Here is a 56,116-nt window from a genome sequence, read left to right on the forward strand (position 1 = left end):
GCACTCAGGGTGTAGGGCGTGGAGCATCCGGGTACCAGCTCCTCGACCAGGCCATAACGCAGCGGCAGCAGCTGCACCTTGCCGCTGATCAGCGGGCAGGTCGCGCCCTCCTCGCTATCGCGGCAGGAAAGCTCATAGGCGGCCAGGGCACCGTTGTCGCGGTCATCATTGGGTCGCTCGAAGGCAGACATGTGACATGCTCCCTATGTCGTAACGTAGGATTGTGAGGTTGTGGCCGCGCTCAGAGCAGCCTCGAGACGCTCGATTCCGCCCAGGCGTTTATCGCTCAACTCGTGATAAAGGGGTGTGTCGGTATGGCCATGCCACGTCAGGGTTCCTAGCCGGGCCATCAGGGTGCACAGCAGCGCCCATTCGCGAGGCGTGTTGAAGCCCATGTCGCGGGCTTCGCCGATAACCCGCTCAAGACAGGCATATCGCTGCGATTTCGCCGCGTCCGGCAACCAATCGTTGCAATGACGCTCGACGAAGCTCAGCAGTTGGCGTGTATCTCGACGCAGATCGCAGGCCTGGAGCCGGGCAAGCTGCACTTCCGACAGCCGGTAGCCTTCGCTGTCCAGTGCAATAGGGTCGGCTTGCACTTGAGCGGGCGAACCATAGCCCCACTCTTCCGTCACGGCATTGGGCACGACCAGTTGATCGATAGCCCCCCAAGGGACATGTGCCGGTGAGCTTTCAGCGGTTAGCAGAGCTGACATGACGGCTGGATCAGCCAGGCGCAGTAGCATCGGAACCCCGCTGGGGTGTACGACCTGCACCAGGCGGCGCAGATGATCGGCCAATTCAAGCAGGCTTGCTTGGCCGATTATGAGATAACCCCATTCCGGCTCGAGTCCCTCCGCGAGGAAACGCTGCAATACCGGGTCATCAGGACCAGATAGCCGCACAAGCCAGGGAGAAACGTTACTGACCGTCGCCCAAGGGGTTCCCGCATAGAGCAGATCGGCCTCCAATTGCCCCTCGGACCATTCATAAAGCCGACGCGGTAGTTCCTGGATACGCACGCCATCGAGCAGCAGATAAACGTGCTGCTCGACGGGCCAACGCCATGGGCCACCCGTCAGCCCTTGGGAAAGCGGCCAGCTCGCCATATCCGTCACGCGCTACCATCCTTTTCGCATACGGGACACAGCGCTTTCTGTTGCAGCAGCGCCGCTTGCTGAGGAGCCTGTATCGGGGTGAACTCAGGTGCCGCTTCCGCCTCCCGCGGCAGCGCCGGTGCCTGAGCGGCCTGGCCGCTGCCGGAGCCGGGGCTGCCTCCGGAGTTGATCTTGACCTGGCTGCCGACGATGGTGACGCCGCTGGGGTCGAGCTTGATGAAGCTGCCACCGGCCTTGAGGGTGATCTCGGCGCCGGCTTCGATCACCACCTTCATGCCCGCCTTGTGGTGGATCTCCTGGCCGGCTTCGACCAGTTGGGCGCGGCCGTACTTTTCATGACGGCTGGCGTCGACGATGAGGTGGTCGTCGCCGTCGATCTGGGTGTGGCGGCTGCCGTGTACCGTCAGGTGATCATCGGCATGGATCTCACCGATGCGGTCGTGGTGCACGGTGAGGAAGCTGTCGTTGCCGATCTCTTCGGTGCGGTCGTTGTTGGTCAGCAGCTCCAGGTCTTTTTGGGCGTGCAGCCAGATCTGCTCTTCGCCCGCTTCGTCCTCGAAGCGAAGTTCGTTGAAACCTTCGCCTTTGTGACTCTGGGTACGGATGACGGTGCGGGTCTTGTGCTCGGGCAGCACGTAGGGCGGTTTGTTGACGGCGTGATAGGTACGCCCGGTGATCAACGGCTGATCCGGGTCGCCCTCGAGGAACGAGACGACCACCTCATGCCCAATCCGGGGTATCGCCATGCTACCGTAGCCGCCGCCGGCCCAGCCCTGGGAGACGCGCACCCAGGCGCTGGCGGTTTCATCCGGCTCGGCATAACGATCCCAGGGGAACTGGACCTTGACCCGGCCGTGTTCGTCGCAGTAGATCTCTTCGCCCTCGGGGCCGACGACGAAGGCGATCTGCGGGCCGTCGACGCGGGGCTTGGCGTTGGGCGTGGGGCGCCAGGCGCGGTCGGCGGGGGTGAGGATCAGTTCGTTGTCGAACTTGGTCATGCCCTCCGAACCTGCCCGACCCCGCAGGCCTAAACCCGCCGCGTCACTCTGCGTGACACCATCCTCTTCCAGCGCCTGGGGCTGGCTGCCGGTGTGCTTGACCTTGACCACTTGCCAGTCGCGGTTGAGCTCACTGAGGTCGTGGTCGGTGAGGGTGAACTTGACCCCCGGTGCGAGCTCGGGCAGGTCGCTCTCGGCGGCGCAGGTCAGGGCGCCGCTTCTGAGGTGTTCGAGGCGGATGCGGGTGAAGGCGTCGCCGGAGGCGTCGGCCTTGTAGCGCCCGGGGTAGTCGTAGTGTTCGTATTCGCCCCTTTGGGCGTGCTCTTCCAGGTCACCCGCGGCGTGCTCGTGGAGCTGGGCATAGGCGGGGTTCTTGAACGAGTAGTCCTTGAGCGTGACCGAGGCCGGGGCGACCCGGGCGAGCTGCTGGAGCTTGCGTACGTGGCGACTCGGCGGGGTGCCGCCGGCGCGGCCGTGGTAGGTACGCTCGCCCAGGTGGGCCAGGGTCTGGGGGGCGTCGGCGAATACCAGGCGGTGGGCGCCGTTCGGCGCATCTTCGAACTCGTGGAAGTAGAACAGGCCCTCTTCGGCGGCCAGACGCTCGACGAAGGCGAGATCGGTCTCCCGGTACTGCACGAGGAATTCTCTTTCCGCCAGGTCGCGGGTGACGGCGAAGGCGACGTCGGTGAGGCCGCGCTCGTCGCACAGGGTGTTGAGCACGGTGAGCGGCGAGACCTCCTGGAAGATGCGCGAGTTGTGGCGCAGATCGAGGCGCCACAGCGCCGGGCGGGCGACCAGAGAGTAGAGGGTGCGGCGATGGCCGCGGTCGCCGCGACCGAACTCGCTGACGACGGCGTGGACCCGGCGCAGCACCTCGCCGTCCTGCCAGATGGTCAGGCTCACCGGGCGGTCGAGCAGCTCGGTGGCGGAGAGGCTGCCGTCGCGGCTGGCGAAACGCACCTCGAGGTGGAAGGGCTGCGAGAGTGCCTCTTCCAGGGTGAAGTCGATCACCGCCAGTTCGGCGCTGTCGACCCCGGCGAGATCGAGGGTGAACTGGAGTCCGGTGCGGTCGGCCATGTCAGCTGCCCTCCCCGCTGGCGGAACCGATCACCACGCCGCCGCAATCGACGGCGTGGCCGGTGAGTGCTGCCGGCTTGCCATCGATCAGGATGGTGCCCGAGCCCTCGGCAATGGAGCGCGGATGCGAGGGGTGCTTGGGCTTGTCGTGCGGGGCCAGGGGGTCGCCCAGGCGCGCTGCCGGTTTGCCGTCGATGATCACGGTCGGGCTGCCGGCGGTGACCGGCGTCGGCGGAAAGCCATCGTGATCGGTGCCGATGTCACCCACGAGTACCAGTTTGCGTCCCATCTGTCGTTCTCCTGTCGCTATTCGCCTAGTCCCACTCGGCGGGCGCTTCGAAGCTGGCCACCTCGAAGGCATTGACGTGCATGCGTGCAAAGCCGGCCTGCTCCAGGCTGCGTATCGCTGACTGGCAGGCCAGTGGCAGCCGGGCGTTGAGCGGTACGCCGTTCAGGCTGAGGCGCGCCGCCCGCAGCAGGCGGGCCCCGTGTCCGCTGCCCTGCCACTCGGGCTCGACGAAGAAGAAGCGCAGCTGCCAGGCCGCTTCGTCATCCGGTCGGCACGCCAGCAGCATGCCGAGGGTGGGCCCTTCGCCGTGACGCAGCTTGAGCAGCCGGCCCTGCCAGCGGGCGATGTTGCCGCCGTCGCGCTGCAGCCACTGGCCGTGCTGCACGGTGAACTCCAGCGCCCGGCGCAGGGTGGCCAGGCGGGCTTCGTCGCGCAGTACCCAGGGCGAGTGCCCTTTGGTATCGGCGCGTCGGGCCGCTTCGAGGAAGGCGTCGATGTCTTCCATCGAGGCCTCCTCCAGCCCTTTCACCGCCTCCTCCGTGCTGGCAGGCGCCGCCTCCTTGCGGCGTTCGCCGCCGAACAGGCGCTTAAAGGCTGCCAACATCGAAGCCTCCTTCGGCGTACAGCGCGGTGGGCAGCTGGAAGCCGGCGACCAGCGGACGGGTGAAGGGATTGCGCGAGCCGGTGGCGTAGAGGCGATAGCGCGCCGTGCCACCGTCGACCTGGAAACGCAGCTCCAGGTCGCGCTCGCCGGCGCTGGTGATCTCCGCCTCGTCGAGCAGACGGAACCAGGCCCAGGCGCCGTCGCGGCTGAGGCTGCGCGGCGAGCGGTTGACCTGGCTCGGCACCAGGGTGATGCGGCTCTCGTTGCCGCCGCGCAGGGCGTTGGGCCAGATCATCGAGACCCGCGAGCTGGCGCTGTGGGCGTAGTCGATGATCTGCCCGTCGATGTTGATCACGCTGCGGCGCTTGTCGGCGCTCAGGCTCACCGGCTCCAGAGCGAACTCCACGTCGAGCACGCCGTCGCGGCCGAAGTAGGCCTGGCGGATCTGCTCGGCGCGCTGGAAGGCGGTGAACACGCTCTGACGCAGCAGCGGACTGCCCTCGGCGTCGACCAGGAACTCGGGGGCCTCTTCGATGAAGGGACGCAGGTTCTCCTGGTAGAAGCGGTCGAGGATGCCGCCGCCGGCGAAGAAGGCCTCGAAGTCGGCCAGTGCCACCTCACGCGAGGCGCTGGGCACCAGCGGGTAGCGGCCCGCCAGGCGCTCCTGATAAGGGCCCACTACCTCGTCGAGCCACTGGTGCTCCAGGTGACGGATGGCGCTGGCCATCATCAGCTGCCAGCTCTGATCGGCCAGGCTGTCGAGCATGCGACCCACCGGGGCCGGGGTGCTCTCGGCAATGCGCTTGAGGTTGTGGATGGGGTCGCCGCCGCGCAGCGCCAGGCGGTCGCGGGCACTGAGGAAGGCCGCCCGGCCCGGGTCGCTGGCGCCCTGCACCTGGCGCAGGTAGTCGCGCAGCTCGCCGATGGCCACCTTGATCTCGGCGATGTCGGCCGGGTTGTCGCCGCGGGCGTCGAGCAGCGCGTTGAGGTCGCGGAAGTTGCGCTCGATCTCGCCGGCCAGACGGTAGCGCGGCGAGCGCTCCAGCGCCTGGCGGGCAGTCTCGTCGTCTTCCGGCAGCTCGGGGTAGAGCCGGGTGTGGCGCGCCACTTCGCCGAGCAGGCGATCCAGCGGCCGGCTGGCGCCGAGCAGGGTGTCGGCCACGAACACGGCCTGGTCGATGTCGGGCAGCGGTACCAGGTAGAGGTCGTCGAGTACCTGACGCCAGGTCACGTGGTAGTCGCTGACGTAACGCTCGTGCAGGGCGTCGCGCAGCTGGCGCTCGTCGGCGGCGCTGAAGGCGATGTCGTCACGCTGGCCCAGCACCCAGAGGTCGATCATCGCCAGCTCGGTGGCCTGTTCGATCTCCTTGAGGAAGTAGCCCTCGAAGCCGTCGCGGGTCACCAGGCTGGGTACCTGCAGGCGCTCCAGCTCGTCGTCGCGGGCCATGAACACGGCGTTGAACGACGGTCCCACGCCCTGTGGGAGTTCGAGCACCGCGCCGCTGCGGGTGGAGCTCTCGGCCTTGAGGGTGGCGTAGACCCGCTCGTCCATGGGCTGACGCGAGAGCTCTTCCTGAGCGGCCTGGAGACTGCCGCGCAGCGCCGCCATGGCCTGCTCGGCGTGGCGGTCGCCGGAAGCGATCTGGCCTTCGAGGTCGGTGTGCGCCATGGCGTAGGCGAGGTGGTCGAGCAGGCGCTCCTGCACGCTGCCGCGCTGCGGGAAGGCACGCTGCCAGCGCCGCGCCATGTAGGCTTCGACCCGCTCGGGCTGACGCCCGCTGGCGTCGGACATCATGCGCAGCACGCGCAGCAGGGCCAGCTTCTCGTTGCTGCCCGCCTCGGCGCGGTTCATGTCGTCCATGATGCCGATCATCAGCGAGGGCAGGAAGTGGTAGCTGAGCATCGCCAGATAGGCGCTCTCCACCTGGCGGCCCACGGCGTGGCCCTGGTAGAGGCCCATGTCGGCCAGCCACGGCAGGTGCTCACGATAGTCGCCGAACTCCAGGGTGGCGGCGCGCAGCCGGTCGAGGGGCTCCAGCAGCGCATAGCCGGTGGGGTCGTCGCTGCGCAGCTCGTCGGGCTGGGCGGCGAGGAAGGCCTCGGCCTTCTCCTCCACCGCCGCCAGCGCCTGGGTGTTCTTCTGGTAGAAGTGGCTCCAGCCGCCCACCAGCGCCAGGCCGCCCACCAGGCAAGCAAAGGCACTGGTACGCCGCAGGCGACGCCGACGCCGGGCGGCACGGGCGTTGTCGCCGGCCAGCCCCGCCTCGGGGTAGATCACCTTCTCGAACAGCTCCTCGGTGAAGTAGAGCGCGCTGCGCGCGGCGCGATGGGCCGGCTGAGTGGTATCGGCCATGCCGTAGCGGCGAGCGGCGGCGTCGACGAAGGGATCTTCCGGCACGCCCTGCTGGTACACCGAGGTGAAGTAGGTGCCACGCACCATGGCGGCGGTGGAGTAGCGGTCGCTGGAGAGCGCCTCGCGCAGGAAGCCGAGCAGCACGTCGCGCAGGCCGGCGAGCTGGCGCACGAAGCGGAACACCGATTCACGCTCCTCGCGGTCGCGGCACTCGGCCAGCAGCGTGGGCAGGCTGCGGTTGAGGCGCTCGAGCATGGCATCGTAGGCGTTGGCGAACTCGTCGGCCCACTGATCGATACGCTCGACGCTCTCGGCGCTGAAGGTGAAGCCCAGCGGCGCCCGGCGTGCGGCGCGGGAGTAGTGGCGGAAGAAGTCGTCGAAGCCGTGCAGCAGGTCCATCTTGCTGAAGGTGACGTAGACCGGCAGACGCGCGCCGTGGCGCTCCATCAGCTCGCGCATGCGCGCACGCAACAGCGAGGCGTAGGCCTTGCGCACCGCCACCCGGGCATCGCTCAGCCGCGCCAGGTCGAGTACCAGCACCACGCCGTCCAGCGGGCGCTGGGGGCGGTTGTACTCCAGCCAGCCGACGAAGTGATCCCACAGCCGGCTCTGCATCTCCTGGGGCTCGCCCCCTTCCAGCGCGCCCTGGGTCAGCAGCTCGCCGTCGGGGTCGATCAGCACCGCCTTGTCGCCGATCCACCAGTCGAAGCCGTATTGGTTGCCCTTCTTGCCCTGGCCGGAGGCCTTCATCACGTGGGTCAGCGCGAAGTTCTGGCCGGAGCGGTTGATCAGGCTGGTCTTGCCGGCGTTCTCCACGCCCATCACCAGGTACCAGGGCAGCTTGTAGCGCGCTCCGGGCCCGGCGCCGAGGTTGTCGAGCAGCTCGTGCAGGGTGGCGTTCAGCGTCGCTTCCTGCTGCTCCACCTGGGCCAGCACCGGGTCGAGCTGTAATTGCTCGTTGTGGCGCCGCTCGTCGCTCACCTCGCGCAGCCGGCGGGCGAGGCGGATGCCCCACACCACCGCCACCAGGGTGGCCAGCGCCAGAGTGGCCAGCAGACGGTTGAGCCAGGGCGCCAGCGGGTAGCTGTCGCGTACCTGCCACATCGGCCCCAGCCACCAGATGGCGGCGACCAGCGCGGCCAGCAGCAGCCACCAGAGCACGACGGTGAATTTGCTCGCCTGCTTGCCGATACCCTGGGCCTTGTTACCGTGCATCTTGGCCCGGTTGAGGTTGCTTTCAGCCCTGGAGGCGCCGGGTACCCAGCGACTCAGACCGGACTTCACACTTTTCCACATGAGCCTTAGCCCTCGTCCCTGTCGATGATGATGTTGTCGGTGGTGATGCTGCTGTCGGTCGTCTCGGGGTGCCGATCAGCTCGTGTTCGAATCGTGTTCATGTGCCAGTTCATGCGCCCTTCCCCACCGCCCGCTCGAGTCGCTCGAGCAGCGCCGGTTCCCACTGTTCCAAACCCAGGCTCGCCAGCGAGGCGTACACCGCGCGATAGTGCTGGCCGGCCAGCGCCGCCAGCCCGGCATCGCGCAGCAGGTCGGCGCTGGCCAGCCGCCAGTAGGCGACCTCGCGCGGCGAGCGGGCCTCGGCCAGGCCGCGGTCGAGCCCCGTCAGTGCCGCTTCGAGACCCTCTGCATCGAGCTTTTCGCGCGCCTCGGCGAGCCCCTCCTGCCACGGATCGCCACCGCCTTGCTGTCCGCCCCCGCCGCTACCCCCCGCGGCGGCCTCCAGCCACTGGCGGGTCTCCGCGTCGACGAAGGCGCTGCCGTCGTTGAAGGTCAGCGCCTCGATGCCGGGCAGACGCTCGACGAAGCGACCCGCCTCGTCGCGAATGGCCGCGGCGCAGCGCGGATGGCCGAGCCGCTCGGCGGCACTCGCGCTGAGACGGTGCCCCTCCAGCCAGTAGGGACTCACCGCCAGGCTGTTCTCGATGCGCTTCCACAGCTCGGCGTCGGCGCCGCGGGAGAGCGCCTCGCGATACTCCGCCACCCGGTCGGCGGCGGGCGGCGCCAGCTCGGAGCGGACGCCGTCGCGGGTGGCCGGCAGCGCCTGGATGGCATGCCAGATGGCGTGACGCCGCAGCCGATAGCCGAGCGGGTCGCTCGGGCTCTGCTCGTTGAGGAAGTCGGCCATCTTCAGCAGCGCCTGGCGGTTGCCGCGCTCGTTGCCCGCTTCCAGGCGCATCTCGGGCAGCTTGGCCGTGGGTGCAGAGGCGCCGCCCGCAACGGCACCGGGTGTGACTTCCTCCCGTGACGGCGCGGCGGCGGGCGCCGCAGCCTGGCTGGGGCGGGCCTGACGCAGCAGGCGCTGCAGGTCCACCAGCGGCTCATCGGGCAGTTCGAGCCCCCGGGCCGCCGCCAGCAGCGCCTCCAGGGCGCCCTCGCAGGCCTGGTGCTCGTCGGCGGCGTTGTCGAAGTCGAGGGTCTCCGCCAGCGTCAGCGCGCGCTGGGCGAACTGAAGGAACAGCCGTGGCCGCAGCCGTTCGCCCTGCACGCCGGCGTAGGGGTAGGCTTGGTTCCACCAGCCTGCGAGACTGCCGGCGAACAGCCGCAGCGAGAGGGCGAAGCGCACGCCGTCGCCGCCGCGCTGCAGGCAGTGCAGCAGGTGGCCCAGCACCTTGAGGTCCTTGCCGGTTTCGCTCAGCAGGCGCACGGCGCGGGTCTCGGCGCCCTCCCAATCGACACCGCCGTGCTGCAGCGAGCCGATCTTCATCATCTCCTCGTCGAGCCAGGCATAGTCGGCGCTGTCGACCACGGGCCTGCCCACGCCCTCCGGAGGGAGCGCGGCCAGCAGGCCTTCCAGCTGTGTCTCGTTGACGATTCGCATCTCTACCTCACCAGCGACAGGCGTCGCGCAGCGGCTGAATCGCCTGGCGCAGCCCGGCGGCCTCGAAGCGCAGGCCGTCGAGGGTGGCCTGGTCGCTGCCCAGTACCAGTTCGTCGGCGTCCAGCAGCTGCTGCAGCGTGGCGATGGCCGGCAGCCCCCGGCCGCCACTGACCACGTAGCCGCCGTCGCGGGCCTGCCATACCTGCTCCAGCTCGCGTCCGCCGGCTCGCAGGCGCACCTGCACCCGGGGAGCGTCCAACGCCTGCGGCAGGTGGAGCTGGAAGCGGGTGATGGTTTTCTCGCAGGCGATCACCAGCTGCGGCCGCGGCGGCACGCTGCCCAGCGCCGGCGCGCTGATGCGCACGTCCTCGCCCTCCTCGCGCACCAGCAGGCCCATCTCGTCGCCTTCGCGCTCGGCCTCCTGGGCGTTGATCGCATGCCACAGGGCGGGGCGAAGGTCTTCGCTCATCGTCTCTTCGTCGAAGGTCAGGAACAGGGCGTCATAACAGCCCAGCCGCTCCAGGCGCGAGGACTCGGCCGCGCACTCGCGGGCCTGGGCCACCACGGCCTCGGCGGTGTCGCCCCAGGCGTCGGCGGCAACGATCAGGCTCACGGCCAGCGCCAGCCACGGCGCGCGGCGGAAAACAGGGGTCGAACTCATTTGGCATCCAGTTCCAGCAGTCGGCACTTGTGTGCCAGGGTGCGCTTGGGCAGGCCGAGGCTCTCGGCCGCCAGGGCGCGGTTGCCATCGAACAGCAGCAACCGCTGGCGAATCAGCTCCGCCTCGTAGTCGCGCAGGGCGCGACGCAGGTCCTTCACGCTTTCGGCGTTCGCCTTGGCGGGCGCTGTCGAGGCGCTGCCATCGTCAACGCCCTGCGCCTCGGCATCGGCCTGGGCCGGCAGCGCCTCGGGGGCGACATCCTCGCCGGGGCGGGTCATGGCGCAGGCGTAGTCGATCAGGTTCTTCAGCTCACGCACGTTGCCCGGGTAGTCGCGCTCGCGCAGCTGGCGCAGCGCGGCCGGGGTGATGCCCATCTCGCCGCGTCCCTCGCGGGTGCAGAAATCGGCGACGAAGGCTTCGGCCAGCTCGGCGATGTCCTCGCTGCGTTCGCGCAGCGGCGGCAGGGTCAGCGGAAACTGCCCCAGCCGGTAGTAGAGGTCGGCGCGGAAGCGCTGGTCGCGAATCCGTTCGCGCAACGGCTGGTGGGTGGCCGCCACCAGGCGCAGATCGGCGCGCCGCTCCTCGCTCGAGCCCAGCGGCCGGTAGCGGCCGTTCTCCAGCACCCGCAGCAGCTTGGCCTGCAGCGGCAGCGGCATGTCGCCGATCTCGTCGAGGAACAGGGTGCCGCCGTCGGCCTGGCTGATCAGCCCTTCGCGGGCCCGGTCGGCCCCGGAGAAGGCGCCCTTGGCGTGACCGAACAGCTCCGACTCCAGCAGCGATTCGGGAATCGCCGCGCAGTTGATCGCCATGAAGGCGCCTTCGCGCCGTCCCGAGAGCCGATGGATGGCGCGGGCCACGCGATCCTTGCCGGTGCCGGTCTCGCCCTGCAGCAGCACCGCCAGGTTGGTCTCCGCCGCCCGTACCACCTGGCTGCGCAGCGCCTGCATGGCCGGCGAGCCACCCAGCAGATCCGCGGCCAGCCGCTCGGCCAGGGCCTGGCGCCGGGCGCCGTCGCTAAGCTGGGCCAGCGACTGACGCAGGCTCGCCTCACGCTGACGCTCGCCCTGGTGGCGGGTCAGCCCCGCCCACAGTCGGCACAGCAGCGCCTCGAAGGCAGCGAACTCGCCGTCCGCCTCGAGCCGGGCGAGGGTGGCCGCTTCCCCGGCCATGGCCAGGGCACCGAGCCACTCGCGCTTGCCGTCCAGCGCCCGCAGCGGACGCACCACCAGCTGCAGCCCACCGGAAAGCGCTGCCACCTGGGCCTGGAAGTCAGCGTGGTCGAGCCGCGAACGCGCCTCCAGCAGGCCAAGGCGCAGCGGCTTGCCCTGACGAATGGCATGGGCATAGGGGTGACGGAAGTCGTCGCAGTCGAAGCGCACGTCACTACCGTCGCCACCCAGACCGTCGCCACCCAGCCAGCGTCCGCTGCCGTCGAGGTAGAGACAGCTGACCCAGGCCAACTGGTGGCTGGCCTGGAGAATGCCGCCAGCGCAGGCGCGCAGTTCGGCAGGCGAGGCGCTTTCGACCAGCGCCAGCGCGCGCGCCATGCCGTCGAGGCCGGGCCCCGTCGGCAGGTCGCCTTCGCACCAGCGCATGTCGATCGCCTTCGCCGTCATCGCCTACACCACCTCCGCAGTGAAGGCGCCCGCCTCGTCGACGCCCAGGGCCACCCGGGTCACCGGCTCGCGCCGCGCCAGGCGGTCGAGCAGCGCCCGCGACACCGGCGGCAGCAGCTCGCCGTCGATCACCGACTCGAGCATGCGCGCGCCGTTCTCGCTGCGGGTGGCGCGAGCACAGATGGCGTCGCGCAGGGCCTCGTCGAGCACCACTTCGGCCTGGCGATGGCGCGAGCGGATACGCTCGGCCAGGGTGTCGAGCTTGGCCGCCACGATGTCGCGCAGGGTGTCGGCGCCCAGCGGGAAGTAGGGCACCACCTCCATGCGCGCCAGCAGCGCCGGCTTGAAGAAGCCCGCTAGCACCGGGTAGAGCGCATCGTCCAGCGCCGCGGGCTCGTCGGCGTGGGCGACGATGGCCTCGTAGCCGAGGTTCGAGGTGAGGAAGAACACCACGTTCTTGCAGTCGATCAGGCGCCCTTCCCCATCGGCCAGCTCACCCTTGTCGAAGGCCTGGTAGAACAGGTTGAGCACGTCCGGGTGGGCCTTCTCGACCTCATCGAGCAGCACCACCGAGTAGGGCCGCTGACGGATCGCCTCGGTCAGCAGACCGCCCTCGCCGAAGCCCACGTAGCCCGGCGGCGAGCCGATCAGCCGCGACACGGTGTGCTTCTCCTGGTACTCGGACATATTGATGGTGGTGAGGAACTGGCGGCCGCCGTAGAGACGCTCGGCGATCTGCACCACGGTCTCGGTCTTGCCCACGCCGCTGGGGCCGACCAGCAGGAAGGCACCCAGCGGGCGGCCGGGACGGCGCAGGTCGGCGCGAGCGGTGAGCAGGTGGCGATGCACGCGCTCGATGGCCACGTCCTGACCCTGCACCAGCCGGCCGAGATGCTCGGGCAGCTCGGTGAGACGGGTCAGCTCGTCGCTGGTCATGCGCTCCACCGGCACCCCGGTCCAGTCGCCGATGACCTGGGCGATCTGCGCCTCCTCGACGCTGGCATTGACCAGGGCGAACTCCTGCTGCAGCTCGGCCAGGCGCGCCTCGTGGCGAGCCAGGGCTTCGTGCGGATCTTCTGCTGCTGCGACGGCGACCTCATCGACAGCCTCGCTGACGCTCTCTTCAGGGCTCTCGGCGACACCTGCTTCAAGGCCTTCTCCAAGTCCTGCTTCAAGACCTTTTGCAAGACCATCTGCAGGGCTCGCAGCGGCGGCATCCGCTGCCGTCACGCCTTCGCTGGCCACCTCGGTCTCGGCAGCCGCAGGCTCGACCTCGGCATCGTCTTTGCCCGCTTCGAGCAGCTGACGATGCAGCGCGATGATGGCGTCGACGCACTCGCGCTGGTCGATCCAGGCCGCTTCGAGCCGCTCGACCTCTTCCTCCAGGCGTGCCAGGCGGGCGTCGAGTTCGGCCTCGCGGGCCGGGTCGGGGCTGCGCCCCAGCAGACGTTCGCGGTCGAGCTGCTCGCGCTCGCGCTGGGCGGAAATGTGCTCGCTCTTGAGGTGGCTGAGCCGGCGCGGCGGAGTGTCCAGCGCCTGGGAGAGCCGCGCGCAGGCGGTGTCGAGGACGTCGATGGCCTTGTCGGGCAGCTGACGGCCGGCCAGGTAGCGCGCCGAGAGCTCGGCAGCGGCACGCAGGCCGCTGTCGCCCACCAGCACGCCGTGGGCGTTCTCGTAGGTGTCACGCAGGCCGCGCAGGATCATCAGCGCCTGGTCGACGCTGGGCTCGGCCAGTGCCACCGGCTGGAAGCGCCGGGAGAGCGCCGGGTCCTTCTCGAAGTACTTCTTGTACTCGCGCCAGGTGGTGGCGGCGATGGTGCGCAGTTCGCCGCGGGCCAGGGCCGGCTTGAGCAGGTTGGCGGCGTCGCCACCGCCCTCCTGATTGCCGGCGCCGATCAGGGTGTGGGCCTCGTCGATGAACAGCAGGATCGGCCGCGGCGAGGACTTGACCTCCTCGATCACCGCCTTGAGGCGCTTCTCGAACTCGCCCTTGACCGCGGCGCCGGCCTGCAGCGCACCGAGATCGAGGCTCATCAGCTCGACGTCGGCCAGCGCCGAGGGCACGCGACCCTCGACGATACGCGCGGCGAGGCCCTCCACCACGGCGCTCTTGCCCACCCCGGCATCGCCGATGACGATGGGGTTGTTCTTGCGCCGGCGGCCGAGGATGTCGAGCATCTGGTCGATTTCCGGATCGCGGCACAGCACCGGGTCGAGCTCGCCGCGCCGGGCCTGCTCGGTGAGCGAGGTAGCGAAGCGTGCCAGGGCGCTGTCGCCCTGAGCGGCCTGGGCCGGACGCCTCCCGGCGTCGCCGGACTCGGCGCGAGGTGCTTCGGCGGAGTCGGCGGCCAGCCGCTCGAAGCCGCGACGCAGTCCCTCACGATTGATCTCGGCCAGCAGCGCGGCGCTGCGCGGTCCCACATAGCGCCCGGTGTTGTGCAGCAGGGCGGTGAAGATCAGGCCGCTGCGCAGGCTGTCATAGCTGAATTCGGTCGTGGCCAGCAGCCAGGCGTCCTGCAGCAGCTCGACCAGCAGCGGCGAGAAGCTCGGCGTGGTGACGGCCAGATCCCGCGGCGGGCGGGTCTCCTCGGCCAGCCGTGCGCGCAGCTCATGAAGGTCGACGCCCTGCCCTTCGAGCAGGCAGCGCAGGTCGCACAGCGGCTGATCGATCAGCGCCAGCAGCAGATGGCCGGCGGTGACCTCGGGGGCCTGCTGCTCGGCGCACAGCACCGCGGCCTGCTCCAGGCCTTGACGGGAAACGGCGTTGAGACGGCCGATGAGCGCGGGAAGCTCTACCCTGAGCATGGGATCTCCTAACGGTAAATCTGATCGAGAAGGGTACCGACCTGGGCCGCTTGCTGATCGAGCGTCCAGACGAAGCCCAGGTAGGCGCCGACCATGGCGACGGCGAACAGCGCGAACACGCCCCACACCGGCATGCCGCGACCGCGGTGGCGCCGCCCCGGCATGACGTTGTCGAGCGGCCGGGTCAGGCTGTCCTCGGGAGTGTCGCTGAGGGCCGCCAACTGGTCGCCGAGGGTGCGCACGATGTGCTCGTACTCCTCGCGGCCGTGGTCCATGACCTTGTAGCGTCCCTCGAAGCCGAGACACAGGCAGAGGTAGATGAACTCCAGCATGTCGCGGTAGCGCTGCGGCTCCTGCTGCAGCCGGGCGAGGATCGAGAAGACCTTCTCGCCGCCCCAGGTCTCGTTGTGGAAACGCGTCAGCAGCGAGTGCTCGGCCCAGCTGCTCTGGTGCCCCCAGGGCGTGCCCATCACCGCCTCGTCGATGAACGAGCAGAGCACGTAGCGGAAGGCCAGCAGCGTGGGCCGGTCGTAGCCCTGCTCGGTGAGCTCCACCTCAATGGCCGCGATCTCGTCGACCACCTGGCGGTAGAGCCGGTCGAGATCGCCCATGCCGTCGAGCTGGCGCACCCGCAGCACCATGCCCAGCAGCGAACTGGCGGCGTCGGCCAGCGGGTTGAGGTTGTAGCCGCGCAGGCGGAACCAGTACTCCTCGTCGGCGTCGAGCTGTTCGGCATGGCTGTGGATCAGCCGCTCCAGCCCGCGCTCGTCGATGCGGTCCTCGTGGCGGGTGGGGGCATAGCGCGCCACGGCGCCAGCCTCGGGTTCGTATCGCGTGGTGGCAAGTTCTTGCATGGCTTAGCTCCTGATCGCCCAGAACTGCATTTCGAGCCCGGGGAATTCGCCCGCCACGTGGAAGGCGAAACCGCTGGCACCGTCGAGCATGCTCCAGGCCTGGCTCTGCCGGTCGAGGCGGAAGTAGCTGTAGCCGGCGTGGTAGGGCAGTTCGCGCGGGGCCACCGGCAGCGGCTCCAGCGGCACACCGGGCAGCTGCAGGCTGATGAGGTCGCGGATGCGCTCCACGCTGGCCACCTTGGTCTGCTGCAGGAACAGCTTGCGCAGCCGCTCGTGGGGCATATCGGCACGCACCGCGAGGATGAAATCGGCGCTTTCGAGCAGGGCCGGATCGGCCAGCGGTGCCACCAGCAGGCCATAGCGGCGCGACTGCAGCTGGATCGCCAGTGCGCGCGGCTCGAGCACGGTGGAGAGCGCCTGACGCAGGCTCTGCATCAGCATGCGGAAGGCCCGCTCGGGGTGGTCGTGGTCGTAGGCCGGATACTCCGGCGGCAGCCGCGACTCGTCGGTAAAGGTCACCAGTTCGCTGGCGGTTTCCAGCATGGTGGCGAACAGCCGCTCCGGGTGCAGATGACCCAGGCGCGCCAGATGCTGGAAGCGCGGCTGGGCGCGGTTGAGCAACTGCAACAGCATGAAGTCGGAGACGTCGGCCACGCCGGCCTGGTGCGGCGAGGCGAGGCGATGGGCGATATTGCGCGCGCGCTCACGCATCAGCCCGGCCATCTCGCCGACGAAGCGCTGCAGCACCGGCGCCGCCTGCACGTTGAGCAGCGTAGGGATGAACTGCTCGTCGAGCACCAGGCTGCCGTCGGGGCGCCGCTCGTGGATGCGCGCCACCGCCAGGCAGGTGTAGGCGCTGCGGTCGTCGCGCTCGAGCAGCAGCCTGGGCGCGACCCGGGCGACATCGAGAATGGCGGTATCGCCATCGCGGGAGTGCAGGTCGCGTACGCTGCGCTGAGCCAGGCGATAGCGGGTCGGCAGGTCGTCGTCGGGCCAGCGCACCTCGCCCACCGCATCGGTGGCCAGCGGCAGGCAGAGGTAGACGAGCTGGTTGGCGATACCGGCGTCGTCGATCTCCAGCGGCTGCGGCTCGATGTCGTCTTCGGGCAGCAGGAAGGCCGTACCGTCGGGCATCACACCACTGGCACGGCTGATGGCGATGCGCCCGAAGCTCAGGTACTCGGCGTTGAGCTCCAGGGTCTGGAAGCCGTACAGAGCGTGGCTGATGCCGCGCAGGCGCGTCTCGAGCAGGCCCTCGAGGCTGCGCTGCTGCTGCTGGAAGTGCTGCGGCTTGATGAACAGCCCTTCGCTCCATACCACTCGGTTGCGGCTGGCCATCAGTCTTCCTTCCTCAACTCGGCCTCGTCGGCGCGCAGGTGCACCAGCAGGTGGTAGTCCTCACTGCGCGAGGCGACCCGCACCACCTTCTTCCATTCGGTCTGGTCGGGGTTGTTGTAGAAGGCGATCAGCCCGATGTAGCGGGTCTCTTCGTCGATGTCGAACGGCTCGTAGAACTTCCACTGCCCCGGTAGCAGGGTGAAGTCATCATGCGAGAGATAGTTGGTGCCCAGGGCGCCTTCCAGATCGTTGAGCAGCTGCTGGTGGTCGGCTGCCATCAGCATGGAGTCGTCCTTGAGCTGCAGGATCTGGAAACGCAGCGGCGTACCCTCGCCATCGAAGTTGGGATTGACGTCGGGCTCGGCGAGCATGGCCAGATCGACCCGGGTCAGGCGGTCTTCGGGATGGCCCACCGGGATCGAGGGATCGCGGATCACCTGCCAGGTCTTGCCGATGGTGGTACAGCCGCTGAGAACCAGCGCCAGCAGCAGCACCGTCAGCCATGTCAAGGAGCGCCCCGAGGCCTTGCTTGCGCGCAAAAGTCTTGTACTCATGTTTCCTGCGTCCCGTCTTGTTGTGTTCACTTGGCTTCGCGCTGCTGACGTCGCACCGATTGGTCGTAGGCCTGCTCGAACACCTCCCAGAACAGCTTGGCGAAGCCCTGCTGACGGCCGGAGTTGAGCTCCTGGTAGTAATGGCGATACATCTCCCACGCCCAGCTGCCCTCGTCGTCGAGACGGTTGCCGGCACCGCGATAGGCGTGGAAGCGCTTGAGCAGGGCGTCAGGAGCGAAGGCATCGAGGATCGCCTGCAGCGCCTCGCCGATGGCCTCCTCCACCGCCGCCTGGTGCTGCCCCTGATGGGTCAGGCACTCGGTGACGGCCGCCGGTGCCGAGAGGTGCACCGGGCTGCGACGGGCGGAGAACATCGTCTCTACCGTCTCGCGGTAGGGTTGGCCGAGGCGCAGAGGGTTGTCCTCGATCGGCTGCAGGCGACGGTCGCGCAGCGGATAGCGGCTGTCGTCCTGGGCGCGGTGCAGCGCCTGCAGACCTTCGATGGCGGCGCGCAGGGTCTGGCCGGCCTCGGCCAGGAAGTTGAGCTGCTCTTCGCTGTCGGCAAAGCGCAGCTCGGCGCCGAGTGCGCGCAGCAACGGATCACTGCCGGTGGAGCCGGCGCCGGCCGGCACGCTGTCCTGCCAGCGCTCCTCGAGCTGCTCACCCACCGAGCGTTCCAGATCGTCCAGCAGGCCTTCGTCCATTTCCCGGTTCATCTTGGTATCTTCCTCGTATCGTCGATTGGTCGGCGCCGCTGCGCGCCACTCCAGAGAGCCGTGCTGCCCCGTGTCGCCATGCCGCTGCTCGGCCAGGACGCCGAGCAGCGCATCGTCATCGCCTTGCGCCGCGTCATGCTCGTGGGCCAGGGCCGTGAGCGGATCGCGCTGGCTGGCACCCGGCGTGGCCTCGCCCAGGGCCTCCAGCGGGTCGTCGCGGCGCGGCGGCGGAAAGGCGGCCGAGTGCGCGGCCCGGTACGGCACCACGCCCTGCTCCGCCAGCACCTCCTGCTCGTCGTCGACCAGCGCGGCAAGCGGCTGGGCGCCAGGCAAGCCGGCTTGGCGGTCACCCAGATGCACGCGCACCCGGTACTCGCCGATCCCCAGCTCGTCGCCATCGCGCAGGGCGACCCGGCGCTCGCGGCCCAGCGGCAGCGTGGCCTGATTGATGAAGGTGTGACCGCTGCGGTCGATCAGGCAGAACTGGCCGTCGGCCCTGCGGATCTCGGCATGGGCGGGGCGGATTCGCCCGGCATGGTCCTGCAGCAGCCAGTCGTCGCTCTCGGCGCTGCCCAGGGTTCCCCCCGAGGCCGGAAATACATGGCTGCTGGTGGAGCGCCCCTCCAGCCGTTCGCTGTTGAGCACCACCAAGGTGACGGCGCTGGCGGCGACCTGGGGCCGGGAAAGATACGTCATCGCGTTACCCTGTCATCTGAATGCGCACCCGGCGCCGCCCCGCGGCGGCACCGGCTTGGGGATTGACGAAAGTGGTCCAGCCGAGCTGACAGCAGCCATGGTCGCCAAGACGCATGGACTGCACCGCGCTCTCCAGCAGTTCCAGTTCGAGGTCGTAGGCCAGCGGCTCGCGCAGTACGAAGCTGACCAGGGTCTTGAGCGGCGCATGCTCGCGGCCGTCGGGCAGGAAGTCGCGGAAGCGGGCCAGGCTGAGCCCCTGCAGGCACAGGGCGAACTTGCCGCCCACGTCGGCGACCCGCTCGCCGGCCACCATGTCCTCGCCCAGAGTCATGGCGCCGAGGCCGGTACGGCTGCGCTGGTCCTCGGGAATCTCGACCCAGCGGTGCACCCACTGCTCGACGCTCACGTCGTCGAGGTCGAAGCAGTGACCGACCACGCTCTCGACCACCTCGGGCGAGCGCGAGCGCCCCGCCAGCAGGCCGGCATAGGCCAGCATCTTGCCCCAGTTGATCGGCGTCTCGCCGCGCAGCTCCTCGTCGGCCAGCCCCACCAGGGCGAACACCGCGGCGGAGAAGCCGTCGCTGGCACCGTCCTGGTAGCGCACGTAGTGGCGGTACTTGCGCCAGCTGCGATGCACCAGGGTCAGCAGACGGTGGTTGAAGAAGTCGAGGAAGTCGCGGGCGACCCCCTCGTGGTGGGCCGCCTCGTGGGCCAGCGATTCCAGGTAGTAGCCGGGCAGCGGCGACTGGGCCCCCTGCAGGCCGAAGAAGCTGACTTCCAGCGAGTATTCGCCACTCGGACGCGGCTCCAGCGCCACCACGTCGCTGCCGGGGAAGCCAAGCGACGCCGAGGCGCTGAAGCGCACCCGCTCGCGACCGGGATGCACGTCGGCCACGCGCTCGAGATCGTCGTCGTGATGACGATGCAGCAGCTCGACGAGCTGGTAGAAATCGTAGCGCCGGGCTCCCTCGATCAGGGCCAGCGGCGCTAGATCAGGGGTTGTTGGCCCGACTGTAAGGTCCATGCGTAACGTTCCTGGTTGTGACGATTGACGACGTGGAGTTCGTGGAACGAGTTGATGCTGGCGTAGAGCGAGAAGAATCGTGCCAGCACGCTGCCGAACAGATAGAGGCTGCCCTCGTCGCCGAAGGCTTCCTGGTCCAAAGTCATGACCGAGCGCAGGCCGCGTACCGGCAGGCCACGCTTGAGCCGGTCGATGGAGCGGGTCTCGATGTTCAGCACACCGGCCAGACGCTTCTGCGACACCCGCTCGGCCTGGCGGTCGACCAGGGCACGGAAGTCGTAGGCCCGCAGCACCGAGCACAGCGCATCGCGCTCGAGCAGCGACAGGTAGTTGAGCGATAGGTTGGAGATCAGCGTCCACAGCAGGCTGCCGTCCAGGGTCGGGCGCAGCGCCGGGGTGGGCCGGGTGATGTTGCGATAGGCGGCGAACACCGGACTGGTATCGGTGGAAGCGATGATGTCGCCCACCGCCAGGCGCTCGGGCAGGGTACGGTTGCTGCAGGTCAGGCGCAGCGAGATGGTCTCGCGCATGCCGACGCAGGCCTGCTCGTCGCCGCGCACGAAGGCGATGTCGTGGTCGAAGCCGTCGCCGCGCAGGCTGTCGCGTACCCGCACGCGGAAATAGCGCGCCTCGCGGCCGCGGTCACGTTCGATCTGATGCTGGAAGCTCTCGAACGGCACGTACTGACGCGGCTCGCCGCGCATCTTGCCGCTATCGCCCTCCAGCCAACCCTGTACCGCGTCGACGCTGAACACCTCGTAGTGCTCCGCCGCGCGGCTGCTGGGGCGAATGCGGTACTCGCTGCGCTCGCCGTTGAGGTCGATGGGGTCGGCGTCGTGACTGAACAGGTTGATGGCCGGGGCGCAGAACAGCGCCAGATGCTCGTCGCGCACCTTGGCGTCCGCCGGCAGCGTGCGTGAGAAGACGAAGCGCAGCACGATACGCGAGGCCTGGCGCGCCGGCAGCAGCCGACCCAGCCCCACCAGATCGACGAAGTGGAAGGCCTCGGGAAAGCACAGGTACTCCTGCAGGATGCGATAGCCCTGGTGCACGTTGCGCGGATAGGGCAGCAGCGCGTGCTCGCGCTCGAAGCCCACCGGAGAGAGCATGTCGCGAGGCAGTGGAACCACGGCGCCATCGATCTCCAACTCCAGGCGCGACAGATAGTGGCCCAGCCACAGATAGAGCGTGCGTGCGGTATAGCCGCCGCCGCCCAGATGCAGGCGCAGGTTGTCGATGCCCAGCGCATCCAGCGACTGGTCGCCGTCCACGTCGAGAGCCAGTTCGACGATGGAGGACTCACGGGAGTGGCGCGCCTCCACGCCGGCATGCATCAGCGGATAGAGCGCCACGTCGTGGCAGATACGGAAGCGACAGGCGGTGCCGTCGATGGGGCGCGCCGCCAGCGTGGTGCCGGCGGCCACCTCCTGGCGTCCGCTCAAGGCACCCTTGTTGGGCGTGAACTGCATGATCGTCATGCTCGGCACCGGGCGCAGATAGTTGGGCCACAGCATGGAGATCAGCGAGTGGGTCAGCTCGGGGAACTCGTCCTCGACCTTCTCGCGCATGCGTCCGGTGAGAAAGGCGAAGCCTTCCAGCAGGCGCTCGACGTCCGGGTCCGTGCTGCGCTCGGAGAGGAAGCGGCTGAGGCCGGGGTTGGCCTCGGCGAACTCCCGCCCCTGCAGCTTCAGGTAGTCGAGCTCGTCCCGGTAATAACGATTGAGCATGCACGCCTCGCTTCCTGGCTGGGGCTAATCGGCTTGGGTACTCAGTTCAGGCACTGGTAGCGTTTGTCGTTGAGCAGCAGATCGATGGTGGCCTGGCCCTGGTCGCGCCCGAGATCCACCGTGGCGTGCACCTGGAAGCGCAGCTGCAAGGGGTCGCTGCCACGCGGCAGCGACTCCACTTCCACCTGCCGCACACGCGGCTCGAACCGCTCGATGCACTGGCGAATGGCACGCTGGATGTTGCGTTCCAGATCGAGCACGCCGATGGTCGCGTCGTTGAAGTCGAGAAGCCCCAGCTCCGGGGCACATTCGCTGTGCCCCGGGTGGCTGTTGAGCAGATCGACCAGATGGCGCTTGATGGACTCGACGATCTCGGCAAGGCTCGCCTCGGCGCCGCCGGCTTCCGGTCGCTCGGGAGCCGCCAACCGCTCGAACAGCCGGTTGCCGAGCACGCCACCACGGTGAATCGTCATGGCCGCGCCCTCCCCTTACTCCTTGTCCAGACGACCCACCAGCGACAGCTCGAAGTTGGCGCCCATGTACTTGAAGTGCGGACGCACGGACATGGAAACCTGGTACCAGCCCGGATCGCCTTCGACGTCGGAGACCTGGATCGAGGCGGCCCGCAGCGGACGACGGCTGCGCACCTCGGCCGGGGGATTTTCCTGGTCGGCAACGTACTGGCGAATCCACACGTTGAGCTCGCGCTCGAGATCCTGACGCTCCTTCCAGGAGCCGATCTGCTCGCGCTGCAGCACTTTGATGTAGTGAGCCAGGCGGTTGATGATGAACATGTAGGGCAGCTGGGTGCCGAGCTTGTAGTTGGTCTCGGCGGCCTTGCCCTCGGGGGTGTTGGGGAAGACCTTGGGCTTCTGCACCGAGTTGGCCGAGAAGAAGGCGGCGTTGTCGCTGCCCTTGCGCATGGTCAGCGAGATGAAGCCCTCTTCGGCCATCTCGAACTCACGGCGGTCGGTGACCAGCACCTCGGTGGGGATCTTGGCCTGCAACTGGCCCAGCGCCTCGTAGGTGTGCACCGGCAGGTTCTCCACTGCGCCGCCGCTCTGCGGGCCAATGATGTTGGGGCACCAGCGGTACTTGGCGAAGCTGTCGGTGAGGCGCTCGGCGAGCAGGTAGGCTGTATTGCCCCAAAGGTAATCTTCGTGGCTCTCGCTGACCGTCTCGCGGTAGTGGAAAGTCTTGACCGGGTTCTCCACCGGGTCGTAGGGCATGCGCAGCAGGAAGCGCGGCGCGGTCAGGCCCAGGTAGCGGGCGTCCTCGGACTCGCGCAGGCTGCGCCAGCGGGCGTACTTGGGCCCTTCGAAGATCGCCTTGAAGTCCTTGATGTTAGGCAGCTCCTGGAAGCTGTCGATGCCGAAGAAGCTCGGCGCCACCGAGGAGAGAAACGGCGCGTGAGCCATGGCGCCCACTGCGGCGGTGAACTGCAGCAGCTTGATGTCGGGGGTCGAGGGCGAGAAGTCGTAGTTGCCGATGATGGCACCCACCGGCTCGCCGCCGAACTGACCGTACTCGGTCGCGTAGACGTGCTGGTAGAGCCCGCTCTGGCTGAGCTCCGGCGCGAACTCGAAGTCCTCCAGCAGCTCTTCCTTGGTGGCATGCAGCAGGTCGAGCTTGATGTTCTGGCGGAAGTCGGTGCGGTCGACCAGCAGCTTGAGCCCGCGCCAGGCCGATTCGATCTGCTGGAAGCCGCGGTCGTGCAGGATCTCGTCGACCTGACTGCCGATCTTGCGGTCGAGCTCGACGATCATGCGGTCCACCACCGCCTTGTTGACCTGCGGCGCCGCGTCGTCGCTGCGCAGCAGCTCGGCAATGAAGGCGGCCACGCCCTGCTTGGCGATGTCGTAACCGTCCTCGGACGGCGCCAGGCGGGTCTGCGCCATCACCTGATCGAGAAGGGAGCCCTCGGCTTTGGCCTCAGCGGCCTGCCCCTGCGTCTGTGCCATTTCGCTCATTGTACGTGCCTCGAATCTTTTGCCTGGCCGGGAACTTCATGCGCTGTGGGCGCGCTCCCGGAATGCCTCTGTGACGCGGGAGCCTCAGCTCTTGGCGTCGTCGCGAGTGTCCAGCAGCTCGAGTTCGGCGAGCAGCTGCGTGCGCGCTTCGTCGCTCTCCATCAGCTTCTGCAGCTGGTCACGGAACGCAGGGACGTTGCCCAGCGGGCCCTTGAGCGCCACCAGCGCCTCGCGCAGCTCGACCAGCTTGCGCAGCTCGGGCACCTGGCGTGCCACGCTGTCGGGAGTGAAGTCCTCGAGCGACTTGAATTCGAGGTTGACCGGCAGGTCGCCGGCGTCCTCGCCCTCCTCGAGGCGATTGGGCACGCTGGCGGTCAAGCTGAGACCGGCTTCGCGCATTACCGACTTGAAGTTGTTCTTGTCCACCGAGAGCTTTTCCCGCGCCTCGATCGGCGTGGCCTCGGCACCACCCTTGAAGTCGCCTACCACCAGCAGCTTGAGCGGCAGTTCGGTTTCCGCCTGCTGATCGCCGGTAGCCGGCACGTACTTGATGTTGATGCGCTCTTTCGGCGCAACGGTTCCTTCCTTCGCCATTGGAGAAGCTCCCTGATGGACCGCCTTGTTTGGAATCGCAACAGCTGAATCGCTACAGCTGCGTCGACAACGCACCACGCCCTGTCCGCATCAGCCCACTCTCAGTCAGGCAGATGCGGTCAGCATTCAGGTGAGAAGCGTTATCGCCCTTGCTCGTGAGGCGAGAGAGTAATCAGGCTTGCGGCATGTGCCAAACGGCCCGATCGGCCGAGTGACGGTTACAATTGAGACACAGAGTGTCGTTTCGGCTTACACGCAATCCGCCACAACCCCCGCGGCGACGCGGGTCGTTGCTGAACGCAGGCCATTGCTGACAAGCGGATGAGCGAATGAACTACAAAGTTTGTAGGTGATCGCTTACACGAATATAAGAAATATAGGGCAAATTGATACGTCATTCGCTTCACCTCGAAGTACGATGAATGACGCTGGCAGTACGAGAAGAACCAGTACCCCTCAAACGAATCGGCCGGGCATGCGCCCGGCCGATTCCCTTCCCCGCGGCAAAGACCTCAACCCAGACGTGCGCGAATCGCCGCTTCGATACCGGCAGCATCGAGGCCACACTCGGTCAGCAGTTCGGCGGGCTTGCCGTGCTCGACGAAGGTGTCGGGCAGGCCCAGGTTGAGCAGCGCCACCTGCACGCCCTCGGCGGCAAGCAACTCGTTCACGCCGCTGCCGGCGCCGCCGGCTACCGCATTCTCCTCCAGGGTGACCAGCAGCTCGTGGTCGGCGGCGGCGGCCAGAATCGCCTCGCGATCGAGCGGCTTCACCGAGCGCATGTTGAGGTGCGTGGCATCGAGGGATGCGGCCACCTCGGCCGCCGGGCCGTTGAGGCTGCCGAAGGCGAGCAGGGCAACCCGCTTGCCGGGCTCGGCGCCGCTCTCGCGGCGCAGCTCGGCCTTGCCGATCGCCAGCGGCTCGAGGTGCGAGGGTATCGCCACGCCCGGCCCGCTACCGCGGGGGTAGCGTACCGCGGCGGGTCCCGGATGATGGTAGGCGGCGCTGAGCATGGCACGGCACTCGGCCTCGTCGGCCGGCGTCAGGATCACCATGCCGGGTACGCAGCGCAGGTAGGAGAGGTCCATGCTGCCGTGGTGGGTGGGGCCGTCTTCGCCCACCAGACCGGCGCGGTCGATGGCGAAGGTGACGTCGAGCTCCTGCACCGCCACGTCGTGGATCAGCTGATCGTAGCCGCGCTGCAGGAAGGTGGAGTAGATCGCCACCACCGGCTTCGCCCCTTCACAGGCCATGCCGGCGGCCAGCGTCACCGCATGCTGCTCGGCGATGGCCACGTCGTAGTAACGGTCGGGATACTCCTTCGAGAAGCGGATCAGATCGGACCCCTCGCGCATCGCCGGGGTGATGCCGATCAGGCGCTTGTCGACCGCCGCCATGTCGCACAGCCACTCGCCGAAGACATTGCAGTACTTGGGTTTTTTTCTTGCGGGCACCACCGGCGCACTGCTGGGCGCATCGCCATTCTTCTCCAGCTCGTTCTTTTCCAACTTCGTGATGGCGTGATAGCCGATGGGGTCGGCCTCGGCGGGCAGGAAACCACGTCCCTTGCGGGTCTTCACGTGCAGGAACTGCGGGCCGTCCAGGTCACGGATGTTGCGCAGGGTCTGGATCAGGGTGGGCAGGTCGTGGCCGTCGAGGGGGCCGATGTAGTTGAAACCCATCTCCTCGAACAGCGTGGCAGGGCTGACCATGCCCTTCATGTGCTCCTCGGTGCGCCGCGCCAGCTCCAGCGCTCCCGGCAGGTGCGACAGCACCCGCTTGCCCTCTTCGCGGATGGCGAGGTAGGGCTTGCTGGAGAGAATGCCGGCCAGGTAGCTGGCAATGCCGCCGACGTTCTCGGAGATCGACATCTCGTTGTCGTTGAGCACCACCAGCAGGTTGGCATCGAGGTGACCGGCGTGGGCCAGCGCCTCGAAGGCCATGCCGGCGGTCAGCGCACCGTCGCCGATCACCGCACAGACGCGACGCTTGTCGCCGCGGGTGGCAGCGGCCAGGGCCATGCCCAGCGCCGCCGAGATCGAGGTACTGGAGTGGCCTACGCCGAAGGTGTCGTAGGGCGATTCGGCGCGCCGCGGAAACGCCGCCAGGCCGCCGTACTGCCGGATGGTCGGCATGGTCTCGCGCCGGCCGGTGAGGATCTTGTGCGGATAGGCCTGATGGCCGACGTCCCACACCAGGCGGTCGTGGGGCGTCTCCAGGGCATGGTGCAGCGCCACGGTGAGCTCCACCACCCCCAAGCCGGCGCCGAAGTGACCGCCACTGCGGCCCACGCTGTAGAGCAGGTAAGCGCGCAGTTCGTCGGCCACCTGCAGCAGTTGGGCGCTGCTCATGGCGCGCAGAGCCGCCGGGGTGTTCAGCGAATCGAGCAGCGGGGTTACCGGGCGCTCGACAGGTATTACGTCGTAGAGCTTCATTGCGATTCGGTCGTCCTGGCTGTCATGCCGTATGGCGGCTAGTGGTCGCGCTCGATCATGTAGCGGGCCAGTTGGGCCAGCGGGTCGCCCGCCTCGCCCAGCGGCGCCAGCGCCGCCAGCGCTTCGTCGGTCAGCTCTTGGGCCCGGCGACGAGCGCCTTCCAGTCCCAGCAGGGCCGGATAGGTCGGCTTGTCGCGGGCGGCATCGGCACCCGATGCCTTGCCCAGGGTCTGGGTGTCGCCGATGACGTCGAGAACGTCGTCGTGTATCTGAAAGGTCAGACCGAGCGCCTCGGCGTAGCGATCCAGCGCCGCTACACGAGGATCCTGTTCGGGTACGGCCGTCAACGCCCCCATGCGTACCGCGGCGCAGATCAGCGCGCCGGTCTTGTGGGCATGCATGGTGGCGAGTGCCTCGACGTCAGGGTGGCCGCCAACGGCCGCCAGGTCCAATGCCTGCCCTCCCACCATGCCGTCGCGACCGGCGGCGACGGCAAGCGTGAAGATCAGTGCCGGCAGGCGCGGATGCGCAGCACGGGCGAGAACTTCGAAGGCCAGGCTCTGCAGCGCATCGCCGGCGAGTATCGCCGTGGCCTCGTCGAAGGCACGGTGCACCGTGGGCTGCCCCCGGCGCAGGTCGTCGTCGTCCATGGCCGGCAGGTCGTCATGCACCAGCGAGTAGGCATGGATCAGCTCGACGGCAGCGGCAGGCGCATCGAGCGCCTCGTCGCTGGCCCCGAGCGAGCGTCCGGCCAGATAGACCAGCAGTGGGCGCAGGCGCTTGCCGCCCACCAGCAGCGCGTGGCGCATGGCGGCTTCCAGGCGCGGAGCCGGCGGCTGGCGCTGCTCGAAGGCGCGCGCCAGGAAGGCATCGACCCGAGCGCGGTCGACCGCCAGGGTGGCGGAAAGAGAGTCAGTGCTCACTGTCGTCCTCCGCGCTCGGGCCGGCGAAGGGTTCGAAGTCGATGCCGCCGTCGGGACCCTCGACCAGGGTGCGCACGCGCAGCTCGGCCTCGTCGAGACGACGCTGGGCATTGCGGGTCAGGCGTACGCCCTGCTCGAAGGCGGCAAGCGAGCCCTCCAGCGTCAGCTCGCCCGACTCCAGCTGCTCCACCAATTGCTCCAGTCGCTCCACGGCAGTGGCGAAATCGACCTCGGCTTCATCGCCCACCGTCTCGCCCATCGCTTGCTTGTCACGCTCGGCCATGACACCCCTATTGGTCACCGCTGTTTTCAGGAGGCACAGTATACACGCACAGCCCTATACGCACTGCCCCAGGGGTCGTCTGCCCGCGCCGAGTCACGTGCAGCGCGCTCATCTTCGCGACGCAGCATTTTCATCTTGACGCGTATCGGTTGTGTTAACATGAGCGCCCTGTTCCCAGCCTGAACACCGGATGGCACCACGCCGTTTCGGCACCCTCCGGTCTTCCAGCACAGCACGCGGCGTACCACGAAGGGGTTGATTCGACCATGGCCAAAACGTCCCTGGACAAGAGCAAGATCAAGATCCTGCTGCTCGAGGGCGTCCACCAGAGCGCGGTGGACAATTTTCTGAATGCCGGTTACACAAACATCGAGCATCTGCCCACCTCGCTCGACGAGGCGGCGCTGGTAGAGAAAGTGCGCGACGCGCATTTCCTCGGCATTCGCTCACGCACTCAGCTCACCGAGCGCGTGTTCGCCGCCGCTGAGAAGCTCAATGCCGTGGGCTGCTTCTGCATCGGCACCAATCAGGTCGACCTGAATGCCGCCCTGATACGTGGCATCCCGGTATTCAACGCTCCCTACTCCAACACCCGCTCGGTGGCGGAGCTGGTGCTGGCCGAGGCGATCATGCTGCTGCGCGGCATCCCCGAGAGAAACCTCCGCGCCCACCAGGGCGGCTGGTTGAAGAGCGCCAAGAACTCCCACGAGGCCCGCGGCAAGACCCTGGGCATCGTCGGCTACGGCAATATCGGCGCCCAGCTCTCGGTGCTGGCCGAGTCGCTCGGCTTAAACGTCATCTTCTACGACGTGGTGACCAAGCTCGGCATGGGTAATGCCAGCCAGGTGGCCAGCCTTGAGGAGCTGCTGGCGCGTGCCGACGTGGTCAGTCTGCACGTACCCGAGCTGCCCTCCACCAAGTGGATGATCGGTAAGGAACAGCTGGCGCTGATGAAACCCAGCGGCATCTTGATCAACGCCTCCCGCGGCAGCGTGGTGGTGATCGAGGACCTGGCCGAGGCGCTCCAGGCCGGCCGCCTCTATGGCGCCGCCATCGACGTCTTCCCGGTGGAGCCCAAGGGCAACGACGAGGAGTTCGTCAGCCCGCTGCGCGGCATCCCCAACGTGATCCTCACGCCCCACGTCGGCGGCTCGACGCTGGAAGCCCAGGAGAACATTGGCATCGAGGTTTCCGAGAAACTGATCACCTACTCCGACAACGGCACCACCGTCACCTCGGTGAACTTCCCCGAGGTGGCACTGCCGGCCCACCCGGACAAGCATCGCGTGCTGCACATCCACGACAACGTGCCGGGCGTGCTCTCCGAGATCAACCGGGTGCTCTCCGAGAGCGGCATCAACATCTCCGGGCAGTACCTGCAGACCAACGACAAGGTCGGCTACGTGGTCATCGACGTGGACAAGGCCTACGGCGAGCAGGCGCTCGAGGCATTGCGCAAGGTCAATCACACCCTGCGCGTACGGGTGCTCTACTCCGAGACCAACTTCGAGGAGTGAGCAAGCGGCTCACCGCAATCAGACCGCCGCGCCTAGCGCGGCGGTCTGCGTCAAAGGCTCTGAATGTCGATGACGTAGCCGATGATCGGGTAGCCGGCCTGCTTTGCCGCCTTCTCGGCTTCCAACTGGGCTTCGAGCTTGGAAATGCTGGTGGAACGGTGCTCGAAGACGGTATCGGCTTCCAGCTTGCGTGTTCTCACTGCAAGCCGGACCAGGTGGCCGGTCTTGTAGGACTGGGCAGACATCCCGGCCGCCCCGGCACTCTTCTGCTTGCCCTTCTTGGCACGACTCTTTTGCTCGTCCTTCTTGTCGCCCAGCAGGTCGCGCACCGGCGACGGCTCGTGGCCGGGCTTCATGAAGGCATCGATCTCGCGCTTGATGCTCCGCTCGAACTCGCTCAGTTCGTCGCTCATTCATCCTCCAATGACAGATGTTCGCGCCCCGTTTGGAACATATCAGAACCTCGCCGCTAGAATGCCTAACCCAGGTTATGCGAGGTCGAACACTTGGTTAGATGCGCAGCCCTTGTGGTTAGACGCGCAGCCCCTTGCTGTGCTAATCATTTCTTTTCAAAACGTATATTGCCGCCTTCACAAGGAAAAGTGCATGCCGACTAGCGCCGCCTACCTGATCGTAGTGCTGGTGTGGGCCACCACGCCACTGGCCATCAAGTGGAGCGCCGAGGCGGGGGCGCCCGTAGGCAGCGTGCTGTTGCGCATGGCGATCGCCTTCCTGGCGGGGTTGCTGGTGCTGGTGGTCCTGCGCAGCGGACTACGCAGGGACCGGCGCGCCATGACAAGCTACGCGGCAGCGGTTCCCGGAGTATTCGGGGCCATGGCCCTGAGCTATCACGCCTCGATGACGCTACCCTCCGGCATGATGTCGGTGATTTTTGGCATGGCGCCGCTGATCTCGGGGCTGATCCTGCAGCTACTGCCCGGTGCCGTGAAGCTGCGTCGCTGGCACTGGTTCGGCTGCACCCTCGGCCTGGCGGGGCTGGGCGTGGTTTTCGCCGACAGCCTGGTGTTGGGCAGCGACCAGCTGCCGGCCCTGCTGATGATGGTCCTTGCCGTGACCCTGTTCTGCGGCAGCGGCATCGCCGTGCAGCGGGTAGCGGCCGGGCTCGGCCCACTGGAGCAAACCCTGGGCGCCCTGGCCCTGAGCCTGCCGTGTTTCTTCATCCTGTGGCTGGTCAGCGGCGAGCCCATGGCGATACCGCTCAGCACACGCGGCCTGTGGTCTGTGCTCTATCTGGCGCTGTTCGGCTCGCTGCTGGGCTTCCTCTGCTACTTTCTGATCCTGTCGCGGCTCTCGGCCGCCAGCGTGGCGCTCGTCACCTTGATCACCCCGGTACTGGCTCTGGGCCTGGGCATGACGCTCAATCAGGAGCAGCCATCGTCCTCCATGCTGGCGGGAGCGGTGCTGATCCTGGTGGCGCTCGGCGCCTACCTGTTCGGCGACAGGTTGGCCCGGCTGAAGGCCGAGCGTGAGGCCACGCCCACCTGAGCGCGGCTAGAAGCAGGTCTGCATCACCTCGACCACTTCCAGCCGCTCATCAACGCGGCAAACCCGCCGCCACTTGTCGAAGGTGAGACAGGGATGTGACGCGCCGAAGGCGACGATGTCGCCCACCCGCACCCTGCCATTGCCCACTTCGGGCTCATCTTCGTCGTGAGGCAGCTGCACGAAGGCGTGCTGATCCATCAGCTTGGTCACGCGCCACCCCGCCACCGACAGCGTGCGCCCCGGTCGCTCGTCGCCTTCACGATAGCGGCGCAACGGTTCGGGCAACTGGTCGTGACCGATATCGCGCTTGCCCATGCCGACGATGGCCAGCCCCGGCTCCGGCAGCGACAGCACCTGGGCGAACACTTCGAGCGCTGGCTTGAGCCCGCGCTCGAGCTCCGGCCGGCGTCCGAGGATGTCATGCTGGGCCTGACGATAGATGCCGTGGTCGTGCACCACGTAGCAGCCGGGGCGCAGCACCGGCACGAACTGCTTGCCCAGATGCGCCTCACGGAATACCTCGGCGATCATGTCATACCAGGCCGAGCCGGACGCGGTGATCAGCGGCCGGGGGCTCTCGATCAGGGCGTCCTTGTCCAGCGCCTGGGCCGCTTCCACCAGTTGCCAGGCATAGGCGCGCACGGCACGCTCGGGGTCGTTGCCGTGCACCACCCCCTCGTAGCCTTCGAGCCCGCAGAGCACCAGCGCCTGCTCGCTGTCGATGCGCTCGGCGAGCGCCATCACCTCGTCGGTATCGCGGCAGCCGCAGCGCCCCCCCGGCACGCCCAACTCGATCAACACCTGGAGGCGCAGGCCGCGGGCGGTGAAGTAGCGCGCCAGTTGGTCGGCGTTCGCGACGCTGTCGACCACACAGTAGAAGTCGGCTCCCGCCTCGATGAGCTCGGCGACGATAGCCATGTTGGCTTCGCCGACGAGCTGGTTGGCCATCAGCAGACGGTTGACGCCGTGATGGAAGGCTGCCCGACACTGCGGCGCAGTAGCCAGGGTGATGCCCCAGGCTCCGGCGGCAAGCTGACGCTGGAACAGCTCGGGGCACATGGTGGTCTTGCCGTGCGGGGCCAGCCGCGCGCCGTGGTCTTCGCAAAAACGCTGCATCCAGGCCAGGTTGTGGGCCAGCGCCGGCTCGTGGACCACCGCCGCGGGCAGGCTGACGCCCGACAGCAGGCTGGTCCCGACTTCCGGCATGCCCTTGTGCTGGGTCTCACCTACCACTGCTTCCTTTCTGTTCATCTTCCCCCCTTCAGATGACTCAAACCTCAATGTTCCAAACTTTCACCAATAATTGACTTTGAGTTATAAACTAACATAACTTGAATGCAAGACAAACCGAGAGGAGCTCGCGGTGAGCCAGAACACGGACATACTGTCTCAGATTACCGCTCATTTCGGCTCGCTTCGCGAGGCGGAAAAAAAAGTGGCCGAGCTGATACACGACGATATCGACTTCGTCACCGAAGCCAGTATCGGCGGGATCGCCGCACGCGCTGGTGTCAGCGAAGCCAGTGTGACCCGCTTCGCACGCGCCGTGGGCTGCCACAACGTGCGAGACCTCAAGGCCCGGCTGAATCGAGCCCTTGCCGCCGGACGGCGCTTCATCCAGGACGCCAGCGAAGAGGACGGCTTCTCCGCAGTATATGAAATAGCCACCCAGACCCTGGCACTCAATCGAGACCTGATGGCACAAGCGGACATCGCCGGCGCCGTGGAACGCATCGACCAGGGGCGCCAGGTCCTGGTCTTCGGTGCCGGTGGCGGCTCCAGTATGCTGGCCGAGGAGATGCAGTTTCGCCTGGTCCGGCTGGGCTATGCCGTCAGCGCCTATACCCAGTCGCTGTTGCCGCGAATGGCGGCCTCGACCCTGGAACCCGAGGATGTGGTAGTAGTGCTCTCGGTCAGCGGGTTCACCCCGGAAATGGTTGAGGCCGCACGCATCGCCCGCCAGTACGGCGCTCAGGTGGTGGCGATCACCGCCAGTGGCTCGCCCCTGGCCGAGGCGTCCGACGTGGTGCTGCCTATCGCCTCCCGTGAAACCGACTTCATCTATCACCCCTCCGCCTCGCGCTACGCCATGCTCGCCGCCATCGACGTGCTGGCCTTGGAGCTGGCCATGCGCCACCGCGAGCGCGCCCGCACCAAGCTGCGGCGGCTCAAGATCACCTTGGATGCCCACCGCGGCGGACACGACCGCCAGCCGCTGGGAGACTGATCATGCGCTTCGACACGCTGATTCTCGACGTCCAGGTCATCGACGGTACCGGCGCGCCGAGCTATCGGGCCGATATCGGCATCGTCGGGGAGCGAATCGCCGCCATTGGCGATCTGGCCGGCGCGTCGGCACGCATGCGCATTGAAGGCAAAGGCCGCTGCCTGGCGCCGGGCTTCATCGACGTGCATACCCACGACGACACCAACGTCATCCGCACGCCCGAGATGCTGCCCAAGCTCTCTCAGGGCGTCACCACCGTAATCGTCGGCAACTGCGGCATCAGCGCAAGCCCAGTGACCCTCGCGGGCGATGTGCCGGATCCCATGAACCTGCTGGGAAATGCCGAGGATTTTCGCTACCCCACTTTTGCTGCCTATGCCGCGGCCGTGGACGCTGCCAGGCCCAGCGTCAACGTCGCCGCCCTCATCGGCCACACCAGCCTGCGCAGCCAGGTGATGGCGGACTTCTCCCGTCCGGCCAGCGAGGCGGAGATCGCCGCAATGCGCGAGCGGCTTGAGCGCGGCCTGGGAGAGGGAGCGCTGGGCCTGAGCTCCGGACTCGCCTATCGCAACGCCTTCCACGCTCCCTCGGCCGAGATGGAAGCCCTGGTCTCCGCAGTGGGCGCTGCCGGAGGCATCTACACCACGCATCTGCGCGATGAATTCGCCGGTCTGCTCGAGGCCATGGACGAAGCCTTCGCCACCGCCCGCCATGGCCGGGTACCGCTGGTGATTTCGCATCTCAAGTGCGCCGGCGCCGGGAACTGGGGCAACGCGCCGCGCGCCCTGGCGCGCCTGGAAGCGGCCGCCCGCCACCAACGCGCCCACTGCGACTGCTACCCCTATACCGCCGGCTCCTCGACGCTGGATCTCGGACAGGTCACCGACGAGATCGAGATCGTCATCACCTGGTCGGAGCCGCATCCGGAGCAGGCCAGGCGCACGCTCCAGGCCATTGCGACCGATTGGGGCGTCTCGCTGCACGAAGCGGCCACACGCCTGCAGCCGGCCGGGGCCGTGTATCACAACATGCACGAGGACGACATGCGTCGAGTGCTGGTGCATCCGCTGTCGATGGTCGGCTCCGACGGCCTGCCCAACGACCCGCACCCGCATCCGCGCCTGTGGGGTGCCTTCCCGCGCGTGCTGGCCCGCTACAGCCGCGACCTGGGGCTGATGCCGCTGACCGAGGCGGTGCGCAAGATGACCGGCCTGTCGGCCGCCAACTTCGGCCTCGAAGGGCGCGGCGTGATCCGCCGGGGCGCCTACGCCGACCTGACCCTGTTCGATCTCGACAGCCTCGAGGACGTCGCCGATTTCGCCCGGCCCATCGCTCCAGCCCGCGGCATCGCATTGGTGATGGTCAATGGCGTGATCGGCTATCGCAACGGCGAGACCAGCAGCGACCGGGCCGGCCGCATGCTGCGGCGCACGCAACGACTCACTCATCATCAGGAGGAACGACCATGAGCATTACCCGCTACGGCACCGAGGGCGGTGTCGGCACCGGCGGCCAGAAGCTGCCTTTTGCCCGCGCCGTGGAGGCCGGCGGCTGGCTGTACGTCTCGGGCCAGACGCCGATGACCGACGGTGAAGTGGTCGAGGGTGGCATCGTCGAGCAGACCCGGCTCGCCTTCGACAACTGCCTGGCGATCATGCAGGAGGCCGGTTACGCCAAGGAGGACGTGGTGCACGTCACCGCCGTGCTCACCGATGCCCGCTACTTCCCGTCGTTCAACAAGGTGTTTCGTGAGGTGTTCGGCGATCATCCACCGGCGAGGATCTGCAGCGTCCAGGACCTGGTCGTGGACTGCAAGGTGGAGGTCGACGTGAAGTGCTTCCGGGCCGACCGGGCCTGAAGCGAGACGTGCCGCGCCCCCGGCAAGGGGCACGGCACTGGGGACGCGCGGGCCAAGGCTTGGAAATACCAGCCCGCACGTCGAAGCATTGCCTGCCACCGGTCGCGGCAACGACCGGACAAACAACGATAAGAGGTTACCATGAACAGTCAGATATTCCTCGGCGCCTTCGTGGCGTACGTGCTGGTGATGATCGGCTTCGGCTGGTGGATCTCGCGCCATAAACGCGGTACCGGTGACGACTTCCTGCTCGGCGGACGCAGCGTGCCGATCTTTCTCACCATCGGCACCACCGTGGCGACCATGGTCGGCACCGGCTCGAGCATGGGCGCGGTGGGCTTCGGCTACGCCAACGGCTGGGCCGGCGCGCTCTACGGCATCGGCGGTGCCACCGGCATCCTGCTGCTGGCGGTCTGTTTCGCCCCGGTGCGCAAGCTGCGCTTCATGACCATGAGCGAGGAGCTCTCCTACTATGTCGGCGCCAATCGCCTGGTGCGCAACCTGGTCGCGCTGCTGATCTACGTCGCCTGTATCGGCTGGCTGGGTGCGCATATCCTGGGCGGCGGGCTCTACCTGTCGTGGATGGCGGGCATCGACCTCGACACCGCCCGGGTGCTGGTGGCCTTGGGCTTTGGCATCTATTGCGTGATCGGCGGCTACACTGCGGTGATCTGGACCGATACCGTGCAGGCCGTGGTGCTGTTTGCCGGTTTCATGCTGATGGCGATCCTCGCTCTCGTCCAGGTGGGCGGCTTCGGCGGACTCGGCGCCGGCATGGACGTCGCCGCGACCAGCTTCCTCGGCATCGACAAGATCGGCGCCCTGCCGGCGCTGTCGCTGGCCGCGGTGATTGCGGTCGGTGTGCTCGCCACCCCCTCGTTTCGCCAGCGTATCTACTCGGGCGAGTCGGTCTCCTCGGTGCGGCGCTCCTTCGTGATCACCGGCGTGCTCTACCTCGGCTTCTCGATCATCCCGGCGATCCTCGGCATGGCCACCCACGCACTGAACCCCGGGCTGGAGAACAGCAACTTCGCCTTCCCGTTCCTCGCCACCGAACTGCTGCCACTGGGGCTCGGTCTGCTGCTACTGGTCGCCGGCCTCTCCGCCACCATGTCAAGCGCCAGCTCGGACGCCATTGCCGGGGTCTCGACCCTGATGCGTGATATCTACGTACTGTTCACCGGGCGCACCCCGGCGGCACGTAACGTGGTGCGCTTTTCGCGCTTGGCCCTGGTCGGCACCATCGGCCTGGCGCTGGCCTTCGCCCTCACCTCGGATAATCTGATCACCTACATCACGCGCATGATCGCAACGATCATGGCCGGCATGTTCGTGTGCGGCATGCTGGGGCGCTTCTGGCCACGTTATAACTGGCAGGGCGCCGTCGCTACCTTGGCCAGTGCCTCCACCACCTCGCTGATCATCATCGCCAACGACTCATGGAACGCCTATTGGGGCAACCCCAGCATTCCAGCCGTGCTGGCGGCGCTGACAGTAGGTGTGGTGGTCAGCCTGCTCACCCCGGCCACTCGCATCTCGCGGGAGGAAGCTCTGGCCATTCTCGATCGCGAACGCGAGCGTATGGAGAAGGCCCCCGACATGGCCCTGACTCAGGCCGCCGCATCCGGTACGGCAGCTCCCCAGTAACGACGCAGGTTGGGTCAGGGTTCCCCGGACGGCGCCGACTTTCGGCGCCGTCTCTCCATTGGGCTGCCGCTCGATCCTCGTCTTTGGTCGCAGAGGTATCGAAATGTGCACGTGTCAGGCTAGTCTGGTGCAGGGCACGTTGCTACAGGATACGACAATGACTACTACCGTCGACGAGCGCCCGGTAATTCGTCGCGACCACCGCGGTGTCGCCACCCTGACGCTGAACCGTCCGCACCAGTTCAATGCGCTGTCCGAGGCTCTGCTCAAGGCCCTGGGCGGCGAGCTTTCCCGCCTGGCCAATGATGACTCGGTGCGCTGCGTGGTCATCGCCGCCGAGGGGCGCGCCTTCTGCGCCGGGCACGACCTCAAGGAGATGCGCGCCACCCCCGACAAGGCTTATTACCAGGCGCTGTTCGCCCAGTGCGGCGAGGTGATGCAGCGCATCGTCGAGCTGCCGGTACCGGTGATCGCCCGGGTACAGGGCCTGGCCACCGCCGCCGGCTGCCAGCTGGTGGCCAGCTGCGATCTGGCGGTGGCGGCCAGATCGGCCCGCTTCGCGGTGTCGGGCATCAACGTCGGGCTGTTCTGCTCGACTCCCGCGGTGGCGCTCTCGCGCAACATCGGTCGCAAGCGCGCCATGGAGATGCTGTTCACCGGCGAGTTCATCGATGCCGAGCAGGCGCTCGACTGGGGGCTGATCAATCGCGTGGCCGACGACGAGGCGCTGGACGAGGTGCTCGACCAGCTCACCGCCAGTCTGTGCGCCAAGAGCGCCGTGGCTCTGCGCACCGGCAAGGCGCTGTTCCAGCGACAGCTGCAGATGCCGCTACACGAAGCCTACGCCCTGGCCGGCGAGACCATGGCCTGCAACATGATGGCCGAGGACGTGGCCGAGGGTATCGATGCCTTTATCGAGAAGCGCTCGCCCCAATGGCGCCATCGCTGAAGCGACCCGCCCTGCGCAAGAAGAGTGGAAGCCATTTCCGCAATCGAGACAAGCTAGCACCGAGCGGGTATCCTGTTGCAGGCCTTGCGGCCCAGATCAACGCAGAGGATATACGCAGGTGAGTGAAGTCAAACGCAGAACGGCGGGGCGCCCGCCCGGCCCTGGCAAGAGCGCCAGCGGTCATAGTCAGTCGCTGGTGCGCGGCCTCAATCTGCTCGAGCGCCTGGCGGCCACGCCGGGCGGCCTGGCGCTCTCGGAGCTGGCGGAGATGGTCGACCTGGCCCCCTCCACCACGCACCGCCTGCTGCAGGCACTGCAGGGGCAGGGCTTCATCACCCAGGACGCCTCGCTCGGCGTGTGGAAGGTCGACGTCAAGACCTTCCGCATCGGCAACAGCTTTCTCGAAGCGCGCGACTTCGTCGCCGCCAGCCGGCCTTTCCTGCGTCGGCTGACCGCCGAGACCGGCGAAACCGCCAACCTGGGCATCCGCGACGGCGCCACGGCAGTGTTCCTGGCCCAGAGCGAGTCGCCGCAGATGATGCGCATGATCACCCGGCTCGGCTCCCGCGCGCCGCTGCACGCTTCGGGGGTCGGCAAGGCGCTGATGGCCTGGCTGCCTGACGACGAGTTCGAGCGGGTGCTGGCCGAACGTGGCCTGACGCGAGTCACCGAGAATACTCTGCATACCCCGGAGTCGCTGCGCGCCAACCTGGCCGAAGTACGTCGTCAAGGCTTTGCCTGCGACCGTGAGGAGCATGCCATCGGCCTGCACTGCGTGGCCGCGTGCCTGCACGATGAGCACGGCACGCCGCTGGCGGCGATCTCGGTATCGGGCCCGGTGGCTCGCATTCCCGAGTCGCGGCTGCTGGAGCTGGGTGAGCTGGTGCGCGAAACCGCCGCCGAAATCACCGCCCGCCTGGGCGGGCGCGTGCCCACCGAAGCTGCGGTGAAAGCGTGAAACCGGCCCGCCCAGCGGGCTAGCCCTTGTCGCCGATCCGCTCCAGCTGCCGCTCGAGCTTGCGCATCACGTTGAGCAGGTCGCGATACTCACCGGCGGTGAGGGTCGCGACCAGCTCCGCCTCCCAGGCCTGGGCCTCGGGGATCAGCTTGGTCAAAAGCTTCCGCCCGGCAGCGGTAAGGTGCAGGTCCTGCTGACGTTGATCCTCGGGCGCCGGCGTGCGGCTGATCAACCCGCGCTCCTCCAGCCCTTGAATCGCCCGCGACACGCGGGCCTTGTCCATATAGGTGTATGCGCAGATCTTCTTTGCCGTCAGCTCGTCGCAGTGGCTGAGCCAGGCCAGTATCCGCCACTGGGCGATATTGAGCTGGTAGCGCTCCTCGTAGAGTTCGGCCAGCGCCTGACTGATGCGATCGGCCAGGCTGTTGAGCCGGTAGGGCAGGAACTGGTTGAGATCCAACTCTTGCTTGGTCGGCGGCCCGGCCAGGTCCTCGTCGCCCTCCATGGCGAGACCGGCCTGGCGTTCTTCTTCTGTATTCATCTCGAGACTCCTCACCCGCACTTGGCAGCGATCAATAGAGCAGTTGCGGCAGGAACAGCACGATACCCGGGAACACCAGCACCAGCAACGCACGCGCCATGCCGGCCACCCAGAACGGCGTCACGCCGCGGAAGATCGTGCCCGTGGAAACATCCGGCAGCACCGCCCGCAGCACGAACACGTTCATTCCCACCGGTGGCGTGATCAGGCTGATCTCGATCACGATCACCACCAGAATGCCGAACCACACCAGGTCGAAGCCGAGCCCCGCCACCACCGGGAAGAACACCGGCACGGTGAGCAGCAGCATCGACATGCTCTCGAACACGCAGCCGAGCAGCACGTAGATGGCGAGTATCACCAGAATGACCATGAACGGAGCGATGTTGAGCCCGTTGACGAAGGCCAGCAGGTCATTGGGCAGCCCGGCACGGTTGATGAAGTTGGCAAAGATCAGCGCGGTGAGCACCACGGCAAACAGCATGGCGGTGGTGCGCACGGTGTCCATCAGCACGTTCATCAGCACCTGAGGGGTGAGCGCCCGGCGCAGCAGGGCGATGATGAAGGCGCCCATGGCGCCGATGCCCGCCGCTTCGGTGGGGGTGAACACGCCGAGGTAGATGCCGCCGATCACCAGCACGAACAGGGCCAGGGTGCTGCCAACGCTCTTGAGCGCCTGGAAGCGCTCGGGCCACGGTACCTTCTCGCCGGCGGGACCGGCGTCCGGGTCGCGCCACAGCACCCATTTCACCGCGACCAGGTAGAGGATGATGCCCAGTATGCCGGGAATGAAGCCGGCGGCGAACAGTTCGCGGATGCTGGTTTCGGTGAGGATGCCGTAGATCACCAGCATCACGCTGGGGGGAATCAGGATGCCCAGGGTGCCGCCGGCGGCGATGGAGGCCGAGGCGAGGGTGTCCTTGTAGCCGTACTTGCGCATCTGCGGCATGGCGACTCGGCCCATGGTGGCGGCGGTGGCCAGGCTCGAGCCGCAGATGGCGCTGAAGCCGCCGCAGGCGACAATGGTGGCCATGGCCTGACCGCCCTTGCGGTGGCCGAGGAAGCCATTGGAGGCGCGAAACAGCGCATCGGACAGGCCGGCATGGGAGACCAGGTTACCCATCAGGATGAACAGCGGTATCACCGACAGACCGTAGTCCATGGCGGTGTCCACCACCCGCCGCGCGGCCATGGCTTCGGCGGCGTTCCAGTTGCCGGTGAGGAAGTAGAAGCCGGCGAAGCCGACGATGCCCATGGCAAACGCCAGGGGGACCCGCAGAAAAGCCAGCAGCAGCAGGGCGGCGAACCCATACAGCGCTTCAGTCATGATCGCCTCCCTTGCCTTTCTCGGGGCTGAGCGGGCCGCCGCGTTCGAGCACGCCCATGCCTTCCAGCAGGTAGCCGATGGCGCGCAGCAGCGTCAGCACGGCCGAGACGGCCAGCATGATCGAGATGAGATAGATGAGATAGCCGTTGGGGATGCGCAGAAACTCAGTGACGTCGCCCCACTCCATGGCGCGCTCGGCCAGCGCCCAGATGCGCCGCGCCATGATCCACAGTGCCCCGGTGACGATCAGGTTGACCAGCACCTGGCGGATCCAGATCAGGCGCGCGGGAAACACGCTGTCGAGCAGATCGACGCTGACGTGCTCCTCGCGCCAGCACACCACCGGCAGCGACAGGAACACCAGCGCGGCCAGCATCAGCTGGGTCAGCTCGACGGTACCGAGAATCGGCGAGTTGAAGAAGTAGCGTCCGGTCACGTCCGCCGTGGTCAGCAGCATCATGGCGAAGAGGGTGGCACCGGCCACCCCCTCCAGCGTCAGCTGCATGACACGGCCGACTCGCAACCAGAGCGTGGACGAGGTCGGCATGGTCAAGCCTCCAGAAACGTACAGCGGATTACTGGCGCACGACGCGCTCGGCGATACCTTCGCTCTCGGCAGCCAGGGCCAACTGCTCGCGGAAGTGTGTCAGGGCAGCCTCGGCATCGACCCCGCGATCCGCCACGGCGTTGGACCACTCGGCGATCAGTTCCTCGGTCACACCGCGCAACCGCTCGATATCCGCTTCGGGCGCTTGGGTGAAGGTGGCGCCACGCTCCTGGCCGAACTCGACGCCGCTCTCGTCGGAAACATCCATCATGTAGCCGAACAGCCGCGACAGGTGCTCACCGGAGACGGCCTCGATCGCCTCGCGATCTTCGGGCGAGACCTGATCCCAGAACATCGGGTTCATGACGATAGCGAAGCTACCGCGATAGAAGCCGCCATCCACAGTCAGGGTGTGCGGTGCCACTTCGGCCACACGGAAGCTGCGCAGGCTTTCCAGGGTCAGCATGGCGCCGTCGACTACCCCTTGGGAGGCGGCTTCGTAGACGCCGGTAGGCGGCAGCGCCACGCCGGTCACGCGCATGGCGTCGGCCAGCCCACTCATCACACCGCCGCCGACCCGCAGGCGCTTGCCCGCCAGCTCGTCGATGGAGCCGATCTGGTCGCGGGTGAAGATCTGGCCCGGCCCGTGCACGCCCATGGCCAGCACGTCGACGCCGCGATGCTCGTTGGCCTGGGCCAGATATTCCTGATGCGTGTGCCAGTAGGCCGCGGCGGCATCCTCGGAGGAGAACTCCTCGAAGGTGGGAAACTCCGGCAGCTGGGTGGCCAGGAAGCGGCCGGCCATGTGGGCGTGGAAGATCCAGCTGGCATCGGCAATGCCATCGGCGACGATCTCCATCTGCGCCGCCGGCGGACCCATGTCGTGCACCACTTCGACGGTCACGCGGCCCTCGGTGGCCTCCTCGATCCACGCCTTCCAGGTCGGCCAGACGATGGTGTTGACGCCGTGATTGGGGCCGCCCCAGGTACTGACGGTGATGGCGGTCTGGGCCAGCGCTGGCGTGCCGAGGCCAAACCCGAGCGCCGCTACGGCGCCGATCATGAGGCGGTTGGTGGTTTTCATTGTGAGCTCCTGGATCGTCACGGGTGGCGTACTCGCGCCACGTGGTGGCTTTGCATTGTTGTAATGGCTGCGTCGCTGTCTTCGGCTGCGCTCGCCGGTGACGACGCGGCCTATGTTTTTCAGCCTCACCTTGCCGCTAGTTAATTTCCTGTGCAACTAATTTTACAGAGTTTCGTTATTAGACTTAGGTCGAAAAAGTTATTAACCATATGATATAAAGCAAATTATGTTCATTCTATCATCGCTTGATTTGCGTATTGGTCCGTGATTTGCTGGACATATAGTTTCAAACACAACTATGCTGGCAGCATTCCGGCACCGCTGGTGGGCGGAACACGGCCCACGTGACGACCCTGACGACCCTGGAGGAACCATGAGCAAGAAGTTCGCTTCCCACGCCGATACCGAAGAGAAGCAGGTCAGCTTCACCCAACTGGCCGAGGGCCTGTACGCCTATACCGCCGAGGGCGACCCCAACACCGGCGTGGTGATCGGCGACGACAGCGTGATGGTGATCGACACCCAGGCCACGCCGATCATGGCCCAGGACGTGATTCGCCGTATCCGCGAGGTCACCGACCTGCCGATCAAGCATGTGGTGATGAGCCACTACCACGCCGTGCGCGTGCTCGGCGCCTCGGCCTACGGTGCCGAGAACATCTACGCCAGCCAGCACACCTACGACCTGATCGTCGAGCGCGGCCAGCAGGACTACGAATCCGAAGTCGGCCGCTTCCCGCGCCTGTTCAAGGGTGTGGACTCGGTGCCCGGCCTGACCTGGCCCAACATCGTGTTCCAGCAGGAGCTGACGGTGTTCATGGGCAAGCGCGAGGTGCGCATCATCCACCTCGGTCGCGGCCACACCAAGGGCGACACCATCGTCTGGCTGCCCGAGGAGAAGGTGATGTTCTCCGGCGATCTGGTCGAATACGGCGCCACCCCCTACACCGGCGACGCCTACCACGAGGACTGGCCCGCCACCCTCGACCGCCTGCAGGCGATGGCCCCGCAGAAGCTGGTACCAGGCCGCGGCGAGGCGCTCACCACCCCCGAGCAGTGCCAGGAGGCAATCCAGGGCACCCGCGACTTCCTCGCCGACATGTACGAGAGCGTCAAGGCGGGCAAGGCGGCCGGCAAGTCGCTCTCCGAGTGCTACGCCGAGACCTACGCCAAGCTCAAGCCCAAGTATGGCCACTGGGTGATCTTCGACCACTGCCTGCCCTTCGACATCACCCGCTGCTACGACGAGGCCGGTGGCGAATACCCCGACCCGCGTATCTGGACCGCCGAGCGCGACACCGAGATGTGGCACTCGCTGCAGGAAGTCGTCGCAAACCAGTAACGACAACGATACCCGGGGACGTCCCGGACCAGGCCTGCCGCCGGTACGCCACCCGGCGGTAAGCACGAGGGGAGCACGATGCCAACCACCTACAACAATCCCGTCTACCCGTACCGCCGCGCGCCGGAGCTCGACCGTGGCGACGTGCGCCACTGCCCGGTAGTGATCGTCGGCGCCGGCCCCACCGGTCTGGCCATGGCCATCGACCTGGCCCAGCAGGGCATCGCCAGCGTGGTGCTCGATGACAACAACACCGTCAGCGTCGGCTCGCGGGCGATCTGCTTCGCCAAGCGCACGCTGGAGATCCTCGACCGCCTGGGCTGCGCCCAGCCGATGGTCGACAAGGGCGTGACCTGGCAGCGCGGCCGGGTGTTCTTCCAAGAGCGCGAGGTTTACGACTTCGACCTGCTGCCGGAAGAGGGCCACCGCATGCCCGCCTTCATCAACCTGCAGCAGTACTACTTCGAGGAGTACCTGGTCGACCGCGCCAACGAACTCAGCGAGCTGATCGACCTGCGCTGGCTGCACAAGGTCACCGAGGTGGACAGCCAGGCCGAGCGCAGCGAGGTCGTGGTCAGCACCGAGGACGGAGACTACCGCCTCGCCTGCGACTACCTGCTGGTGGCCGACGGCGCCAACAGCAAGATTCGCGACATGCTGGGCCTGGAGAGCAAGGGCCAGGTGTTCCAGGATCGTTTTCTGATCGCCGACGTGATCATGAAGGCCGACTTCCCCACCGAGCGCTGGTTCTGGTTCGACCCGCCCTTCCACCCCAACCAGTCGGTGCTGCTGCATCGTCAGCCGGACAACGTCTGGCGCATCGACTTCCAACTGGGCTGGGACGCCGACCCGGAAGAGGAGAAGAAGGAGGAGAACATCCGCCCACGGGTGCAGGCGATGCTCGGCGCGGACGTGGAGTTCGAGCTGGAGTGGGCCAGTGTCTACACCTTCCGCTGCCGCAAGATGGACAGCTACATCCACCGGCGGGTGTTCTTCATGGGCGACGCTGCCCATCAGGTCTCGCCTTTCGGCGCCCGCGGCGCCAACGGCGCGCTGCAGAGCACCGAGAACCTGGCCTGGAAGCTGGCCCGGGTGCTCAAGGGCCAGGCCCCCGCGGCACTGCTCGCCACCTACGACGACGAGCGCCAGCACGGCGCCGCCGAGAACATCCTCAACTCGACGCGGGCCACCGACTTCATCACGCCCAAGAGCCGGGTGAGCCGCCTGTTCCGCGACAGCGTGCTGGAGCTGGCCGAGCACTACCCCTTCGCCCGCCGCCTGGTCAACAGCGGCCGCCTCTCCATGCCGTGCCGCTACGACGGATCACCGCTCAACGGCCATGAGGCCGAGGGTCTGCCGCTCGAGCTGCGCCCCGGCAGCCCGGCCAAGGATGCGCCGATCGGCCTGGCCGGCCGCCGTGCCTGGCTGCTCAACCAGCTCGGCGAACGCTTCGTGCTGTTGCTCGACGGTCGCGTCGACAGCGCCCGGGCCGAGGCCCTGTGTAGCGAACTCGCGCCACTGCTCGAGCACCGCGCCGACCTGGATCTTCTGATCGTCGGCCCGGCGCCGCATGCCCTGACCGAGCTGCCGCGCAGCCGCCAGGTCGAGGACGTGGAGAACCTGATCGGCGAGCGCTACGGCCTTAGCGCCGGCATCGGCTACCTGCTGCGTCCCGACCAGCACGTCACCGCCCGCTGGAACGACGTCACGGCGGCCGCGGTCGGCGAGGCGATGGACCGCGCCCTGGGCGCCTATCTCGCTCCTTCCACCGTTCAGGGAGGCACCCATGCCACGGCTTGAGCTCAACCCCAACTTCACCGACCCGGACGCCTTCTACTCCGCACTCACCGAGCTGCACCGCGAGCGCAGCGAGGCCGAGAGCGAGCGCATCAATGCCCGGCTGATCCTGCTGTTGGCCAACCACATCGGCGACCAGCAGGTGCTCGAGGAGGCGCTGGCCATCGCCGGCCAGGCCACACACGACGCAGCCAAGCGAACGGCTTGAGTAACACAAAAGATTCGACAGGACGTTGAAAAGAGGACCCCCGACATGACGACCCAGACGCTCGAGTACCAGAGCGGTTTCCGCAACCATTTCGCCAGCGAGGCGCTGCCCGGCGCCCTGCCGAGCGGGCAGAACTCGCCGCAGAAGTGCGCCTACGGCCTCTACGCCGAACAGCTCACCGGCTCGGCCTTCACCGCACCGCGCCACGCCAACCTGCGCAGTTGGCTCTACCGCATCCGCCCCTCGGTAGTGCAGAGCGCCTATACGCCTCTGGAGAACCGCCGGGTGGCCACCTCGCCGCTGGCCAAACCCGCCGCCGACCCCAACCAGATGCGCTGGGACCCGCTACCGATTCCCGCCGAGCCCACCGACTTCATCGACGGCCTGCTGACGATTGCCGTCAACGGCGACGCCGGCACCCAGGCCGGCTGCGGCGTGCACGTCTACGCCTTCAACCGCGACATGACCGAGCGCTTCTTCTACGACGCCGACGGCGAGCTGTTGATCGTGCCGCAGCAGGGCACCCTGCGCCTGCGCACCGAGCTCGGTGAGCTCGAGGTCAAGGGCGGCGAGATCGCGGTGATTCCCCGCGGCATGAAGTTCCAGGTGCGCCTGGCGCCTGGCTCCGATGCCGCCCGCGGCTACGTCTGCGAGAACTACGGCAGTCCGCTGGAGCTGCCCGGCCTCGGCCCCATCGGTGCCAACGGCCTGGCCAACCCGCGCGACTTCGAGAGTCCCGTAGCAGCATACGAAGATATCGAGGGCGACTTCGAGCTGGTGGCGAAGTTCTCCGGCCGCTTCTGGGTGACCAGGCTCGGCCACTCGCCGCTGGACGTGGTGGCCTGGCACGGCAACTACGCCCCCTACAAGTACGACCTGGCCAACTTCAACACCATCAACACGGTGAGCTTCGATCACCCCGACCCCTCGATCTTCACCGTGCTGACCTCGCCCTCCGACACCCCGGGCATGGCCAACATCGACTTCGTGATCTTCCCGCCGCGCTGGATGGTGGCCGAGCAGACCTTCCGCCCGCCCTACTTCCATCGCAACCTGATGAGCGAGTTCATGGGCCTGATCCACGGCGAATACGACGCCAAGGCCGAGGGCTTCCTGCCCGGCGGCGCCAGCCTGCACAACTGCATGTCGCCCCATGGCCCCGACGCCGAGACCTTCGAGAAGGCCTCGAACGCCGAGCTGACACCGCAGCGCCTGGATGCGACCCTGGCCTTCATGTTCGAGAGCCGCTACGTCTACCATCCGACCGAAGCGGCACTCGACGCGGACATCCGCCAGCGCGACTACGTCGACGTGTGGTCGACGCTGCGCTCGCACTTCGATCCCAAGCAGCCTTGAAGGCCTGAGAGACGAAACGCTGAACCGGACGGGGCCGACGAGCCCCGCCCCTGACGAAAGGATTGAGCCAAGATGAAACTCGCCACTTTAAAAAACGGCCGCGACGGCGAACTGCTGGTGGTCTCCCGCGACCTCACCCGCGCCGTTTCCGCCACCGACATCGCCGCCACTCTGCAGCAGGCCATCGAGAACTGGGACGCGGTGAGCCCGAAGTTGGAAGCACGCTACGCCGAGCTCAACGACGGCAGCGCCGAGGGAGCCTTCAGCCTGGACCAGAGCAAGCTGCACTCGCCGCTGCCGCGCAGCTACCACTGGGCCGACGGCTCCGCCTACCTCAACCACGTCAAGCTGGTACGCCAGGCGCGCAACGCCGAGATGCCGGAAACGTTCTGGACCGATCCGCTGATGTACCAGGGCGGCGGCGACAAGTTCCTCGCCCCCACCGAGGACATCGAGGCGGTCAGCGAGGAGCACGGCATCGACTTCGAGGGCGAGATCGCGGTGATCACCGACGACGTGCCCATGGGCGTCACCCCGGAGCAGGCCGCCGGCCACATCAAGCTGATCATGCTGGTCAACGACGTCAGCCTGCGCGGGCTGATCCCCGGCGAGCTGGCCAAGGGCTTCGGCTTCTTCCAGGCCAAGCCCGCCTCGAGCTTCTCGCCGATCTGCGTCACCCCCGACGAGCTGGGCGACGCCTGGCGGGATGGCCGCGTTCACCTGCCGCTGACGGTGCACCTCAACGGCGAGAAATTCGGCGAGCCGGAGGCCGGCCCGGACATGATCTTCGGCTTCCCGCAGCTGGTCGCCCATGCGGCCAAGACCCGCTACCTGGGCGCCGGCGCCATCATCGGCTCGGGCACCGTCTCCAACCCCGATCCTGACGGCGGCCCCGGCAAGCCGGTCGCCGACGGCGGCGTGGGCTATAGTTGCCTGGCCGAGGTGCGCATGGTGGAGCAGATCCTGCACGGCGCGGCCAAGACGCCCTTCATGCGCTTCGGCGATCGGGTGCGCATCGAGATGTTCGACCGTGACGGCAACAGCATCTTCGGCACCATCGACCAGCAGGTGGTGGCCTACCGGCCCAAATAATCCAGCCAGAGCAAGCCAGCCAGAGTGACGCGACACAAGGAGCCACGCATGACCAAGCTGTACGGCTATTTCCGTTCGTCGGCGGCGTATCGGGTGCGCATTGCGCTCAACCTCAAGGGGCTGGACTACGCCCAGGTGCCGGTCAATCTGGTCAAGGGCGAGCAGCGGGACGAGGCCAACCTCGCCCGCAATCCCCAGGGGCTGGTGCCGATCCTCGAGACCGACGAGGGAGTCCAGCTTAGCCAGTCGCTGGCGATCTGCGAGTACCTGGAGGAGCGCCATCCCGAGCCGGCGCTGCTGCCGGCAGACCCCGAGGGCCGCGCCCGGGTGCGCTCGCTGGCCCAACTGGTGGCCTGCGAAATCCACCCACTCAATAATCTGAAGGTGCTCAAGTACCTGGTACACGAGCTGAAGCTGGACGAAGCGGCCAAGCTGGCCTGGTACCGCCACTGGATCGCCGAGGGCTTCACCGCGCTGGAAGCGAGGCTTGCGGGCGAACCCGCCACCGGCGAGTTCTGCCACGGCGACAGCCCGACCCTGGCGGATCTCTGTCTGGTGCCGCAGGTGTTCAACGCCGAACGCTTCGAATGCGACCTCTCGGCGTATCCGACGATTCGCCGCATCGCCGAGCGCTGCCGCGCGCTGGACGCCTTCGCCAAGGCCGCTCCGGGGGCACAGCCAGATGCAGGTTGAGCAACGCCGCGCTAATTAGGCTATATTAAGCAAGCTAACGACTGGCGGGCGCCGCCCCTCCCTGTTCCAGCCTGGAGCGGGAGAAGCGGCGCCCGTCGGTCGTTGTCTTGCGCCCCCGAGCGCCCTTCGAGACGCCCTTCGAGAATGAGGTCAATGTGCTGAGGCTGAAGTCCCCTGCCACGGTGATCACCCTGGCGGCCCTGACCGCGCTGGGCCCGCTGGCCACCGACATGTATCTGCCGGCCATGCCGGCCATGGCCGCGGCGCTCGACACCGGGCCCGATCAGGTGCAGCTGACCCTGAGCCTGTACATGGCCGGCTTCGCCGCCGCCCAGCTGTTCTGCGGCCCCTTCTCCGACCGCTTCGGGCGCAAGCCGGTGATGATCTTCGGCTTCAGTCTGTTCCTGGTGGCGAGCCTGTTGTGCGCCTTCGCCCCCAGCATCGAATGGCTGCTGGCCGGGCGCTTCCTGCAGGCGCTGGGGGGCGCCACCGGGCCGGTGTTGGGTCGTGCCGCGGTGCGCGACATCTACGGCCCCCTCGAGGCCGGACGCATTCTCTCCTACATGGCCAGCACCATGTCGCTGGCCCCGGCGGTGGCACCCATCGTCGGCGCCGGTCTGCTGCTGCTGTGGGGCTGGGAGTCGGTGTTCGTGCTGCTGGCACTCTACGCCGCCGCCATGCTGCCGCTGCTGATCCTGGCGCTGCCTGAGCCGCTGCCGCCGGAGCGACGTCAGTCGATCCACCCCAAGGTCATCGTGGCCAATTTCCGCATGCTGCTCGGCCAGCGCACCTTCATGGGCTATACCCTAACCAACGCGGCGGCCTTCTCGGGGCTGTTCGCCTATCTCTCGGGCTCGTCGTTCGTGCTGATCGATTTCCTCGGCGTCTCGCCGTTCCAGTACGGGCTGTTCTTCACCCTGATCGTGGCCGGCTTCTTCGTCGGCACCCTGCTCAGCGGCCGCTACAGCCACCGGCTGGGCCGCGAGCGGCTGGTCGGTCTGGCCAGCCTGATCTGTGCGCTGGGCGGCAGCTTCATGCTGTTCCTGGCGCTCTTCGGGGTGTATGCCGCCTGGGCGGTGGTCGGCCCGCACGTGCTGTTCATGGTCGGCATGGGCATCTTGATGCCGCAATCGATGACCGGCGCCCTGGCGCCCAACCCCCACTGCGCCGGCTCGGCCTCGTCGCTGTTCGGCTTCCTGCAGATGAGCATCGCCGCCGCGATCGGCAGTGCCGTGGCCCAGCTGCACGACGGTACCTCACGCACCATGGCCATCGTGGTGGCGCTGGGCGGCCTGATGGCCGTGGCCAGTTTCCTGGGGCTGGTGCGGCCCGCCGAGCGGGCCATGAGGGTGGAGCAGGCCGAAGGGGGCAAGCCATGAGTGCTGCCTCGCCCCCCAGCCGTCTCGTCATCCTGCTGCTGGCCCTGGCGGGCTTTGCCAGCATGGCTTCGATGCGGGTCACCGATGCCATGCTGCCGGCGCTGTCCCAGGCCTTCTCCCGACCGGTGGCCGACGTGGCGCAGAACATCACCCTGTTCGCCATTGCCTACGGCATCATGCAGCTCGCCTACGGCCCGCTGGGCGACCGCCACGGCACTCTGCGGGTGATCGGCCTGGCCACCCTGGCCTGCGCCGTGGGTGCGCTGGGCTCGGCGCTCTCCGAGTCGCTCTCGATGCTGCTGCTGTTCCGCACCCTGAACGGCGCCACCGCCGCCGCCATCATCCCGCTCTCCATGGCCTGGGTGGGCGACAACGTGCCCTACGAACAGCGCCAGGTGACCCTGGCGCACATGCTCTCCGGCGCGGTGCTGGGGTTGATCTCGGGGCAAGTGGCGGGCGGCTTCCTGGCCGATACGCTGGGCTGGCAAGCGGCCTTCGTGCTGCTCACGCTGCTGTTCCTCGGCGCCGGGGGGCTGCTGCTCACGACCCTACACCGCCAGCCGCAGCTGTCGCCGCCCAAGGCCGACCAGGGTCGCATCGCCTTCTTCTCGCGCATCCGCGAGGTGCTGCTGATTTCCCGCGCCCGGCGCATCCTGGCGCTGGTGTTTCTGGAAGGAATCGCCGCCTTCGGCGCACTGGCCTTCGTTGCCAGCCACCTCTATACCCGGCTGGAGGTTTCGCTGACCCAGGCCGGGCTGATGGTAGCGCTGTTCGGCGTGGGCGGACTGATCTTCGCCGCCCTGGCGCGACCGCTCGTCACCCGCCTGGGCGAGCCGGGTCTGGCGGCGGGCGGCGGCGTGCTGATGGGACTCGGCTTCGTCGGGCTGGCGCTGGCGCCGCTGCCGGCCCTGGCCACCGCCAGCGCCAGCGCCTTCGCCGCCGGACTGGGTTTCTACATGATGCACAGCACGCTGCAGATCAACGCCACCCAGATGGCGCCTGCCATGCGCGGCACCGCCATGGCGGTGTTCGCCGGCTGCCTGTTCCTCGGCCAGTCGGTAGGCGTCAGCCTCGGCGGGCTGATACTGCGCCTGGCCGATAGCCTGTGGCTGCTGGCCGGCGCCGGCGTGTGGCTGCTGGCGCTGGGGCTCACCTTCGCCTGGCTGCTGCGCCAGTGGCACGGCGAGCGGGCTGCCGCTGCCGTGACCTCATAGCCCGCCGCTCATCGAGTCGCTGCGAAACCGGCCACCCAGCGCATGGCCTCTTCCAGCTCGCCGTGATGGAACACGCGCATCTCGGTGCGCGGAAACAGCCTGTCAGCCAGCTTGGTGGTGGTCTCGATCCAGCGCTTGTCGGCGATCACCGCGGCGCGCTTGAAGCGGTGGTACTCCCCCAGCTTGCTCAGGGCATAGGAGAGATCGCGCAGCAGCGCGCCGGGGGTCATGTGGTCGAAGTCGGTCATGTCGGCCAGCACACCGATCTGCTCGTGCTCCTCGAGCTTCGACTCGATGGCGGGAATGAGAATGTCGTAGTCCTTGCTGTGCAGCGTGCCGGATATGCGGAACGCGGCGACATACTCCGGGGCGGGCAGTGTCTCGATCATGGCGGGCTCCTCCTTGGCTGCCTGAACCTCTTGTCCTTTAGGTAGCGTCCCTCGGCTGCGGTTCCCACCGGCGCACCAGTCAGCGCCAGAACGGCTTGCGCACCTCGCGCTCGACCGTGGCCCGGTCGAGGCCGATATCGGCCAGCAGGTGATCGTCGAGGTGGCGCAGGTCGTAGCGAGTCCGGTGACGCTGCTGCCGGCTCCTGAGCCAGCGGGAGAGATGAAGAAAGCGTTGGGTAAGCATGGCGGCATCTCCTGTCGGTGGTTCTGACAGGCTATGGCCGGGAGGAAAATCAATACAGATTCATCATGGAAATAGTTTTGCAGTACAGATAGAGCTATTCTGTCTCTGTACCGCCCATTCCATCGCCCTCTGTATCGAAAGGGAGAAAGGCTCGGTGAATCTGTCATGAAACGTTACGATCAGGTAGCGCAGACCCTGACCCAGCGCATCGAGCAGGGCCAGTACCGCGTCGGCGATCGGCTGCCCTCCGTGCGTACGCTGTGCGCCGAGCTGGGGGTCAGCGTCTCCACCGTGCAGGAAGCCTACCGTCGCCTGGAGGAGGCCGGCCTGGCGGAAGCGCGCCCGCGCTCGGGCTACTATGTGCTGCCCCGGCCGACGCCGAGCCTGCTGCCCAAGGTGTCGCGCCCCGCCCAGCGTCCGCTCGACGTTTCCCAGTGGGACCAGGTGCTGGAGCTGGTGGCCCGCTCTCCCGATGAGGACCGCCTGCTGATGCTGGGGCGCGGCATCCCCGATCTCGCTGCCGCCAGCCTGCGTCCTTTGCAGCGTCAGCTGGGGACGCTGCACCGCCACGTGGCGGCCCACGGGCTCAACTACGACAGCCTGCAGGGCAGCCTCGCACTGCGCCGTCAGGTCGTGCGGCTGGCTGCCAAGTCGGGCTGCCTGCTGCACCCCGACGACGTGCTGATCACCACCGGCTGCCAGGAAGCGCTCTCGCTGGCCCTGCGCACCCTGACCGAACCCGGCGACGTGGTAGCGGTGGACTCGCCGAGTTTCTACGGCACCATGCAGATCCTCAAGGCGCAGAAGCTCAAGGCGCTGGAGATCCCCACCGACCCGCGGACGGGCATCAGCCTGGAGGCGCTGGAACTGGCACTCGAGCAGTGGCCGATCAAGGCCATCCAAATCACGCCCACCTGCAACAATCCGCTCGGCTATACCATGCCCGAGGCGCGCAAGCACGCCCTGGTCGCCCTGGCCCAGCGCTTCGACGTGGCCATCGTCGAGGACGACATCTACGGCGATCTCTCCTTCGAGGCGCCCCGGCCACGCACGCTCAAGAGCTTCGACGACGACGGCCGGGTCCTGCTGTGCAGCGCCTTCTCCAAGACGCTGGTGCCGGGGCTGCGGGTCGGCTGGATGGCGCCGGGACGCTATCGCGACCAGGCCCTGCACATGAAGTACGTCTCCACCGGTGCCTCGGCCACGCTGCCGCAGCTCGCCGTGGCCGAGTTCGTCCAGCACGGCCATTACGAGCGCCACCTGCGCGAGATGCTGCGCCAGTACCGCCGCCACCGCGACATCATGATCGACTGGGTCACGCGCTACTTCCCGGCGGGTACCGGGGTCAGCTTTCCCCAGGGCGGTTTCCTGCTGTGGCTGGAGCTGCCGGGCGATATCGACTGCGTGCGTCTCAAGGAGCAGCTGGCGAGCGAGGGCCTGCACATCACCCCGGGCTCGCTGTTCTCCGCCTCGGGGAAGTTTCGTCACTGCCTGCGGCTAAATTACGCTGCGGCAATGACACCAACCGTCGAGGCCGGCATCAAGCGTGTCGGTGAAGCGGTGGCGGCGCTGCTGGAGCAGGAGCAGCCGGCCTGACCGGGGCTTCGTACGAAAAGAGGTTAGAGGGTGAAACTGCCACTCGTTCTAGCCATCGCCGTCAGCTACGGCTCGCTGCCTTGCAGTACCGGCAGCAGATAACGCTGCCATAGGGACTGCTCATGCTCCGGGCGGAAGAAGCCGAAGTGGCCGATACGGGTCAGGCCCGCTTCCCGTGGCTGGATACGCAGCAGAGTGCGGGGCGCATTGACGTAGAAGCCGTGCAACGACTCGGTGTTGCGCGCTGACATGAAGTCGTCGTCGCTGAAGGAGAGCGATACCACCGGCGTACGCACGGCGGCGAAGCGTTCACGCACACCGGGCTCCGCCCCTACCGCATACTCCGGATGCAGGCACCAGCGCCGCCACTGCTCGACCACACCACGGGGCAAGTCGCCGACCATGTTGAGCCGCTTGCCGGGAAAATAGCCCAGCAGCGGGGTGAGCAGCGGCACGGCACCGAACCAGAACAGCCACACGCGCCGCTTCAGCGCCGGCGCGTTCTCACGCCAGTAGCCGCTGCCGCAGGCCACGGTGACGATGCGCTCGAGCCGCTCGTGCCCCGCCACCAGCGGCGGTATCTGTCCGCCCAGGCTGTGGCCGATCCAGTAGCGCGGCAGCCCCGGCGCCTGATGCTCCAGCGCCGTGAGCACCGCCGACGCATCGAGCTGCGCCCAGTCCATGATGGTGGCCGGAAAACCGCTCAGCCGCGCCGGTCGCGACGCCCCCATGCCACGGTAGTCGAAGGTGGCCACGGCCATGCCTTGCCCCGCCAGCCACTGCGCCAGCGGGGCATAGAAGCGCTGAGGCACGCCCATGGCAGGGGCGATCAGTACCGCCGCCGTGGGTTTTGCCGGTGTGACGAAGCGAGCAGCGATGGCCACGCCATCGCTGGCTTCTACCTGCCGTTCCTCGAGCTGGGGTTCCATCACGTTGCCTCCTCACCATGTCGGGACTGCCGCCGTGCGGGCTTCTCGAACCATGGTAAGGTGTGGAGCCAACTCCACAGTCAAGGAGTTTCCTCATGCTGACCGGCGAGCTGGAAAAAGCCAGCGGGCTTGGCCGTGACACCATCCGTTTCTATGAAAGGCGTGGCCTGATCACGCCCCCGTCGAGACGCGACAACGGCTATCGCGACTACACCGAGCTGACCCTGGCGGAGCTACGCTTCGTGAGGCGGGCCCGCGAACTGGAATTCAGCCTGGACGAGATCCGCGAAGCGATGCCGCGCTTTCGCCCCGAGCCCCCCTTCTGCGACGAGCTGGAAGCCCGCCTGAGAAAGAAGCGCGAGGCGTTTCAGACCCAGATACGCGAGGCCGAAGCCAAGATCGGCATGATCGACGATCTGCTTGTGCGGCTGGCTGCCGCTGCTGTCTGAGCCATTCGGAAGCGCTCTCGAGTCGCTCAATCGGCTGGCGGCCGCGTGACCCAGCCAGCGAGCGTTTCGGCATTGGGGCAGAAGCTCGTGCACTCTTCCAATGAGGCGTCATGACGCTGCGCCAGCCAGCAGGTCGCGACTTTCGGGCAGGCGCTGCACACTGTGCGCAGGGCATGAATGGCCGGATCGCGGCCGCAGGCAACGGGGTCGAGGCCGAAGCGTCGCATCATTACGGGCAGCAGAGTTTCCGCAGGGGCGAACTCCGTTAGTTCCCGATCGGCCAGGCAACGAGCGATGGCCTGCTCCAGCGAGGGGCTCATGGGGTGCGCCAGATCATGGATCAGCGCGCTCAGCGCCTTCGGCTTGCAGCAGCGCAGCTCGAGCAGGGCACGCTCGCCTTCGAGATAGTGGTGCAACTGCTGCTCGTCGCCTGGTGGTGGACGGCTCTCTTGGGGAGGTCGAGGTTTACTCATCGAGGCGCTCCTCTATGACAATTCTTACCCTAGCGCCTCTGCCGAATCTCGCTTTGACCCTGCTCAATTTATGATCAATGAAGTGAACCCTTGCTCACTCCCGGGTCGTCGAGCATCAGCCGTCGGAGACCTCAGCCACGCCCCACCGCGCCTCCTCGACGGCAGCCATCACCCGCTCGACGTCGCCGACGCGGTGGGCCAGCGCCAGGGCCAGTTGGGCCAGGAACAGTCGCTCCTGATGCTCGGGGAGTGAGTCCAGGGTCTCGGCCAGGCATTCGTAGGCCCGCTCCAGGTCGGCAAAAGGCAGTGTGGTATCGGTCATCTCATTTTCCACCCAGGGCGGTCATGATGGCGGGCTCGAAGTCAGCAGGGTCGAGCCGCTTCCAGCGCGCCGCCACGTGGCGGTCGGGGCGCACCAGGTAGGCGCTGCCGGTCTCGGCGCCGTAGGCGGCGAACAGGCTGCCATCGACGTCCTTCAGCGCGCTTTCGGCTGGCGCCTCACGAGCAATGGCCAACAGGTCGATACGCTTATCCTGCGCCTGCAGCACAGCCAGCCGCTCTGCCAGCGCGGCATCGACCTGGCCATCCCGGCTGAAGTACAACAGGGTGAAGCCACTGCCCAGGTGGTCGAGCAGGTAATCGCCCTCGCCCAGGCGATGGTTGCACAGCGGTGCGCCTGGGATCGGCCCGGCAATGAAGCCGGCATCGTCGGGCATGGTCAGCGGGCTTCCGGCGTAGGTATAGGGCGTGACCTGGCGCGGATTGGCGAAGCCGCTGGCGTAGTCGTTGGTGAGCGCCAGCGTCAGGGCTGCGTCGCGCATCAGCCGGTAGCCCCGGCTCGGCGGCGTCATGAAGCGGGTGCTCTTGCCGGCGTTGGTGAAGACGTCCAGCGTGGCACCGCGGCGCTCCGGGCTGTAGCTGTCGAGCAGCCGATCCGGTGCCAGCCCCTTGAGCACCCAGGCCAGCTTCCAGCCGGCGTTGGCGGCGTCGGCCAGGCCGTTGTTGAGACCGCGCACGCCGAAGATCGGTACCAAGTGGGCGCTGTCGCCGATGAACAGCACCCTGCCGTGTCGATAATCATCCAGCGCAAGGGTGTAGGCCTTGTAGAGGCTCCACCATTCGAGCTCCCAGTCGTCACCCTCGCCCAGCACCTCGCGCACGATCAGACCTACCCGCTCGCGGATGCTGGCCTCCGCCACCGCTTGGTCCGGGTCCTCGTCGGGGCCGAGCTGGTAATCGATACGCCAAATGTCGTCTGGCTGTTTGTGCACCAAGATGGTGGTATCGGGCAGGGCGGGGGAATGGAAGAAGGCGCGCCGCTCG

At 67.4% G+C, this 56,116-nt stretch carries 52 protein-coding genes (2 of these 52 cut by a window edge); 18 read left to right on the plus strand and 34 right to left on the minus strand.

Going from position 1 to position 56,116, the window contains the following annotated elements; genetic code table 11:
• The 22 genes from HOP59_RS06950 to HOP59_RS07055 form a co-directional block, all read right to left on the minus strand.
• Positions 1-191 carry the 5' end (the start) of a toxin VasX gene (locus tag HOP59_RS06950; RefSeq protein ID WP_010626172.1) on the minus strand. The gene continues 3,397 nt to the left of window position 1, outside the view, so only the first 191 of its 3,588 coding nucleotides appear in the window; the start codon lies at positions 189-191; its stop codon lies off the left edge, out of view.
• Between the two features lie 12 nt (positions 192-203).
• A complete protein-coding gene (locus HOP59_RS06955) occupies positions 204-1,109 on the minus strand; it encodes a DUF4123 domain-containing protein (RefSeq protein ID WP_234253490.1) in 906 nt (301 codons plus the stop codon).
• 5 nt (positions 1,110-1,114) lie between these two features.
• The gene (locus tag HOP59_RS06960; RefSeq protein WP_234253314.1) at positions 1,115-3,193 is read right to left on the minus strand and encodes a type VI secretion system Vgr family protein; all 2,079 of its coding nucleotides are present in this window, start codon (positions 3,191-3,193) and stop codon (positions 1,115-1,117) included.
• A gap of 1 nt (position 3,194) precedes the next feature.
• A complete protein-coding gene (locus tag HOP59_RS06965; RefSeq protein ID WP_181513494.1) occupies positions 3,195-3,482 on the minus strand; it encodes a type VI secretion system PAAR protein in 288 nt (95 codons plus the stop codon).
• Positions 3,483-3,507: 25 nt separating this feature from the next.
• Positions 3,508-4,086, minus strand: a complete 579-nt coding sequence (locus HOP59_RS06970) for a GNAT family N-acetyltransferase (protein ID WP_010626168.1) — start codon at positions 4,084-4,086, stop codon at positions 3,508-3,510.
• Positions 4,070-7,735 carry a type VI secretion system membrane subunit TssM gene (tssM, locus tag HOP59_RS06975; protein ID WP_234253315.1) on the minus strand — a complete coding sequence of 1,222 codons (3,666 nt, stop codon included), beginning with the start codon at positions 7,733-7,735 and terminating at the stop codon, positions 4,070-4,072. The genes HOP59_RS06970 and tssM overlap by 17 nt, the downstream gene beginning before the upstream one ends.
• A gap of 109 nt (positions 7,736-7,844) precedes the next feature.
• Positions 7,845-9,275: a type VI secretion system protein TssA gene (gene tssA / locus HOP59_RS06980; protein ID WP_234253316.1), complete on the minus strand. Its 1,431-nt coding sequence runs from the start codon at positions 9,273-9,275 to the stop codon at positions 7,845-7,847.
• 7 nt (positions 9,276-9,282) lie between these two features.
• Positions 9,283-9,936, minus strand: a complete 654-nt coding sequence (gene vasI / locus HOP59_RS06985) for a type VI secretion system-associated protein VasI (RefSeq protein WP_234253317.1) — start codon at positions 9,934-9,936, stop codon at positions 9,283-9,285.
• Complete coding sequence (locus HOP59_RS06990; protein WP_234253318.1) at positions 9,933-11,552, minus strand: sigma-54 interaction domain-containing protein; 1,620 nt, start codon at positions 11,550-11,552, stop codon at positions 9,933-9,935. Before HOP59_RS06990 ends, vasI begins: the two co-directional genes overlap by 4 nt.
• A gap of 3 nt (positions 11,553-11,555) precedes the next feature.
• Positions 11,556-14,357: an AAA family ATPase gene (locus HOP59_RS06995; RefSeq protein ID WP_234253319.1), complete on the minus strand. Its 2,802-nt coding sequence runs from the start codon at positions 14,355-14,357 to the stop codon at positions 11,556-11,558.
• An 8-nt stretch (positions 14,358-14,365) separates the two neighbouring features.
• Positions 14,366-15,211 carry a type IVB secretion system protein IcmH/DotU gene (gene icmH / locus HOP59_RS07000; protein WP_234253320.1) on the minus strand — a complete coding sequence of 282 codons (846 nt, stop codon included), beginning with the start codon at positions 15,209-15,211 and terminating at the stop codon, positions 14,366-14,368.
• A gap of 3 nt (positions 15,212-15,214) precedes the next feature.
• Positions 15,215-16,549 (minus strand): type VI secretion system baseplate subunit TssK, encoded by a 1,335-nt coding sequence (gene tssK / locus HOP59_RS07005; protein WP_010626159.1) that lies wholly within the window; start codon positions 16,547-16,549, stop codon positions 15,215-15,217.
• Complete coding sequence (tssJ, locus tag HOP59_RS07010; protein ID WP_234253321.1) at positions 16,549-17,103, minus strand: type VI secretion system lipoprotein TssJ; 555 nt, start codon at positions 17,101-17,103, stop codon at positions 16,549-16,551. The genes tssK and tssJ overlap by 1 nt, the downstream gene beginning before the upstream one ends.
• A 26-nt stretch (positions 17,104-17,129) precedes the next feature.
• On the minus strand, positions 17,130-18,515 hold the full coding sequence (gene tagH, locus HOP59_RS07015; RefSeq protein WP_234253322.1) for a type VI secretion system-associated FHA domain protein TagH: 1,386 nt from the start codon (positions 18,513-18,515) through the stop codon (positions 17,130-17,132).
• A gap of 4 nt (positions 18,516-18,519) precedes the next feature.
• The gene (tssG, locus tag HOP59_RS07020) at positions 18,520-19,539 is read right to left on the minus strand and encodes a type VI secretion system baseplate subunit TssG (protein ID WP_234253323.1); all 1,020 of its coding nucleotides are present in this window, start codon (positions 19,537-19,539) and stop codon (positions 18,520-18,522) included.
• Positions 19,503-21,266, minus strand: coding sequence for a type VI secretion system baseplate subunit TssF (tssF, locus tag HOP59_RS07025; RefSeq protein ID WP_010626154.1), 1,764 nt, complete (start codon positions 21,264-21,266; stop codon positions 19,503-19,505). Before tssF ends, tssG begins: the two co-directional genes overlap by 37 nt.
• Positions 21,267-21,307: 41 nt before the next feature.
• Entirely contained in the window at positions 21,308-21,739 is a 432-nt protein-coding gene (gene tssE, locus HOP59_RS07030) for a type VI secretion system baseplate subunit TssE (protein ID WP_234253324.1), read from the minus strand.
• Between the two features lie 15 nt (positions 21,740-21,754).
• Positions 21,755-23,236: a type VI secretion system contractile sheath large subunit gene (tssC, locus tag HOP59_RS07035; RefSeq protein ID WP_234253325.1), complete on the minus strand. Its 1,482-nt coding sequence runs from the start codon at positions 23,234-23,236 to the stop codon at positions 21,755-21,757.
• Positions 23,237-23,320: 84 nt separating this feature from the next.
• Positions 23,321-23,830 (minus strand): type VI secretion system contractile sheath small subunit, encoded by a 510-nt coding sequence (gene tssB, locus HOP59_RS07040; RefSeq protein WP_010626151.1) that lies wholly within the window; start codon positions 23,828-23,830, stop codon positions 23,321-23,323.
• A 512-nt stretch (positions 23,831-24,342) separates the two neighbouring features.
• Entirely contained in the window at positions 24,343-26,265 is a 1,923-nt protein-coding gene (gene dxs, locus HOP59_RS07045; RefSeq protein WP_234253326.1) for a 1-deoxy-D-xylulose-5-phosphate synthase, read from the minus strand.
• Positions 26,266-26,303: 38 nt separating this feature from the next.
• A complete protein-coding gene (locus HOP59_RS07050) occupies positions 26,304-27,188 on the minus strand; it encodes a polyprenyl synthetase family protein (protein ID WP_234253327.1) in 885 nt (294 codons plus the stop codon).
• A complete protein-coding gene (locus HOP59_RS07055; RefSeq protein ID WP_234253328.1) occupies positions 27,178-27,471 on the minus strand; it encodes an exodeoxyribonuclease VII small subunit in 294 nt (97 codons plus the stop codon). Before HOP59_RS07055 ends, HOP59_RS07050 begins: the two co-directional genes overlap by 11 nt.
• A gap of 266 nt (positions 27,472-27,737) precedes the next feature.
• Between HOP59_RS07055 and serA the strand changes: the two genes are divergently transcribed.
• Positions 27,738-28,988, plus strand: coding sequence for a phosphoglycerate dehydrogenase (gene serA, locus HOP59_RS07060; protein WP_234253329.1), 1,251 nt, complete (start codon positions 27,738-27,740; stop codon positions 28,986-28,988).
• A 50-nt stretch (positions 28,989-29,038) separates the two neighbouring features.
• Here the strand turns inward: serA and HOP59_RS07065 are convergent, their stop codons facing one another.
• Positions 29,039-29,401: a hypothetical protein gene (locus tag HOP59_RS07065; RefSeq protein WP_234253330.1), complete on the minus strand. Its 363-nt coding sequence runs from the start codon at positions 29,399-29,401 to the stop codon at positions 29,039-29,041.
• Between the two features lie 193 nt (positions 29,402-29,594).
• Between HOP59_RS07065 and HOP59_RS07070 the strand changes: the two genes are divergently transcribed.
• Positions 29,595-30,494, plus strand: a complete 900-nt coding sequence (locus tag HOP59_RS07070) for a DMT family transporter (protein ID WP_010626144.1) — start codon at positions 29,595-29,597, stop codon at positions 30,492-30,494.
• A gap of 6 nt (positions 30,495-30,500) precedes the next feature.
• Here the strand turns inward: HOP59_RS07070 and HOP59_RS07075 are convergent, their stop codons facing one another.
• A complete protein-coding gene (locus tag HOP59_RS07075) occupies positions 30,501-31,745 on the minus strand; it encodes an amino acid deaminase (RefSeq protein ID WP_234253331.1) in 1,245 nt (414 codons plus the stop codon).
• Between the two features lie 112 nt (positions 31,746-31,857).
• Between HOP59_RS07075 and HOP59_RS07080 the strand changes: the two genes are divergently transcribed.
• From HOP59_RS07080 to HOP59_RS07105, 6 genes are all read left to right on the plus strand, one after another.
• Positions 31,858-32,721 carry a MurR/RpiR family transcriptional regulator gene (locus HOP59_RS07080; RefSeq protein ID WP_234253332.1) on the plus strand — a complete coding sequence of 288 codons (864 nt, stop codon included), beginning with the start codon at positions 31,858-31,860 and terminating at the stop codon, positions 32,719-32,721.
• A 2-nt stretch (positions 32,722-32,723) separates the two neighbouring features.
• On the plus strand, positions 32,724-34,190 hold the full coding sequence (locus HOP59_RS07085; protein ID WP_234253333.1) for an N-acyl-D-amino-acid deacylase family protein: 1,467 nt from the start codon (positions 32,724-32,726) through the stop codon (positions 34,188-34,190).
• A complete protein-coding gene (locus tag HOP59_RS07090; protein WP_234253334.1) occupies positions 34,187-34,579 on the plus strand; it encodes a RidA family protein in 393 nt (130 codons plus the stop codon). Before HOP59_RS07085 ends, HOP59_RS07090 begins: the two co-directional genes overlap by 4 nt.
• A 141-nt stretch (positions 34,580-34,720) precedes the next feature.
• Positions 34,721-36,226: a sodium:solute symporter family protein gene (locus HOP59_RS07095; protein WP_234253335.1), complete on the plus strand. Its 1,506-nt coding sequence runs from the start codon at positions 34,721-34,723 to the stop codon at positions 36,224-36,226.
• 157 nt (positions 36,227-36,383) lie between these two features.
• The gene (locus HOP59_RS07100) at positions 36,384-37,175 is read left to right on the plus strand and encodes an enoyl-CoA hydratase (RefSeq protein WP_234253336.1); all 792 of its coding nucleotides are present in this window, start codon (positions 36,384-36,386) and stop codon (positions 37,173-37,175) included.
• A 118-nt stretch (positions 37,176-37,293) separates the two neighbouring features.
• Positions 37,294-38,133 carry an IclR family transcriptional regulator gene (locus tag HOP59_RS07105; RefSeq protein WP_234253337.1) on the plus strand — a complete coding sequence of 280 codons (840 nt, stop codon included), beginning with the start codon at positions 37,294-37,296 and terminating at the stop codon, positions 38,131-38,133.
• A 19-nt stretch (positions 38,134-38,152) separates the two neighbouring features.
• On the opposite strand, the gene HOP59_RS07110 is transcribed toward HOP59_RS07105, so the two are convergent.
• The 4 genes from HOP59_RS07110 to HOP59_RS07125 all read right to left on the minus strand — a co-directional run bounded on the left by HOP59_RS07110 (position 38,153) and on the right by HOP59_RS07125 (position 41,632).
• Entirely contained in the window at positions 38,153-38,638 is a 486-nt protein-coding gene (locus tag HOP59_RS07110; RefSeq protein WP_051004584.1) for a MarR family winged helix-turn-helix transcriptional regulator, read from the minus strand.
• A gap of 67 nt (positions 38,639-38,705) precedes the next feature.
• Positions 38,706-40,001 (minus strand): TRAP transporter large permease, encoded by a 1,296-nt coding sequence (locus tag HOP59_RS07115; RefSeq protein ID WP_103969941.1) that lies wholly within the window; start codon positions 39,999-40,001, stop codon positions 38,706-38,708.
• Positions 39,994-40,548 carry a TRAP transporter small permease gene (locus HOP59_RS07120; RefSeq protein WP_234253338.1) on the minus strand — a complete coding sequence of 185 codons (555 nt, stop codon included), beginning with the start codon at positions 40,546-40,548 and terminating at the stop codon, positions 39,994-39,996. Before HOP59_RS07120 ends, HOP59_RS07115 begins: the two co-directional genes overlap by 8 nt.
• A gap of 28 nt (positions 40,549-40,576) precedes the next feature.
• Complete coding sequence (locus HOP59_RS07125) at positions 40,577-41,632, minus strand: TRAP transporter substrate-binding protein (protein ID WP_010626139.1); 1,056 nt, start codon at positions 41,630-41,632, stop codon at positions 40,577-40,579.
• Between the two features lie 373 nt (positions 41,633-42,005).
• On the opposite strand from HOP59_RS07125, the gene HOP59_RS07130 reads away from it, so the two are divergent.
• From HOP59_RS07130 to HOP59_RS07165, 8 genes are all read left to right on the plus strand, one after another.
• Positions 42,006-42,974 (plus strand): MBL fold metallo-hydrolase, encoded by a 969-nt coding sequence (locus tag HOP59_RS07130; protein WP_010626138.1) that lies wholly within the window; start codon positions 42,006-42,008, stop codon positions 42,972-42,974.
• A gap of 78 nt (positions 42,975-43,052) precedes the next feature.
• Positions 43,053-44,774, plus strand: a complete 1,722-nt coding sequence (locus HOP59_RS07135) for an FAD-dependent oxidoreductase (RefSeq protein WP_234253339.1) — start codon at positions 43,053-43,055, stop codon at positions 44,772-44,774.
• On the plus strand, positions 44,761-44,979 hold the full coding sequence (locus HOP59_RS07140; protein WP_234253340.1) for a DUF2783 domain-containing protein: 219 nt from the start codon (positions 44,761-44,763) through the stop codon (positions 44,977-44,979). The genes HOP59_RS07135 and HOP59_RS07140 overlap by 14 nt, the downstream gene beginning before the upstream one ends.
• Positions 44,980-45,024: 45 nt before the next feature.
• On the plus strand, positions 45,025-46,335 hold the full coding sequence (gene hmgA, locus HOP59_RS07145) for a homogentisate 1,2-dioxygenase (protein WP_234253341.1): 1,311 nt from the start codon (positions 45,025-45,027) through the stop codon (positions 46,333-46,335).
• A gap of 72 nt (positions 46,336-46,407) precedes the next feature.
• The gene (locus tag HOP59_RS07150; protein WP_234253342.1) at positions 46,408-47,427 is read left to right on the plus strand and encodes a fumarylacetoacetate hydrolase family protein; all 1,020 of its coding nucleotides are present in this window, start codon (positions 46,408-46,410) and stop codon (positions 47,425-47,427) included.
• Between the two features lie 48 nt (positions 47,428-47,475).
• Positions 47,476-48,120: a maleylacetoacetate isomerase gene (maiA, locus tag HOP59_RS07155; RefSeq protein WP_234253343.1), complete on the plus strand. Its 645-nt coding sequence runs from the start codon at positions 47,476-47,478 to the stop codon at positions 48,118-48,120.
• Between the two features lie 155 nt (positions 48,121-48,275).
• Positions 48,276-49,499: a multidrug effflux MFS transporter gene (locus HOP59_RS07160; RefSeq protein WP_234253344.1), complete on the plus strand. Its 1,224-nt coding sequence runs from the start codon at positions 48,276-48,278 to the stop codon at positions 49,497-49,499.
• On the plus strand, positions 49,496-50,713 hold the full coding sequence (locus tag HOP59_RS07165) for an MFS transporter (RefSeq protein ID WP_234253345.1): 1,218 nt from the start codon (positions 49,496-49,498) through the stop codon (positions 50,711-50,713). The genes HOP59_RS07160 and HOP59_RS07165 overlap by 4 nt, the downstream gene beginning before the upstream one ends.
• Positions 50,714-50,721: 8 nt before the next feature.
• On the opposite strand, the gene HOP59_RS07170 is transcribed toward HOP59_RS07165, so the two are convergent.
• The gene (locus HOP59_RS07170) at positions 50,722-51,102 is read right to left on the minus strand and encodes a SpoIIAA family protein (RefSeq protein WP_234253346.1); all 381 of its coding nucleotides are present in this window, start codon (positions 51,100-51,102) and stop codon (positions 50,722-50,724) included.
• A gap of 79 nt (positions 51,103-51,181) precedes the next feature.
• Positions 51,182-51,346, minus strand: coding sequence for a DUF1127 domain-containing protein (locus tag HOP59_RS07175; RefSeq protein ID WP_010626129.1), 165 nt, complete (start codon positions 51,344-51,346; stop codon positions 51,182-51,184).
• A gap of 165 nt (positions 51,347-51,511) precedes the next feature.
• Between HOP59_RS07175 and HOP59_RS07180 the strand changes: the two genes are divergently transcribed.
• Complete coding sequence (locus HOP59_RS07180) at positions 51,512-52,942, plus strand: aminotransferase-like domain-containing protein (protein WP_234253347.1); 1,431 nt, start codon at positions 51,512-51,514, stop codon at positions 52,940-52,942.
• Positions 52,943-53,007: 65 nt separating this feature from the next.
• On the opposite strand, the gene HOP59_RS07185 is transcribed toward HOP59_RS07180, so the two are convergent.
• On the minus strand, positions 53,008-53,871 hold the full coding sequence (locus HOP59_RS07185; protein WP_234253491.1) for an alpha/beta hydrolase family protein: 864 nt from the start codon (positions 53,869-53,871) through the stop codon (positions 53,008-53,010).
• A gap of 95 nt (positions 53,872-53,966) precedes the next feature.
• Between HOP59_RS07185 and HOP59_RS07190 the strand changes: the two genes are divergently transcribed.
• Entirely contained in the window at positions 53,967-54,320 is a 354-nt protein-coding gene (locus tag HOP59_RS07190; RefSeq protein WP_234253348.1) for a MerR family transcriptional regulator, read from the plus strand.
• Between the two features lie 26 nt (positions 54,321-54,346).
• On the opposite strand, the gene HOP59_RS07195 is transcribed toward HOP59_RS07190, so the two are convergent.
• The 3 genes from HOP59_RS07195 to HOP59_RS07205 all read right to left on the minus strand — a co-directional run.
• Entirely contained in the window at positions 54,347-54,793 is a 447-nt protein-coding gene (locus HOP59_RS07195; protein WP_141638487.1) for a hypothetical protein, read from the minus strand.
• Positions 54,794-54,908: 115 nt separating this feature from the next.
• On the minus strand, positions 54,909-55,115 hold the full coding sequence (locus HOP59_RS07200) for a DUF2783 domain-containing protein (protein WP_234253349.1): 207 nt from the start codon (positions 55,113-55,115) through the stop codon (positions 54,909-54,911).
• A gap of 1 nt (position 55,116) precedes the next feature.
• On the minus strand, positions 55,117-56,116 hold the 3' portion of the coding sequence (locus HOP59_RS07205) for an FAD-dependent monooxygenase (RefSeq protein ID WP_234253350.1). The gene runs 680 nt beyond the window's last position; only the last 1,000 of its 1,680 coding nucleotides appear in the window; its start codon lies off the right edge, out of view; the stop codon is at positions 55,117-55,119.

Source organism: Billgrantia aerodenitrificans, assembly GCF_021404405.1.
GTDB classification, from domain to species: domain Bacteria; phylum Pseudomonadota; class Gammaproteobacteria; order Pseudomonadales; family Halomonadaceae; genus Halomonas; species Halomonas aerodenitrificans.

Excerpts from the sequence above, each read along its gene's own strand:
- HOP59_RS06955 (WP_234253490.1), bottom strand. The coding sequence starts at position 1,109 with ATGGCGAGCTGGCCGCTTTCCCAAGGGCTGACGGGTGGCCCATGGCGT.
- HOP59_RS06960 (WP_234253314.1), bottom strand. The coding sequence starts at position 3,193 with ATGGCCGACCGCACCGGACTCCAGTTCACCCTCGATCTCGCCGGGGTC.
- HOP59_RS06965 (WP_181513494.1), bottom strand. The coding sequence starts at position 3,482 with ATGGGACGCAAACTGGTACTCGTGGGTGACATCGGCACCGATCACGAT.
- HOP59_RS06970 (WP_010626168.1), bottom strand. The coding sequence starts at position 4,086 with ATGTTGGCAGCCTTTAAGCGCCTGTTCGGCGGCGAACGCCGCAAGGAG.
- tssM (WP_234253315.1), bottom strand. The coding sequence starts at position 7,735 with ATGTGGAAAAGTGTGAAGTCCGGTCTGAGTCGCTGGGTACCCGGCGCC.
- tssA (WP_234253316.1), bottom strand. The coding sequence starts at position 9,275 with ATGCGAATCGTCAACGAGACACAGCTGGAAGGCCTGCTGGCCGCGCTC.
- vasI (WP_234253317.1), bottom strand. The coding sequence starts at position 9,936 with ATGAGTTCGACCCCTGTTTTCCGCCGCGCGCCGTGGCTGGCGCTGGCC.
- HOP59_RS06990 (WP_234253318.1), bottom strand. The coding sequence starts at position 11,552 with ATGACGGCGAAGGCGATCGACATGCGCTGGTGCGAAGGCGACCTGCCG.
- HOP59_RS06995 (WP_234253319.1), bottom strand. The coding sequence starts at position 14,357 with ATGCTCAGGGTAGAGCTTCCCGCGCTCATCGGCCGTCTCAACGCCGTT.
- icmH (WP_234253320.1), bottom strand. The coding sequence starts at position 15,211 with ATGCAAGAACTTGCCACCACGCGATACGAACCCGAGGCTGGCGCCGTG.
- tssK (WP_010626159.1), bottom strand. The coding sequence starts at position 16,549 with ATGGCCAGCCGCAACCGAGTGGTATGGAGCGAAGGGCTGTTCATCAAG.
- tssJ (WP_234253321.1), bottom strand. The coding sequence starts at position 17,103 with ATGAGTACAAGACTTTTGCGCGCAAGCAAGGCCTCGGGGCGCTCCTTG.
- tagH (WP_234253322.1), bottom strand. The coding sequence starts at position 18,515 with ATGACGTATCTTTCCCGGCCCCAGGTCGCCGCCAGCGCCGTCACCTTG.
- tssG (WP_234253323.1), bottom strand. The coding sequence starts at position 19,539 with ATGGACCTTACAGTCGGGCCAACAACCCCTGATCTAGCGCCGCTGGCC.
- tssF (WP_010626154.1), bottom strand. The coding sequence starts at position 21,266 with ATGCTCAATCGTTATTACCGGGACGAGCTCGACTACCTGAAGCTGCAG.
- tssE (WP_234253324.1), bottom strand. The coding sequence starts at position 21,739 with ATGACGATTCACCGTGGTGGCGTGCTCGGCAACCGGCTGTTCGAGCGG.
- tssC (WP_234253325.1), bottom strand. The coding sequence starts at position 23,236 with ATGAGCGAAATGGCACAGACGCAGGGGCAGGCCGCTGAGGCCAAAGCC.
- tssB (WP_010626151.1), bottom strand. The coding sequence starts at position 23,830 with ATGGCGAAGGAAGGAACCGTTGCGCCGAAAGAGCGCATCAACATCAAG.
- dxs (WP_234253326.1), bottom strand. The coding sequence starts at position 26,265 with ATGAAGCTCTACGACGTAATACCTGTCGAGCGCCCGGTAACCCCGCTG.
- HOP59_RS07055 (WP_234253328.1), bottom strand. The coding sequence starts at position 27,471 with ATGGCCGAGCGTGACAAGCAAGCGATGGGCGAGACGGTGGGCGATGAA.
- serA (WP_234253329.1), top strand. The coding sequence starts at position 27,738 with ATGGCCAAAACGTCCCTGGACAAGAGCAAGATCAAGATCCTGCTGCTC.
- HOP59_RS07065 (WP_234253330.1), bottom strand. The coding sequence starts at position 29,401 with ATGAGCGACGAACTGAGCGAGTTCGAGCGGAGCATCAAGCGCGAGATC.
- HOP59_RS07070 (WP_010626144.1), top strand. The coding sequence starts at position 29,595 with ATGCCGACTAGCGCCGCCTACCTGATCGTAGTGCTGGTGTGGGCCACC.
- HOP59_RS07075 (WP_234253331.1), bottom strand. The coding sequence starts at position 31,745 with ATGAACAGAAAGGAAGCAGTGGTAGGTGAGACCCAGCACAAGGGCATG.
- HOP59_RS07085 (WP_234253333.1), top strand. The coding sequence starts at position 32,724 with ATGCGCTTCGACACGCTGATTCTCGACGTCCAGGTCATCGACGGTACC.
- HOP59_RS07090 (WP_234253334.1), top strand. The coding sequence starts at position 34,187 with ATGAGCATTACCCGCTACGGCACCGAGGGCGGTGTCGGCACCGGCGGC.
- HOP59_RS07095 (WP_234253335.1), top strand. The coding sequence starts at position 34,721 with ATGAACAGTCAGATATTCCTCGGCGCCTTCGTGGCGTACGTGCTGGTG.
- HOP59_RS07100 (WP_234253336.1), top strand. The coding sequence starts at position 36,384 with ATGACTACTACCGTCGACGAGCGCCCGGTAATTCGTCGCGACCACCGC.
- HOP59_RS07110 (WP_051004584.1), bottom strand. The coding sequence starts at position 38,638 with ATGGAGGGCGACGAGGACCTGGCCGGGCCGCCGACCAAGCAAGAGTTG.
- HOP59_RS07115 (WP_103969941.1), bottom strand. The coding sequence starts at position 40,001 with ATGACTGAAGCGCTGTATGGGTTCGCCGCCCTGCTGCTGCTGGCTTTT.
- HOP59_RS07120 (WP_234253338.1), bottom strand. The coding sequence starts at position 40,548 with ATGCCGACCTCGTCCACGCTCTGGTTGCGAGTCGGCCGTGTCATGCAG.
- HOP59_RS07125 (WP_010626139.1), bottom strand. The coding sequence starts at position 41,632 with ATGAAAACCACCAACCGCCTCATGATCGGCGCCGTAGCGGCGCTCGGG.
- HOP59_RS07130 (WP_010626138.1), top strand. The coding sequence starts at position 42,006 with ATGAGCAAGAAGTTCGCTTCCCACGCCGATACCGAAGAGAAGCAGGTC.
- HOP59_RS07135 (WP_234253339.1), top strand. The coding sequence starts at position 43,053 with ATGCCAACCACCTACAACAATCCCGTCTACCCGTACCGCCGCGCGCCG.
- HOP59_RS07140 (WP_234253340.1), top strand. The coding sequence starts at position 44,761 with ATGCCACGGCTTGAGCTCAACCCCAACTTCACCGACCCGGACGCCTTC.
- hmgA (WP_234253341.1), top strand. The coding sequence starts at position 45,025 with ATGACGACCCAGACGCTCGAGTACCAGAGCGGTTTCCGCAACCATTTC.
- HOP59_RS07150 (WP_234253342.1), top strand. The coding sequence starts at position 46,408 with ATGAAACTCGCCACTTTAAAAAACGGCCGCGACGGCGAACTGCTGGTG.
- maiA (WP_234253343.1), top strand. The coding sequence starts at position 47,476 with ATGACCAAGCTGTACGGCTATTTCCGTTCGTCGGCGGCGTATCGGGTG.
- HOP59_RS07165 (WP_234253345.1), top strand. The coding sequence starts at position 49,496 with ATGAGTGCTGCCTCGCCCCCCAGCCGTCTCGTCATCCTGCTGCTGGCC.
- HOP59_RS07170 (WP_234253346.1), bottom strand. The coding sequence starts at position 51,102 with ATGATCGAGACACTGCCCGCCCCGGAGTATGTCGCCGCGTTCCGCATA.
- HOP59_RS07175 (WP_010626129.1), bottom strand. The coding sequence starts at position 51,346 with ATGCTTACCCAACGCTTTCTTCATCTCTCCCGCTGGCTCAGGAGCCGG.
- HOP59_RS07180 (WP_234253347.1), top strand. The coding sequence starts at position 51,512 with ATGAAACGTTACGATCAGGTAGCGCAGACCCTGACCCAGCGCATCGAG.
- HOP59_RS07185 (WP_234253491.1), bottom strand. The coding sequence starts at position 53,871 with ATGGAACCCCAGCTCGAGGAACGGCAGGTAGAAGCCAGCGATGGCGTG.
- HOP59_RS07190 (WP_234253348.1), top strand. The coding sequence starts at position 53,967 with ATGCTGACCGGCGAGCTGGAAAAAGCCAGCGGGCTTGGCCGTGACACC.
- HOP59_RS07195 (WP_141638487.1), bottom strand. The coding sequence starts at position 54,793 with ATGAGTAAACCTCGACCTCCCCAAGAGAGCCGTCCACCACCAGGCGAC.
- HOP59_RS07200 (WP_234253349.1), bottom strand. The coding sequence starts at position 55,115 with ATGACCGATACCACACTGCCTTTTGCCGACCTGGAGCGGGCCTACGAA.